At 63.6% G+C, this 41,311-nt stretch carries 46 protein-coding genes and 1 tRNA gene; 25 read left to right on the top strand and 22 right to left on the bottom strand.

Annotated elements, in window-relative coordinates:
• From Q0L57_RS10885 to Q0L57_RS10870, 4 genes are all read right to left on the bottom strand, one after another.
• Nucleotides 1-200: efflux RND transporter permease subunit (locus Q0L57_RS10885; RefSeq protein ID WP_296742427.1), on the bottom strand; the 200-nt coding region annotated here is incomplete at its 3' end.
• Nucleotides 201-203: 3 nt separating this feature from the next.
• Complete coding sequence (locus tag Q0L57_RS10880) at nt 204-1,469, bottom strand: efflux RND transporter periplasmic adaptor subunit (RefSeq protein WP_296742426.1); 1,266 nt, start codon at nt 1,467-1,469, stop codon at nt 204-206.
• A 260-nt stretch (nt 1,470-1,729) separates the two neighbouring features.
• Nucleotides 1,730-1,930, bottom strand: a complete 201-nt coding sequence (locus tag Q0L57_RS10875; RefSeq protein ID WP_296742423.1) for a hypothetical protein — start codon at nt 1,928-1,930, stop codon at nt 1,730-1,732.
• A 106-nt stretch (nt 1,931-2,036) separates the two neighbouring features.
• Complete coding sequence (locus Q0L57_RS10870; protein ID WP_296742378.1) at nt 2,037-2,693, bottom strand: hypothetical protein; 657 nt, start codon at nt 2,691-2,693, stop codon at nt 2,037-2,039.
• Between the two features lie 213 nt (nt 2,694-2,906).
• On the opposite strand from Q0L57_RS10870, the gene Q0L57_RS10865 reads away from it, so the two are divergent.
• From Q0L57_RS10865 to Q0L57_RS10855, 3 genes are all read left to right on the top strand, one after another.
• Nucleotides 2,907-3,632: a response regulator gene (locus tag Q0L57_RS10865; protein WP_296742376.1), complete on the top strand. Its 726-nt coding sequence runs from the start codon at nt 2,907-2,909 to the stop codon at nt 3,630-3,632.
• On the top strand, nt 3,629-4,870 hold the full coding sequence (locus Q0L57_RS10860) for an ATP-binding protein (RefSeq protein WP_296742375.1): 1,242 nt from the start codon (nt 3,629-3,631) through the stop codon (nt 4,868-4,870). The genes Q0L57_RS10865 and Q0L57_RS10860 overlap by 4 nt, the downstream gene beginning before the upstream one ends.
• Before the next feature lie 167 nt (nt 4,871-5,037).
• Complete coding sequence (locus Q0L57_RS10855; protein WP_296742373.1) at nt 5,038-5,331, top strand: hypothetical protein; 294 nt, start codon at nt 5,038-5,040, stop codon at nt 5,329-5,331.
• A gap of 191 nt (nt 5,332-5,522) precedes the next feature.
• Here the strand turns inward: Q0L57_RS10855 and Q0L57_RS10850 are convergent, their stop codons facing one another.
• A complete protein-coding gene (locus Q0L57_RS10850; protein ID WP_296742371.1) occupies nt 5,523-6,062 on the bottom strand; it encodes a DUF1003 domain-containing protein in 540 nt (179 codons plus the stop codon).
• A gap of 318 nt (nt 6,063-6,380) precedes the next feature.
• On the opposite strand from Q0L57_RS10850, the gene Q0L57_RS10845 reads away from it, so the two are divergent.
• Nucleotides 6,381-6,737: a hypothetical protein gene (locus tag Q0L57_RS10845; RefSeq protein ID WP_296742369.1), complete on the top strand. Its 357-nt coding sequence runs from the start codon at nt 6,381-6,383 to the stop codon at nt 6,735-6,737.
• 565 nt (nt 6,738-7,302) lie between these two features.
• On the opposite strand, the gene Q0L57_RS10840 is transcribed toward Q0L57_RS10845, so the two are convergent.
• The 4 genes from Q0L57_RS10840 to Q0L57_RS10825 form a co-directional block, all read right to left on the bottom strand.
• Nucleotides 7,303-8,388, bottom strand: a complete 1,086-nt coding sequence (locus tag Q0L57_RS10840) for an extracellular solute-binding protein (protein WP_296742367.1) — start codon at nt 8,386-8,388, stop codon at nt 7,303-7,305.
• Between the two features lie 47 nt (nt 8,389-8,435).
• Nucleotides 8,436-8,591, bottom strand: coding sequence for a hypothetical protein (locus Q0L57_RS10835; RefSeq protein ID WP_296742365.1), 156 nt, complete (start codon nt 8,589-8,591; stop codon nt 8,436-8,438).
• A 2-nt stretch (nt 8,592-8,593) separates the two neighbouring features.
• A complete protein-coding gene (locus tag Q0L57_RS10830; protein ID WP_296742362.1) occupies nt 8,594-8,743 on the bottom strand; it encodes a hypothetical protein in 150 nt (49 codons plus the stop codon).
• Between the two features lie 68 nt (nt 8,744-8,811).
• A complete protein-coding gene (locus Q0L57_RS10825) occupies nt 8,812-9,837 on the bottom strand; it encodes an agmatine/peptidylarginine deiminase (RefSeq protein ID WP_296742359.1) in 1,026 nt (341 codons plus the stop codon).
• A 96-nt stretch (nt 9,838-9,933) separates the two neighbouring features.
• Here Q0L57_RS10825 and Q0L57_RS10820 point away from each other — a divergent pair, with 96 nt between their 5' ends.
• The 5 genes from Q0L57_RS10820 (at nt 9,934) to Q0L57_RS10800 (ending at nt 12,922) form a co-directional block, all read left to right on the top strand.
• On the top strand, nt 9,934-10,824 hold the full coding sequence (locus tag Q0L57_RS10820) for a LysR substrate-binding domain-containing protein (RefSeq protein ID WP_296742357.1): 891 nt from the start codon (nt 9,934-9,936) through the stop codon (nt 10,822-10,824).
• A gap of 131 nt (nt 10,825-10,955) precedes the next feature.
• A complete protein-coding gene (locus tag Q0L57_RS10815; RefSeq protein ID WP_296742355.1) occupies nt 10,956-11,384 on the top strand; it encodes a hypothetical protein in 429 nt (142 codons plus the stop codon).
• Between the two features lie 33 nt (nt 11,385-11,417).
• Complete coding sequence (locus Q0L57_RS10810; RefSeq protein WP_296742352.1) at nt 11,418-11,789, top strand: hypothetical protein; 372 nt, start codon at nt 11,418-11,420, stop codon at nt 11,787-11,789.
• A gap of 283 nt (nt 11,790-12,072) precedes the next feature.
• A complete protein-coding gene (locus Q0L57_RS10805) occupies nt 12,073-12,672 on the top strand; it encodes a septation protein IspZ (RefSeq protein WP_296742349.1) in 600 nt (199 codons plus the stop codon).
• 121 nt (nt 12,673-12,793) lie between these two features.
• Entirely contained in the window at nt 12,794-12,922 is a 129-nt protein-coding gene (locus Q0L57_RS10800; protein WP_296742346.1) for a hypothetical protein, read from the top strand.
• Nucleotides 12,923-13,190: 268 nt separating this feature from the next.
• Here Q0L57_RS10800 and Q0L57_RS10795 read toward each other — a convergent pair.
• The 3 genes from Q0L57_RS10795 to phaC form a co-directional block, all read right to left on the bottom strand.
• Nucleotides 13,191-13,265, bottom strand: a tRNA-Glu gene (locus Q0L57_RS10795).
• A gap of 168 nt (nt 13,266-13,433) precedes the next feature.
• Nucleotides 13,434-14,612 carry a D-Ala-D-Ala carboxypeptidase family metallohydrolase gene (locus tag Q0L57_RS10790; RefSeq protein WP_296742343.1) on the bottom strand — a complete coding sequence of 393 codons (1,179 nt, stop codon included), beginning with the start codon at nt 14,610-14,612 and terminating at the stop codon, nt 13,434-13,436.
• A 327-nt stretch (nt 14,613-14,939) separates the two neighbouring features.
• The gene (gene phaC, locus Q0L57_RS10785) at nt 14,940-16,775 is read right to left on the bottom strand and encodes a class I poly(R)-hydroxyalkanoic acid synthase (RefSeq protein ID WP_296742340.1); all 1,836 of its coding nucleotides are present in this window, start codon (nt 16,773-16,775) and stop codon (nt 14,940-14,942) included.
• A gap of 97 nt (nt 16,776-16,872) precedes the next feature.
• Between phaC and Q0L57_RS10780 the strand changes: the two genes are divergently transcribed.
• The 5 genes from Q0L57_RS10780 (at nt 16,873) to recJ (ending at nt 23,002) form a co-directional block, all read left to right on the top strand.
• Nucleotides 16,873-17,277 (top strand): hypothetical protein, encoded by a 405-nt coding sequence (locus tag Q0L57_RS10780; protein ID WP_296742337.1) that lies wholly within the window; start codon nt 16,873-16,875, stop codon nt 17,275-17,277.
• 48 nt (nt 17,278-17,325) lie between these two features.
• On the top strand, nt 17,326-18,543 hold the full coding sequence (locus Q0L57_RS10775) for an LL-diaminopimelate aminotransferase (RefSeq protein WP_296742335.1): 1,218 nt from the start codon (nt 17,326-17,328) through the stop codon (nt 18,541-18,543).
• Nucleotides 18,544-18,584: 41 nt separating this feature from the next.
• A complete protein-coding gene (locus Q0L57_RS10770) occupies nt 18,585-19,898 on the top strand; it encodes a homoserine dehydrogenase (RefSeq protein ID WP_296742333.1) in 1,314 nt (437 codons plus the stop codon).
• A gap of 196 nt (nt 19,899-20,094) precedes the next feature.
• Nucleotides 20,095-21,078, top strand: coding sequence for a class II fructose-bisphosphatase (gene glpX / locus Q0L57_RS10765; RefSeq protein ID WP_296742330.1), 984 nt, complete (start codon nt 20,095-20,097; stop codon nt 21,076-21,078).
• Between the two features lie 127 nt (nt 21,079-21,205).
• Nucleotides 21,206-23,002 (top strand): single-stranded-DNA-specific exonuclease RecJ, encoded by a 1,797-nt coding sequence (recJ, locus tag Q0L57_RS10760; RefSeq protein WP_296742328.1) that lies wholly within the window; start codon nt 21,206-21,208, stop codon nt 23,000-23,002.
• Nucleotides 23,003-23,047: 45 nt separating this feature from the next.
• Here the strand turns inward: recJ and Q0L57_RS10755 are convergent, their stop codons facing one another.
• The 3 genes from Q0L57_RS10755 to folE form a co-directional block, all read right to left on the bottom strand.
• A complete protein-coding gene (locus tag Q0L57_RS10755; RefSeq protein ID WP_296742430.1) occupies nt 23,048-24,010 on the bottom strand; it encodes a patatin family protein in 963 nt (320 codons plus the stop codon).
• An 84-nt stretch (nt 24,011-24,094) separates the two neighbouring features.
• Complete coding sequence (hisI, locus tag Q0L57_RS10750; protein ID WP_296742325.1) at nt 24,095-24,553, bottom strand: phosphoribosyl-AMP cyclohydrolase; 459 nt, start codon at nt 24,551-24,553, stop codon at nt 24,095-24,097.
• A 37-nt stretch (nt 24,554-24,590) separates the two neighbouring features.
• A complete protein-coding gene (gene folE / locus Q0L57_RS10745; RefSeq protein WP_296742322.1) occupies nt 24,591-25,220 on the bottom strand; it encodes a GTP cyclohydrolase I FolE in 630 nt (209 codons plus the stop codon).
• 241 nt (nt 25,221-25,461) lie between these two features.
• On the opposite strand from folE, the gene Q0L57_RS10740 reads away from it, so the two are divergent.
• Nucleotides 25,462-25,908 (top strand): iron-sulfur cluster assembly scaffold protein, encoded by a 447-nt coding sequence (locus tag Q0L57_RS10740; RefSeq protein ID WP_296742321.1) that lies wholly within the window; start codon nt 25,462-25,464, stop codon nt 25,906-25,908.
• Here Q0L57_RS10740 and Q0L57_RS10735 read toward each other — a convergent pair.
• Nucleotides 25,905-26,819, bottom strand: a complete 915-nt coding sequence (locus Q0L57_RS10735) for a LysR substrate-binding domain-containing protein (protein WP_296742318.1) — start codon at nt 26,817-26,819, stop codon at nt 25,905-25,907. The two genes, Q0L57_RS10740 and Q0L57_RS10735, sit on opposite strands and share 4 nt — an antisense overlap.
• 93 nt (nt 26,820-26,912) lie before the next feature.
• Here Q0L57_RS10735 and Q0L57_RS10730 point away from each other — a divergent pair, with 93 nt between their 5' ends.
• The 6 genes from Q0L57_RS10730 (at nt 26,913) to Q0L57_RS10705 (ending at nt 31,948) form a co-directional block, all read left to right on the top strand.
• Nucleotides 26,913-27,074, top strand: a complete 162-nt coding sequence (locus Q0L57_RS10730; RefSeq protein ID WP_296742315.1) for a hypothetical protein — start codon at nt 26,913-26,915, stop codon at nt 27,072-27,074.
• 76 nt (nt 27,075-27,150) lie between these two features.
• Nucleotides 27,151-27,525, top strand: coding sequence for a membrane protein insertion efficiency factor YidD (gene yidD / locus Q0L57_RS10725; protein ID WP_296742313.1), 375 nt, complete (start codon nt 27,151-27,153; stop codon nt 27,523-27,525).
• 101 nt (nt 27,526-27,626) lie between these two features.
• Nucleotides 27,627-27,833, top strand: a complete 207-nt coding sequence (locus tag Q0L57_RS10720) for a hypothetical protein (protein WP_296742310.1) — start codon at nt 27,627-27,629, stop codon at nt 27,831-27,833.
• A gap of 142 nt (nt 27,834-27,975) precedes the next feature.
• A complete protein-coding gene (gene blaOXA / locus Q0L57_RS10715; RefSeq protein ID WP_296742308.1) occupies nt 27,976-28,785 on the top strand; it encodes a class D beta-lactamase in 810 nt (269 codons plus the stop codon).
• A gap of 164 nt (nt 28,786-28,949) precedes the next feature.
• On the top strand, nt 28,950-30,923 hold the full coding sequence (gene thrS / locus Q0L57_RS10710; RefSeq protein ID WP_296742305.1) for a threonine--tRNA ligase: 1,974 nt from the start codon (nt 28,950-28,952) through the stop codon (nt 30,921-30,923).
• Between the two features lie 83 nt (nt 30,924-31,006).
• Nucleotides 31,007-31,948 (top strand): 1-acyl-sn-glycerol-3-phosphate acyltransferase, encoded by a 942-nt coding sequence (locus Q0L57_RS10705; protein WP_296742302.1) that lies wholly within the window; start codon nt 31,007-31,009, stop codon nt 31,946-31,948.
• Between the two features lie 60 nt (nt 31,949-32,008).
• Here Q0L57_RS10705 and Q0L57_RS10700 read toward each other — a convergent pair whose 3' ends face one another.
• Nucleotides 32,009-32,974: a hypothetical protein gene (locus tag Q0L57_RS10700; protein ID WP_296742300.1), complete on the bottom strand. Its 966-nt coding sequence runs from the start codon at nt 32,972-32,974 to the stop codon at nt 32,009-32,011.
• A 163-nt stretch (nt 32,975-33,137) separates the two neighbouring features.
• On the opposite strand from Q0L57_RS10700, the gene Q0L57_RS10695 reads away from it, so the two are divergent.
• Together Q0L57_RS10695 and Q0L57_RS10690 are read left to right on the top strand one after the other, a co-directional pair.
• Nucleotides 33,138-33,722 (top strand): nitroreductase, encoded by a 585-nt coding sequence (locus Q0L57_RS10695; protein WP_296742298.1) that lies wholly within the window; start codon nt 33,138-33,140, stop codon nt 33,720-33,722.
• A 1-nt stretch (nt 33,723) separates the two neighbouring features.
• Nucleotides 33,724-34,332 carry a flavin reductase family protein gene (locus Q0L57_RS10690; protein ID WP_296742296.1) on the top strand — a complete coding sequence of 203 codons (609 nt, stop codon included), beginning with the start codon at nt 33,724-33,726 and terminating at the stop codon, nt 34,330-34,332.
• Between the two features lie 22 nt (nt 34,333-34,354).
• On the opposite strand, the gene Q0L57_RS10685 is transcribed toward Q0L57_RS10690, so the two are convergent.
• Nucleotides 34,355-35,068, bottom strand: coding sequence for a TetR/AcrR family transcriptional regulator (locus Q0L57_RS10685; RefSeq protein ID WP_296742294.1), 714 nt, complete (start codon nt 35,066-35,068; stop codon nt 34,355-34,357).
• Between the two features lie 144 nt (nt 35,069-35,212).
• On the opposite strand from Q0L57_RS10685, the gene Q0L57_RS10680 reads away from it, so the two are divergent.
• Nucleotides 35,213-35,887, top strand: coding sequence for an isoprenylcysteine carboxylmethyltransferase family protein (locus tag Q0L57_RS10680; protein WP_296742292.1), 675 nt, complete (start codon nt 35,213-35,215; stop codon nt 35,885-35,887).
• A 3-nt stretch (nt 35,888-35,890) separates the two neighbouring features.
• Here the strand turns inward: Q0L57_RS10680 and Q0L57_RS10675 are convergent, their stop codons facing one another.
• Both Q0L57_RS10675 and Q0L57_RS10670 read right to left on the bottom strand, forming a co-directional pair.
• Nucleotides 35,891-36,772, bottom strand: a complete 882-nt coding sequence (locus Q0L57_RS10675; protein WP_296742290.1) for a CoA ester lyase — start codon at nt 36,770-36,772, stop codon at nt 35,891-35,893.
• Nucleotides 36,772-37,224 (bottom strand): MaoC family dehydratase, encoded by a 453-nt coding sequence (locus tag Q0L57_RS10670; protein WP_296742288.1) that lies wholly within the window; start codon nt 37,222-37,224, stop codon nt 36,772-36,774. The genes Q0L57_RS10675 and Q0L57_RS10670 overlap by 1 nt, the downstream gene beginning before the upstream one ends.
• A 153-nt stretch (nt 37,225-37,377) precedes the next feature.
• On the opposite strand from Q0L57_RS10670, the gene Q0L57_RS10665 reads away from it, so the two are divergent.
• Complete coding sequence (locus Q0L57_RS10665; RefSeq protein ID WP_296742285.1) at nt 37,378-38,499, top strand: DUF2336 domain-containing protein; 1,122 nt, start codon at nt 37,378-37,380, stop codon at nt 38,497-38,499.
• 99 nt (nt 38,500-38,598) lie between these two features.
• Here the strand turns inward: Q0L57_RS10665 and Q0L57_RS10660 are convergent, their stop codons facing one another.
• Together Q0L57_RS10660 and Q0L57_RS10655 are read right to left on the bottom strand one after the other, a co-directional pair.
• Nucleotides 38,599-40,665 (bottom strand): FUSC family protein, encoded by a 2,067-nt coding sequence (locus Q0L57_RS10660; RefSeq protein ID WP_296742282.1) that lies wholly within the window; start codon nt 40,663-40,665, stop codon nt 38,599-38,601.
• A 43-nt stretch (nt 40,666-40,708) separates the two neighbouring features.
• The coding region (locus tag Q0L57_RS10655) for a toprim domain-containing protein (RefSeq protein WP_296742280.1) at nt 40,709-41,311 on the bottom strand (603 nt) is incomplete at its 5' end.

The following is a 41,311-nucleotide window of genomic DNA, read 5'->3' as shown; positions in this document are numbered from 1 at the left end:
TGCTCGATGACCTTGGTCACCGAATTCTCCACCGTCTGGGCATCGGCGCCGGGATAGGTCGCGCTGATGTTCACCGTGGTGGGCGCAATCTGCGGGTATTGCGAGATCGGCAGCGACTGGAGCGCCAGCAGGCCGCCCAGCATGATCACGATGGCGATCACCCAGGCGAAGATCGGCCGGTTGATGAAGAATGTCGACATCGCTCAGTTCCCGCTCGACTGGCCGTTGCTGGCCATCTTGTCTGGAGCAGGGACCGCCGACGTCTGCGCCCGGTCCTTGATCTCGCCGGTCGCTTCGTCAATCGTCACCTCGACCGGTGTCGCGTCGCCGCCGGCGCGCACCAGTTGCAGGCCTTCGACGATGACGCGGTCACCGTCGCCGACGCCAGAATCCACCAGCCAGTTGTTGCCGACGCTGTTGCGGACGGCCAGCACACGGGATTCGACCTTGCCCTGGGCGTTGACCACCATGGCCGTCGCCTCGCCCTTAGGGTTGCGGGTCACGCCACGCTGAGGCACCAGGAAGCTGTTCTGGGCGACGCCTTCCTCGATGATGGCGCGCACATACATGCCCGGCAGCAGGAGGCGGTCCGGATTGGGGAATTGGGCTCTCAAGGCGAAGGTGCCGGTGGTCTGGTCGACATTGGCGCCGGCGAATTCCATCTTGCCGGTCTGCGTATAGATGGTGCCGTTGTCGAGCTTCAGCTTCACGCTGACATTCGGCCCGCTGAACTTCAGACGGCCTTCATTTACGGCCTGGCGGAGGTTGAGCAGATTGGTGCTGGACTGCGTGACGTCGACGTTGATCGGGTCGAGCTCACGAATGGTGGTGAGGACCGTCGACTGGTTGGCGGTGACCAACGCTCCAGGCGTCAGCGTCGATTTATCGATGCGGCCGGCGATCGGCGCCGTGATCGAGGTGCGGTCGAGGCTGATCTTCGCGGTCTCGACACTGGCCTTGGCCGACGCGACGTCGGCTTGGGCCTGCGCCAGCGTCGCGGCCGCATCGTCATAATCCTGCTTTGAGACGACGTTTTGCTTCAGCAATCCGGAATAGCGGTCGAACTTTGCCTGCGCGGTAGGCACGGCGGCTTCTGCTTTCTGCTGTGTCGCGACGGCGCTGTCATAGGCGGCCTGGTAGCTCGCCGGATCGATCAGGTAGAGCGGTTGTCCCGCCACGACCTCGGCGCCTTCCTGGAACAGGCGCTGCTGGATGATGCCGTCGACTTGCGGGCGCACTTCGGCGATGAGGGAGGCGGCCGTGCGGCCGGGCAATTCGGCGGTGATGGCAACCGATTGCGGATGCAGCGTCACAACGCCGACCTGGGGCCGGCCGGCGCTGCCCATGCCAGCCGGGACCTTGCTCTGCTCCTGCGAGCACGCGGTCAGAAGTACGGCGGCGCAGACCATTCCGGCCCAGGGCAAGAGGCGCGAGGCCGGCTGGGAAAACTGGCGCGACTGTTTAAGCATGGACTGGATCATCTTTCGCTGGAGTTGCGGTCAAGGAGGCGCCGGTCTCGGCGATCGATGTCATGACAACAGGCCGCGCCCGCCCGCCGGCGGCATCGAGCAAATGCGTCGAAGCGGCTCATGCCATGCTCCTTTTGCGCGACCGGGGCGTGTTCCCGGCCGCGATGCCCATCAGCACCAGTATGCCTATCGCCGTCGAGATGCCAAGCGCCTCGGTGGCGGGGTGCAAGAGATTGGCAAGGCGGCAGACGGGATAAGTGCTAGGCGATCCTGCGGCCATGATTTTCGTGGCTGTTGGGTTGCTGCGAAAGCGGGAGCGACAGGCGCCAGGCGGCAAAACTCAAGCGGATGGCGGCGTTCCGCGAGCCGGCCGTCAGTGTCGGCGTTTCAGTGCGCCTGGTATGGCCTAGCGACGGGCCGAACGATCCGATCAGCCGCAGCATCATCATGGCTTCCCACATGTCTCGGTTCCATTCCAAGATTCTGAGCGGCGAGACGCGCCGTCATTTCGACAAGAACCGGCCGGCCCGTGAACGGGTGGGTCAGCGGGCCGGCCGGCGCAGCCGGTCAGAGTTGCTCGCCATCCCGGGGTAGGGGTGGCGGGAGCTGTCCGTGCGGACCTCCGGGGCCGGCTGCGTCATCCGGCGGATTGCCCCAGGGACCGGGGGGAGGGCCGTGCGGCCGATCCGCCGAAGCGAGGAGTTCGAGCTGCTCCGGCGTCAGCTTGGTGCGCAGGACGGCGATGGCGTCCTTCAGCTTGGCGGCCGCGGCGGCGCGCTTTGTGACTTCATCGGCCAGCCTTTCCGGGAAAGCGAAAGGATCCCGCTTTGCCTGGTCTGGAGCGCCTCCGGCCTCCGGATCGGCAGGAGCGCCGGGACCGTGATCGAACCGCGGCGGAGCCAGCACGGCTTGCAGAGCGCTGGTATAGTCGCGCCAGGCGTCCAGTTGCTCTGAGCGGATGCCGATCCGGGTCTCGAGGATCGAAAGCCGCGCCGCGAGCATTTCCGGCGGCGGTCCCAGGCGGCGCGGACCGAAGGCTTCGGGTCCATGCCGCATCGGTCCGCGCGGGCCGGGCCAGGGCATCGGACCCGGGTGCGCGTCGTCCTGACGGGTCAGCGCCGGTGGCGTGTCGCCGGGCGCGGCGTCAGGGCCGGGCTGCGCGGCCAGTACGGGATGAATGGCCGCGACCGAAAACAGGCCGAGAGCCAAAAGTCTGCTTCGCATGACGTGATCCTTTCCTGCATGCTTCGGATGGCAGGAGGTATAGGAAGCGTCCTTTGCCGCTTTGCTTCGGCGCGTTGCCGAAGTTTGCCAGAAAAAGGAGATTTGTTTCCGAACGTTTCCAGGAGCCGGTCGGAAACGTTGGGTTGCAATTTTCCATGCCGCTTGTCCGTGGCACTGCCTATAATCGGCGGTGGAAAGGCAATCGAGCGAAGAATGCAGGCACAATCCCATATCCTTGTGGTCGACGACGATCGTGAGATCAGGACGCTGCTCGGACGCTATCTCGACGGACAGGGCTTTCGCGTGTCCGTGGCTGCCGACCGCCGCGAGTGCGAGCAGAAGCTCGGCGCGGGCCAGTTCGACCTGATCGTGCTCGACGTCATGCTGCCCGACGGCTCCGGACTGGATATCTGCCGCGCCCTGCGTGACCGCAGGCCGCACATCCCGGTGATATTGCTGACCGCGCTGAAGGAGGATGTGGACCGCATCATCGGCCTGGAGCTCGGCGCCGACGACTATCTCGGCAAGCCGTTCAACCCGCGCGAGCTTTCGGCCCGGATCCGCGCCGTGCTCAGGCGCTCGGCGCCAGAGGAAGCGGCACCGGCAAAGGTTCGCGTCTATCATTTCGCTGGCTACAGGCTGGAACCCGATACCCGCAAGGTGACGGATACCGGGGGCGGGCTGGTCGATCTCACCGGCGCCGAGTTCGATCTGCTGCAGGTTTTCCTCGACCGTCCCGGGCGGCTTTTGTCGCGCGATCAACTGCTCGATCTGACTCAGGGCCGCGAGCGCGACCCGCTCGATCGTTCGGTAGACGTCTTGATGAGCCGGCTGCGCCGCAAATTCGCGGAAGCGGGCGAGGACGCATTGTTCAAGACCGTGCGCAACGGCGGCTACCAGCTTACCGCGCGCGTCGAGACGGCGGAGGCCGAGGCGTGAACTCGCTGCGCCGGCGCCTGATCGTCCTGCTGGTGGCTTCGATTGTCGGCGTCGTCGGCCTGGCGACTGCGGCCGTGCTCAGCGTCCGGGGTGGGGGGCCGCCACCGGAGCTGACCGTGCCCTGGGTGGCCCAGCAAATGGAACTCGTGCTGCGGCTTCCGCTCGGCGAGATTCCAGACGTTCTGCCGGTCGAATTCAGCGACAAGCCGGTCGGCGGCCCGGTCGACCGCCCGGAAACGGCAATGCTCAACGACATACTGCGCCGCAGAGGGCTCGACGCCCCGGCGGTCGTCAACGAGAAGGTCGGTGAGCCCGGCCAGGTGGCATCGGTGCGCCTGCCTGACAGCCGCTGGGCCATCGTGGAGGTCCCCCACGTCAAGCCGCCAAGACGCGAATGGCTGGTGCTCGCCGGCTGGATATCGCTGATCGTGGCCGGCGCTACGGCGGTCTCGGTCTACTTCACAGCGGTACTCATCCGGCCGCTCGAAATGCTGGAGGCGGCGGTCTCCAAGATCGGATCGGATGGCATGCTGGCGGCGGTGCCGGAGGTCGGATCTGCCGAGGTCAAGGCGACGGCGCATGCGCTGAACCAGCTCTCGTCGCGGCTGAAGGCCGCAATGGAAAGCCGCATGCGCTTGGTCGCCGCCGCAGGCCACGATCTGAGGACGCCGATGACCAGGATGCGGCTCAGGGCCGAGTTCCTCGAGGATGAGCGCGAGAAATGGCTGCATGATCTCGACGAGCTCGACCGCATCGCCGACAGTGCCATCAGGCTGGTGCGCGAGGAAGTCAACCAGGACGAGGTCGAGCCCGTGGAACTCGACAGGCTGCTCCTCGACATCGAAGCCGAGATGATCTCGCTCGGCCATGCCGTTTCGATCGATCATCTGGACAAGGTTTCGGTCAGGGCCGGCGCTCTCGGCCTTCGCCGCGCCTTGCGCAATCTGATCGTCAACGCCGCCACGCATGGCAAGGGCGGCACGATTTCGCTGACCGCGCAGGGCGACCAGGCCGTGCTCGCCATCGCCGATCGCGGACCAGGCATCCCGCCCGACCTGTTGAACAAGGCGTTCGAGCCATTCTTCCGGGTCAATCCGGGCCGCCTGCAATCGATTCCAGGGGCAGGCCTGGGGCTGGCCATCGCCAAGGAGATCATCGAGCGCTACGGCGGAACGATCGCGCTGGAGAACAGGCCGGGGGGTGGGTTGCAGCAGACGCTGGTGTTTGCAACAGCCTAGTGTCGACCCAATCCATTCGGCCTTGTGTCTATTTCAAGCTGTTGGCCCGGTCACGGGCTTTCGAACATTTTCAATGCCTTGCTCGCTGCATCGTGACAGCGCGGCCGTTGCGGAGCGGCGTCGCAAGGTGCGAACTTGGCAATACGATGCTTATGAGGAATGCCACCATGCCCGTACGCAAGATTGTGTTTTGCGCGGCAGCCGCCATCGTTGCCGCCACGAATTTCGCCAATGCCCGACCCGACACGCGCCAGATGACCTGCGCACAGACCCAGGCGCTGATCGACAACCGGCGTGCGGTGGTGCTGACCACCGGAGCCAACACTTATGATCGCTATGTCCGCCAATTCGGCAATGAGTGCGACGCTCCTTACGTGCCGATGGTCGACTACGTCCCGACCCGTGACGGGCAGTGCCTGGTGTATCGGTGCGAAGAGCCGTCGCCGATGGTTCCGGATTGATCGGCTGCCGACTGCGAGCCTGTTTGCCGGTGAATGAGAGCCGCCGCGCCGGCGGCTGATTTCGATTGCGACAGAAGTCTGCCGAGGTTCTAGAGTGGTTCAGCGTTTCGTAGAATCGCCGAACCGCTCTAACTCTTTGTTTTTACGCAATTCCGGACGGAAAACCGTTACACACTTTTCCTGGAATTGCTTTAGGTGGCGGACTCGACCAAGCGCCTGTGAACCTCGGTGGTCAAAGCCTCGACGCGTTCCGTGAGGCCCTTGATGGTTTCGGTCAATTGCGTGTTCTGGTTCACCAGATCGACCAGCATCGCCGTTTGTTTGGCCATGAGCGCCTGACGCTCCTCGCTGGCGTGGGCGATGTCCTCGCGGTGCAGCGCATCGGCTTCGGCGTGCGCCTTGTCACGGTCAGCCTGGCGGGTCTGCGCGAGAAGGATGAGCGGCGCGGCGTATGCCGCCTGGAGGCTGAACGCCAGGTTCAGCAGGATGAACGGATAAACATCGAACTGAGTCCAGCCTATCAGGTTGACGATCATCCAAACGCCGACGATCACGGTCTGAATGATCAGGAAGACAGGCGTGCCGAAAAAGCGCGCGAACTTCTCGGCTTTCAATGCGAACCAGTCATCGCCGAACAGCGAGTGGAGGTGCACGTGTGGATGATGAAAGCGGAAGAAGTGTCCGTTTCCCCGCTTGCTGCCATGCGTCGTCTGATTGGAATCCGCGGTCATTGCAGGTGATCCTCTTGTTCGCCGGAGGCGCTTGGCTGATGTGGAGTGAACTGGGGCGGTAGTCTGTCCAGCCGCTTATAGCCGCCTTGGAACCGGCTCGTGTTCATATCTCCGCGAGTTGCGGCAGAAACGGAGGACGCTGTTCTCGCCGTGGTTTGAAGGCGGGGCGCATCCTTTGGACAGCATGCGCGGTAGTCCCCGGGGGTGGCCGGATTGAGAAACCCATATTGTCGAAAAGAACCCTCGAAGGATGACGGCTCTCCGGTCTATCCTCCGGCAGGCCAGAACGACGCTGGCTCGAAAAGGGAGGAAAGCAGCTTGATCATTCGTTTCTGGCGGGCCGTCGCGGGCTCCGACGAAGTCCTGGACGCCTATGCGGACCATTTGAGGCGAACGACTTTCGTGGAGATGGCCGAACTTCCCGGACATCTCGGCGCGACGCTCGCGCGCAAGGTGAGGGGAACCGAGAACGAGCTTGTCGTGATGAGCTTCTGGGAAGACATGGATTCGGCGGGGCACTTCATCAAAGGCGATTTCGACGACGCCGTCGTCAAGCCGAGCACGCAGAAGCTGCTCAAATCCTTCGATCTCAAGGTCGAGTTCTTCGAGACCCTGGTGTCGACCGGCGTCGTTGGCGGACACGATCTTGCGACGGGGCATGACAGCGGGGTCTAGTCGCGGCAGACCGTGCCGACGAAGCGCTGAGGGTGCCCTGGAGCTAGTCGCCTCTCCGTTGAAGATCGGCCAAGTGCTTGTCAAAGAGCTCGAGCTTCTGGGGATAGGTGATCCTCAACCTGGTATTGCAGCCATCACAGTTGAAATGGCCGGCCGTGGTGAACCAGGAGCCGTTCCTGACGGTCGCATGTTTGCAATGCGGACAGGGAAACGTCAGGGGCACATCGCGCAAGCGCATAGATAAGGGCATGACCTTCTCCCGTACCTTGGACTTCGTGAAAGGCTAGCGAAACGTCACCGCTCGAGCATTTACATTTGCTAATGCAGCGTCTGTGACGTGGGTCTCACAGTGGGACACCGCTTTCACGGAGCAGTTCCAGGAAAAGTATGAACGGTTTTCTGGCCAGACTGCACGAAAAACAAAGGGGGGAGCGGCCCACCATTTCCAGGGAATGATGGCCCGCTCAAGGGTCGCGGTGGGTCGCTCTGGAAATCAGGCCGGGAGCTGCCGCAGAGGCGATTTTTGCCAAGGCTGGGGCTCACACCGGACCTGTGTCTTAATTGCCTATTCCAGTCCCTTGGCGCGGTCCCAGGCCTTTGACCAAATCTTCAATGCTTTCTGGTCGAGCGCTTTCGGAAGATGGAAGCGTTTCTGAGCCTCTTGCGAAGGGTAGAGATTGGGATCCGAGCGCAATCCATCATCGAGTAGCGGAAGCGCTGCCTTGTTCGCGGTCGAAAAGCCAGTATCCGTCGCCGCGGAAGCCGCGATCTCCGGACGCAGCACAAAGTCGATGAAGGCGTGCGCGGCCTGCGGATGCGGAGCGTCGGCCGGTATCGCTAAAATGTCGGCCCACACCAAATTGCCTTCCCTCGACAGGCGATAAGCGATGGAAAACGACCGCTTCGCTTCCTTGGCCCGGGTGTCAGCTATGTGCATGTCGCCCGAAAAGCCAAGCGACAGACAGGCATCGCCCTCGGCGAGATCGTTGATGTAGCTGGAACTGTGGAATTTGCGCACGTAGGGCCGAATCTTGGTGACCACGTCCACCGCCTTCTGCAGAACGTCGGGATCGGTGGTGTCGGGGTCCAGCCCGAGGTAGATCAACGCCAGCCCCAGCACCTGCTCGGCATCGTCGAGCATGGTGACGCCGCAGGGCGCGAATTTGGAGACGATCTCGGGATCGAAAAGCATGCGCAGCGAGTCGACCGGGGCATCGGGCATGATTTCGCGGACCTTGTCGACATTATAGCCGACGCCGGTCGTTCCCCACATCCACGGCACGCCATGCGCGCCGTCCTTGTCGACCTCATCGGCGCGGGCGACGACCGCCGGATCGAGATTGTTCAGGTTGGAGAGGCGGGTTTTGTCCAGCTTGGCCCAGGCGCGGGCCGGCAGTTCGCGACGCAGGTGAGGCGACAGGTTGATGGTGACGAGATCGTAGCCCGACCCGCCGGTCAGTATCTTGGTTTCGACGATGTCGTTGGAATCGAACATGTCGTAGGTGACCTTGATGCCGGTTTCGGCCTCGAATTTCTCGATCGTGCCAGGCCCGAAATAGGACTCCCAGGAATAGAGGTGCAGGACTTTCTCCTCGGCCAGGGCAGAGGTCGCAAAAAGGCATGCCGCGGCAAGCGCGAGCCAGGTTCTCATCATTTCCTCCCTTGGTGAACCCCGGCGGTTGCCGGGGCCGTTCTCAATCAGGCTGCTTGCCTGGCGAGCAGTCGATCCGGCGTCGGCTCCAGCAGCACGCCGTAAAGATCGGGGCGCCGGTCGCGGAACACGCCCCAGCCGCGCCTCGCGGCGGCGATGCGCAACCGCGCCGCCAGTTCATGTTCGGCGGCCGCAGCAGCCATCGTCACACGCTCTCGTAGTAGGCGCCCGGTCCGCCATAGACCGCCGACGTGCTCGGCCAGACCATCCAGGTCCCGGCATGCGGCTCCGCCTCGGACGGCGCGCTGACCTTCCAGCTATCCGCCCGGGCTGTGTCGATCGTGATCTCAGGCATGAGTGCCCAACCTGTTGCTGCCACGATGACCTGCCGCCTTGTCCATGCCGTGCTCATCGCCGGCCTCGCTACAGTGGCTGCTCCTGGGTGATGCAATGGATGGCGCCGCCCGCCGGCACGACGGCGCCGACATCGACGGTAACGATGCGGCGATCGGGAAAGGCCCTTGCGACCGCCGCCCTGGCTTCGTCGCCGGAGGCACGCCCGAAAGTCGGCATCACGACGCCGCCATTGGCCAAAGCGAAATTGATGTAGGAGCGGGCAAACACCGCGCTGGTCGCCTCGACGTCATAGGCTTCGGGGATGGGAATGACCTCGAAACTGCGGCCGCGCGCGTCGGTCTGGCTGGCCAGGGCGGCAAGGTTGTCGGCAAGGATGCGGCCGTGCAGGTCGCACGGATCCGGGTTGAATTCGAACATCACCACGCCCGGACGCACGAAACAGCACATCCCGTCGACATGGCCATCGGTCTCCAGGTCCAGCGGGTCGCCTGGAAGCCATACGACCTTTTCCAGGCCGAGCATGCGCGTGAGTTCCTTTTCCACCCATGCCTTCGAGATGCCTGGATTGCGGTTGGAATGGAGCAGGCTGGTTTCGGTCGCGATCAGCGTGCCTTCGCCGTCGGTGGTCAGCGAGCCGCCTTCGCAATGCAGGAAAGAGCGCAGGATAAGGGCGTCCTCGCGAGCCAGCAGCCGCTCGGCAAGGGCGTTGTCCTGGTCGTAAGGTTCGTGCTTGCGGCCCCAGGCGTTGAACCGCCAGGACACGCCGGCAAGGCCGCCGTCCGCCAATTTCAGGAAAGTCGGGCCGGAATCGCGGATCCAGCAATCGTCGATCGGTATTTCGACCAGCCCGATCTGGCTGCCAAGCCGGGCCCGGGCGCTGGCGGCATGCTCGGGATGAACAACCATGACGACCGGCTCGAACCCTGCAATGGCATGGGCGACGTCGGCGTAGGCGCGCTGCATCGCGACGAGGGCGTCGGCGCCATACATGTCCGACCGGTGCGGCCAGGCCATCCACGTCCTTGCATGTGGCTCGAATTCCGCAGGCCGGCGGATCTTCAACTGTTGCGCCGGCCACTCGATGGCATTCATCGAAATTCTCCATTCATGTACCGATCTCATTGTTAACCAGCCCGACTGCCCGTACAACTGAGAAGCATTCCTGGTCTTAATGAATGGAATTCATGAATGGTGAAGTTTCGCCATATTCCGCCGACGCAGTTCCTGAAGGGTTTCGAGGCAGCTTCACGCCTGGAAAGCTTCAGCCGCGCCGCTGAGGAGCTCGGCCTTACGCAGTCGGCGATCAGCCACCAGATGCGCCTGCTCGAGGGCCATATCGGCCAGCCGCTGTTCATGCGCTTCGGGCGCGAGGTAAGGCTGACCGATGCCGGACGCGACTATCAGCGCACCGTGCGCCGCTGCCTTGAAATGATGGAGGAAGGGTACCGGCGCCTGGAGCCTTACCGAAAGCCCGGCAGCGTGGTGATCTACGGCCCACGCGATTTCAGCCGGCGCTGGCTGCTGCCTCGTCTGCCGGCGCTTCTGGCGGCCGTGCCTGCCTGCGAGCCGTGGCTCGACACCAGCGGGGCGTCCGTCGATTTCCAGACCATGGAGCTCGATTTGGCGATCGTCTACGCGGATGCGCCGCCCGAAGGCTGCGAGAGCCTGCTGATTGCGAGAGACCACCTATCGCCGGTCGCGGCGCGAGATCTGGCCGGCATGCTGCGCAACCCCGCCGACCTGCTTGGCGCTTCGCTCATCCATGATGAGCGTCCGGTCGGCTGGGCCGACTGGCTGCGGAGCCTGGGTGTCGAGCAGAACGGCACCTGGCACGGAAGCAACTTCAGTGACAGCGACCTGGCGCTGGCAGCCGCCGAGCTCGGGCAGGGCGTGGCGCTGGGGAGCCTGACGCTGGCGGCAACGGCGATCGCTTCGGGAACGCTGGTGCAGCCATACGAGCACGTCCTCGACGCCGGTCGCGGATGGTACGCGCTTTCCACCCAGGATCGACTTCGCGATGTCGACGTGCTGGGGACATGGCAATGGCTGCGCGAGCAGGCGTCGGATTGCGGTGGCTGATTGTGCCAACCCCGCTGCCACCGGCTGGTTGCGACAGTCTTGCAGACCCCGGACTCTGGAACTTGTCTTTGACCGGTTTCTGAATTCTACTGAACCCAAAAAAGCTTGGGTCAATTGGGGGTGAACAACCCATGTCTGTCATTATCGATCTCTTGTTTTGGCTGCACCTCATGGCTTTGGCGATGGGAATTGGCGGCGGTATAGCCATGTCGCAGGTCGGACCGCGCCTGATAGCGGCGACGCCGGATCAGCGTACACCTTGGTGGTCGCTGGCCACGGTCTACAGTCGCATCGCCGGCACGGGCCTCATCCTTCTCCTGATCACCGGGCCGCTCCTGTTGTGGCTGAGGTACGGCGGCATTGAGGGGCTGAATGGCTGGTTCAAGATCAAGATGGCGCTCGTCGCCGTCATAGTGCTGACGATCGGCCTGAGCATGTCGGGCATGGCGCGGCTCAGGCGTGGCGACGAAGGTGGCGGCAAGTTGATGAAGGTGGCAGGTCCCCTTACAACGCTGACCGCGGCAGCGATCGCCTTGGCCGCTGTTTTCAGCTTCCACTGAGCGCTGCCCGCTCTCCGACAGTCGAGGAGTACCATGGCTCCTCTTAGAAACCGGGAGCGGCTTTCGGAGAGCGGTGACTTCGTCGCCGGTCGCTCCGAGGCGCTTCCCAGTCTGAAATTGGGAACAAATGCCCGGGCACGGCCGTTGGCACGGATGCTGATGTTCGCACCACTGGATATGCATGGCGAAGAGCGCGCCGACCTCCATCGAGCCGCGCGACTTTCGATACTTCGTGATCGAGTCGTGCGACGGATGGATCACGTGGAGGTCTCGGCAGACAAGGTCGAGCGAGCGCTTGCCGCCTTTGCTGAGGCAACTCATCAAACTGCCGCCGGTGAGCGAGCTGCGACCACATCCGCGGTATCCTTCTTCCATCTGGAAGAGAATCAAACTCTCGGCATGTGAGGTCAGCGCCTCGGTCTGGGCGTTGAGGAGGGGCGTTCGGCCGGCCAGTGACCGACACCTGAAAGCAGAGCACAGAGGCTGTTCGCCTGGGTGTGAGCTACAAGTTCTGATCTTTCTGGACGACGCTTTCCAGCCCCGGTGTTTGTCGGGGCTTTCTTGTTGGTGAGAGGGCCCACCCGACGAACCGGACTGCCGTTCCCGTCGCCGGCCCGTGGGGCGTAGTGGCGGCATCGGCCAACGGCTATACTCCTGCTTCCTTGAGAAAAGGGAGTTTCAAGGTCCGATGAGAAATTTTCTCAACGCGGCCAAACTGCTGGTCCTCGACTTGGCGTCGACCATTTTCTTTCTCGTTGCTTACCTCCTGACACATAACGCGATCCTCGCGGTGAGCCTTGGCATAGCTTTGGGCCTTGCGCAGATCGGGATTCAAATCGTTCGCAAAAAGCCGATCGACACCATGGAGTGGCTGAGCCTTTTTTTGGTCATCGCTTCAGGGACAGCGACGTCGCTCACGAGCGACCCGCGCTTTGTGCTGTTCAAACCAAGCGTGATTTACGCGGTGGTCGGTGTCGTGATGCTCAAGCGCGGCTGGCTCAATCGCTATCTGCCGGACATCGCAAGAACGGTCGTGCCTGATGTCGCCGAGATTGTCGGGTTCGCCTGGTCAGCCCTGATGTTTGTCTCCGCTGCGGTGAATACGTTCGTAGCACTCACCGCCAGCGTCGAGACATGGGCTCTGGTCATGCCGGTTTACGCCGTCGTCAGCAAAGTCGTAGTCTTCATCGCCGGATTTGCCGCTCTGCGCGTTATCGCCCGGCGCCGCCTGCGCGCTATGCCGGCCATGGAACGTGACGCACTGCTGTCCGCAACAGGCCGGCAGTGACGGACCGGCAGGCTACACCTCAACCCGCTGCTGTCCGAGATCCACATTTGCCGAGACGGACGCCTTCTTGTCCTCCATCGTTGCGAGGAGCATAATAGGCCGGGCAGAAGGGGACTTTTGGATGCGATCGTTTCTAATCATCGGCGCCACTGTAGCCACGTTCCTGATCTGGAACGCCGTGACGAAGGACGGCGGAAATGCGCTGATGAAGCATCTTGATCAAGCGCAAGAGTTCCAAGGCATCGGCTGAGCCGTGCTGTTTCGGGACCAAAATTCTGGCACCAGTCTTGCACCGATGAAATTGCCGGTCCTCCCACCGGCCCTGATCTGGGGGATCAGGTATTAATCTCGCCGGGTCATGGGCTTGGGGTTTCATGCCCGGCGAGTTTTCCTGATTAGCGCGCAAGTACGACACGTCATGCGATGTGAGCGCGGCGACGATTCGGCAATCGAAACAGCAGCAAATCCTGGGGAACGGGTCGAATTGGGACAGGTTGGCGCTAGGCCATTGAAAATTCTGGTACGCCCAAGGGGAATCGAACCCCTGTTACCGCCGTGAAAGGGCGGTGTCCTAACCGCTAGACGATGGGCGCGCTCAGACGAAGCGGCTTATAATTGCGTTGTTCGCAGCCGGCAACCCATCTGGTGCCGCATGCGACAACTTTTTTCGCGACGCTGTGAAATCCGTGGTTGCCCGGTCACGAAGCAGGTTTTGATTGACGTGGATGTGCGCGTTGGACCGTGTCCGGCCAACGCCCGCGCTAGCCGTCGTCGCCTTCGCTCGCGCCGCCGCCGCGCCGACGGCAGCGCCAGTTCCAGTCGCGCTCGGGGCCGACGTCGATATGGACGGATTCGGTGTGGCAGTAGGTGCCGACGCCGCCGCGGCCGGGCATCGAGCGGACGTAGTTCGCCAGTTCCCACTTGGAGACGCCGGGCACCTGGATGTCAGCAGCGGCGCAGTACATATGCAGCGAATTCCTGGCGCCGTTGGCGCGCCGGTTGCGCGAGGGATCGCGGTAGCCGGAGGTCACGATCATCTTGCGGCCGAAATGGCCCTCGATCGTCTTCAGCACGCGCACCAGCGACGGCTTCAGGCAGGCGACATCGACGCTTTCGTTCTGCCTCAACAAGCCGTTGGGCGCCAGTCTGGCCAGGCCGGCGGCGGACGCCACCTGGTAGGAGCCGCCACCCTCGTCCTCGTTGATGTCGACGTCGCTCTCGTCATCGATGCCGGATTTGCGCTTGATCTCGAACAGCGCCGTCTGGCGAACGCCCGGCAAGGCATCGGCACCGGTGATGTGGCCGCTCTCGTCGCCGAGAGAGGCCAATTGCACCGGCTTGGCCGCAGGTGTCGCCGATGCGAGGTTGACGATCGGCTTGGCCGCCGGCGGCGTGACCTTGGCCTGCGCGGGCTGATCGTTCGAACGGGTGTTCACCAGGGGGGGCGCCGCCGAGGCCGGCGTGGTGCTGAACAGCGAGGCGAAGAGGGTCTTTTTCGGCGCGGCAATCGGTTGTTGCTGCGGCTCGCCGGCTGTTACGTAGACATCGTTCTTCATGACCGGCGCTGCCTGAGCCTGCGCTTTCGACTGCGTCTGCGCCTTCGATATGAGCGCCGCATCGCCGGCGGCGACCTGCTGGGCAACAGCCTTCGTCTCTTCGAGCGTCTGCGCGGGTTGAGCCGGCGGTTGCGGTGTGTTCCCGGCTACGGTTCCTGTACCGGCGGGAACGGGAATCGGGAAGGTGGCCTGCGGCCTCGCGACGGGGAGAAAAGCCACCTGATCCGGCAAAGGCGTGTCACCCTCGCTCATCACGGTCGAGGGGGCCTGCGCGGACGCCGCCGTTACCTGCTGCGACGAATCGGTCGAGGTTGCGGGCTTCGTGCTTGTGGATGTGTTCGTCTCGGTGGCGGTAGTGTTGTAGCCGGGCATGACGACCGCCATGGTCGGGTCGCCAGTCGAGGTGCAGGACGCCAGAAGCACGGAAAAAAGCGCTGCCGCAATGCTGCGACTTTCCCCTCGTGCGAGACGCCAACCTGCTGATATCAAAACAAATTCCCCCTCGGTATCCGGTCGGTTCGTCGTCGATGTTGGCGCCTCGGCGCCGCATCGCGATGAGCCTCCTGTTCCCAACCGGAAACGGGACCTGTGTCGAATCTGCAAGCCTCTGAATTATTTAGCGTACGAAGACGATTTGAGGCCGCTTAACGATTGACGCCACCATTTCGCCCTGTTTTGCCAGCCCGTCAACTCACCAGACATTACAGTCCGTTACACACGCACCTTGACATAGGTGCCCGGCGCATCACCCAGGATTTTCAGATGCTTGCCGGGTTTGCGGGCTGGCACGCGGGTGTCGTCCTGGGTTTCGATCCAGTGCTGCCAATGCGTCCACCACGAACCCGGATGCTCGACGGCCGCCGCGAACCACGCGTTGAAGTCTCCGGCCGGTTTGCCGCCGGTCCAGTACTGGTACTTCTTCGCCGCGGGCGGATTGACGACGCCGGCGATATGGCCGGAGCCTGCCACCACATACTCGACGTCGCCACCGAAATACTGCGAGCCGAGGAACACCGAGAGCGCCGGCGCGATGTGGTCCTCTTTCGTGGCGAGGTTGTAGACGGGGATCTTGACGTCGCCCAGTGAGACCATGCGGCCCGCGAGTTCCATCATGCCGCGCGAGAGATTGTTCTCGAGGTAGCAGTTGCGCAGGTAGAAGGAATGGTTGGCCGCGGCCATTCGGGTCGAATCGGAATTCCAGTAAAGCAGGTCGAAGGGCAGGGGATCCTTGCCGCGCATGTAATTGTTGATGACATAGGGCCAGATCAGGTCGCCCGAGCGCAGCATGTTGAAGGCGGTCGCCATCTTGGTGCCTTCGAGATAACCCTTCTCGTTCATCGAGCGCTCGACCGCGGCGATCTGGTCTTCGTCGACGAAGACTTTCAGGTCGCCGGCATGGGTGAAGTCGACCTGCGTGGTGAAGAAGGTCGCCGACTTGACGCGGTCGTCGCCTTCCTGCGCAAGGAGAGCGAGCGCCGCAGCCAGCAGCGTGCCGCCGACGCAGTAGCCGATGGCGTTGACGCCCTTTTCACCGGTGGTCTTCTCGACCATGTCGAGGCCGTATTGCAGGCCCTCGCGGATGTAGGCTTCCCAGCCCTTGGCGCCGTGGCGCTCATCGGGGTTGATCCAGGAGATGACGAAGACTGTGTGGCCCTGCTCGATCGCCCAGCGGATGAAGGATTTCTGCGGGTTGAGGTCGAGGATATAGTATTTGTTGATCCATGGCGGGCAGACCAGCAGCGGTCGTTTCAGCACCGTCTCGGTCGCCGGGTCGTACTGTATGATCTCGGCCACGTCGCTGCGACCGATGACCTTGCCGGGCGTCGTGGCGAGGTTCTTGCCGATCTCGAAAGGCGAGTAGTCCGCCTGACGCAGCCTGAGGTCGCCGTTGCCGGCGGCGATGTCCTCGGCCAGCATCTTCATGCCGCGCACCAGGTTCTCGCCGTTGGACGCGACTGTTTCGCGGAACAACTCCGGATTGGTCAGGATGAAGTTCGACGGCGCGATCGCGTTGGACACCTGCTTGACGTAGAAGCTCGCCTTGTGGCGAGTGTGGTCGTCCAGCCCCTCGGCGTGCTCGACGAGATCCGATGCCCATCGCGAGGTGACGAGGTAGGCCTGTTTCAGAAAGTCGAAGAAAGCGTTGCGACCCCATTCGGGGTCCTGGAAGCGCTTGTCGCCGCGCTCGGGCTTGACCGCGTCCTCGGGGGCTTCGGCATTCGGGCTGACCTTCTGGATGGCATTGGCCCACACCGTCATGTAGCCGGCGAATAGGCGTGTCTGCGCTTCCAGGGCGCGTTGGGGGTCGGCCAGCCAGTATTCGGAGAGCTTGGAGAAGGTCTTGACCATGTCGACCACGGGCTCGGCCACGTGGTCGCGCACCTCACCCTTTTCGCGGGGCTCGGCCCAGGCGGAAGCCGCCTTGCCTGCCTGCTCGACCATGCGCGCCATGTTCAACGCAAAGCGCTCGGGATCTTTCACCAGATATTGCTCGACGGCCGAAGGTCCGCCATTTTCCGCTTTGTCCGAATCGGGCGCTTTGGACATGGTTCGCGGGGTTCCTCCCGAGGCGTTTTCTTGACATATTACCATGGGACATCTTACCGGGTCCAACACGCTCTAACCCGGCTGCCAGGAAAACAATATGACGATTGATGTTGGCGCGACTCATTTTCTCGGCGCCGGTACTGTTTGCCGCATTGCCCTGGCGGCGGGGTTGCTTTGCGCGTTGCTCCCGGCGGGAGGCTGCACCAGCGACAATGCCAGCCGGACGGGACCGACGGCGTTGGCTGACGGGCCGAAAGATACCGGCTCCTATCCGAACCTCAACATTGCGCCTCAGGTGGCCGCCAAACAGCTGACCAAGGAAGAGACCGACGCCAAGCTCGCCCAGCTCAAGGCCGATCAGCAGGCCCAGCTCGCCAAAGGCGGCGGCGCGAAGCCCGCGAACCAGGCCGGGCTGGGTACGCTCGCCAAGACGCATGGCCAGGACACGCTGAAGCAGATCGAGACCAAATGCGATCCCGCCCTCGACCCTAACTGCAATTAGGTCTATATCGCGCGCCGAAAACGCCTCTCTGATCGTCTGGAACTGGAAATGGAAGAGTTTCACAAGGTTCGCCGGCTTCCGCCTTACGTGTTCGAGCAGGTCAATCGGCTGAAGGCCAGCGCCCGCTCGCGCGGCGCCGACATTATCGACCTTGGCATGGGCAATCCGGACCTGCCGACGCCGGCGGCCATCGTCGACAAATTGTGCGAAGTGGTGCGCGATCCGCGCACGCATCGCTATTCCTCGTCGCGCGGCATCCCGGGCCTGCGCCGCGCCCAGGCCAATTACTATCAGCGCCGCTTCGGCGTGAAGCTCAATCCCGACACGCAGGTGGTCGCGACGCTCGGCTCCAAGGAAGGCTTCGCCAATATGGCGCAGGCCATCACCGCGCCCGGCGATGTCATCCTTTGCCCCAACCCGACCTATCCGATCCACGCCTTCGGCTTCATCATGTCGGGCGGCGTCATCCGCTCGCTGCAAGTGGAGCCCGACGACGGCTTCATCCCGGCGGTCGAGCGCGGCATCCGCCACTCGATACCGAAGCCGCTGGCGCTGATCCTCAACTACCCGTCGAACCCGACCGCGCTGGTCGCCTCGCTCGATTTCTACAAGGACGTGGTCGCCTTCGCGAAGAAGAACGACATCATCATCCTTTCGGATCTCGCTTATTCCGAAATCTATTTCGACGGCAACCCGCCGCCCTCGGTGCTGCAGGTTCCGGGCGCGATAGACGTCTGCGTCGAGTTCACCTCGATGTCCAAGACCTTCTCCATGCCCGGCTGGCGAATGGGCTTCGCCGTCGGCAACGAACGGCTGATCGCTGCGCTCACCCGGGTCAAGTCCTATCTCGACTACGGCGCCTTCACGCCGATCCAGGTGGCGGCCGCGCATGCGCTCAACGGCGACGGCGCCGACATCGCCGAGGTGCGCGAGGTCTACCACAAGCGCCGCGACGTGATGGTCGATTCCTTCACCCGCGCCGGCTGGACCATTCCCGCCCCGGCGGCCTCGATGTTCGCCTGGGCGCCGATCCCGGAGCAGTTCCGCGCTCTGGGCTCGCTCGAATTCTCCAAGCTGCTCATCGAGCATGCAGACGTGGCGGTCGCGCCCGGCATCGGCTTCGGTGAGCATGGGGACGAATTCGTCCGTGTGGCGCTGGTCGAGAACGAGCACCGGATCCGGCAGGCAGCGCGCAACATCAAGCGCTTCCTGGCATCGACCGCCAAGCAGCCCAACAATGTCGTGCCGCTGACCGCGCGCCGCTGAACTTGCCTGACATTTATCGAATTTGAGGGGCGTCGCCGGACATGGCTGAAGCATTGCGTGTTGGAATTGCCGGCCTCGGCACGGTCGGCGCCTCGGTGGCGCGTGTGCTGCGCGACAAGGCGGCCGAACTCACCCGCCAGTGCGGGCGCGACATCGTCGTGGCCGCCGTCTCGGCCCGCGATCCGAAGCGCGACCGCGGCGTCGATCTCGGCGCCGCCAAATGGTACGACGATGCCGTCAAGATGGCCGAGAAGGCAAACATCGACGTCTTTGTCGAGCTGATCGGCGGCGACGAAGGACCCGCCCGGCAATCGGTGAAGGCGGCGCTGGAGGCGGGACGCCACGTGGTCACCGCCAACAAGGCGCTGCTCGCCAAGCACGGCGTGCAACTGGCCGAGATCGCCGAGAAGAAGGGCGTGCTGCTCAACTACGAGGCGGCGGTGGCCGGCGGCATTCCGGTCATCAAGACGATGCGCGAGGCGATGGCCGGCAATTCGGTGACCCGCGTCTTCGGCATCCTCAACGGCACCTGCAACTACATCCTGACCCGCATGGAGGCCGAAGGCATTTCGTTCGACGCGTGCCTGAAGGACGCCCAGCGGCTCGGCTATGCCGAGGCGGACCCGACGTTCGACATCGAAGGGCACGATACGGCGCACAAGCTGTCGATCCTGACCAGCCTGGCGTTCGGAACCAAGATCGCCGCCGGCGACATCTACATGGAAGGCATCTCCAACATCACCCAGGCCGACATCCGCGCGGCGGGCGAGCTCGGCTACCGCATCAAGCTGCTCGGCGTCGCCCAGCGTACTGAAAGCGGCATCGAGCAGCGCGTGCACCCGACCATGGTCCCGACGGCATCGGTGATCGCGCAGGTGCACGGCGTCACCAATGCGGTGGCGATCGAGACCGACATTCTGGGCGAGTTGCTGCTCTCCGGCCCGGGCGCGGGCGGCAATGCAACCGCCTCAGCCGTTGTCGGCGACATTGCCGACATCGCCAAGAGCCGCCCCGGCTTCCAGCACGGGCCGGTTTTCGGTTGGCCGGCCAAAGAGCTCAAGCCCTACAAGAAGGCGCGGATGCGCAGCCATGCCGGCGGCTATTTCATCCGGCTCACCGTGCATGACCGCATCGGCGTCTTTGCCGCCATCGCCAAGCGCATGGCCGACAACGACATCTCGCTGGAATCGATCGTGCAGCAGGCCGCCGGACCGGAAACCGATGCGCAGAAGACGGTCATCCTCGTCACCCACGAGACGACGGAAGCCGCGGTGCGCAAGGCTGTAGAAGGCATCACCAAGGACGGCCATCTGACCGACAAGCCACAGGTGATCCGCATCGAGCGGGCGGAATAGCCGGCGTCACATTTCGCCTTCAATCGATTGATATTGCTGCTCTTTCAAAAATTGACAGGGCAAGTCTTGCCGTTGTCATGGAGCTTTGCCAGAAGAGGCGCGCCTCTGGCGGGAGGCGGATGCAATTCCAGGAAGAGTGCCCAGCGGTCTTCCATCCGGGATTGCTCGAAGCAACAATCAACGAGGAACGCTATTCATGAACATGGCCCAGAACATCGCTGCCGGCCTCGACCGAATCCTCACCATGGAAGTGGTGCGCGTCACCGAGCGGGCCGCTGTCGCCGCGGCAAGGCTGCGCGGTCGTGGTGACGAAAAGGCCGCCGACCAGGTCGCGGTTGACGCCATGCGCCAGGAACTCAACCGGCTTGCCATCAAGGGCACCGTGGTGATCGGCGAGGGCGAGCGCGACGAGGCGCCGATGCTCTATATCGGCGAGGAGGTCGGCACGGGCAAAGGTCCGGCGGTGGACATCGCGCTTGATCCGCTCGAAGGCACGACGATCTGCGCCAAGAACCTGCCCAACGCGCTGGCGGTCATTGCGATCGCGGAGAAGGGCAGCCTGCTGTTCGCCCCCGACGTCTATATGGACAAGATCGCCATTGGGCCCGGCTATCCGGAGGGCCTCATCGATATCGATGCCTCGCCGGCAGAGAACCTCGCCAACCTCGCCAAGGCCAAGGGCGTGTCCGTTTCCGAGATCACCGCCTGCATCCTGGACCGGCCCCGCCATGCGGGCCTGATCGACGCCGTGCGCGCCACGGGCGCGGCGATCCGGCTGATCGGCGACGGCGATGTCGCCGGCGTCATCCACACCACCGATCCGGAAGAAACCGGCATCGACATCTATCTCGGCACGGGCGGCGCGCCGGAAGGCGTGCTTGCCGCGGCAGCGCTTCGCTGCACCGGCGGGCAGATGCAGGGCCGGCTGATCCTCGACACGCCGGAGAAGGTCGCCCGGGCGGAAAAGATGGGCATATCCGATCCGAAGCGCGTTTATAGGGCGCAGGACATGGCGCGCGGCGACGTGCTGTTCGCCGCGACCGGCGTCACCGACGGCAACATGCTCGACGGGGTGAAGTTCGGCCGCACCTTCATCACCACCCATACCATCGTGCTGCGTTCATCCTCGCGGACGGTGCGCGAGATCAAGGCGCGCCACCAGGACCTGGAAAAGTTCTGATTTCGCCCGGCGCGCAATCGCTTGTCGCAATTCCAAGAGAGACTTTCACAGTTTTCCTGGAATTGCCGACTTTCCCGGAATTGCTACCGCGGCCGCATATTGATATCTGCGCAATGATGATGTGCAGATGGCGCGCCGCGTGACGGGCGAGAAACGCTTCTTCCTCGATGTCAGGCAGTCGGCAACCGGTGTCTCCTGGGAGCACCGGCTGACCGAGCGGCAGGACATGGTTGCCTTGGCCATCGCGCAGGGCCACGGCGTGCCGGACATCGTGGCGCGCGTGCTTGCCGGACGGGGTGTCAGCGCGGAGCAGACCGAACGCTTCCTCGATCCGACCATCCGCGAGCTTTTGCCGAACCCGGCCTCGCTGACCGACATGGAGAAAGCCGCCGCGCGGCTGGCCGATGCGATCGTGGCCGGCCAAAAGGTCGCGATCTTCGGCGACTACGATGTCGATGGCGCTGCGTCGTCCGCGCTCCTGAAACGCTTCCTCACGCATTTCTCGGTCCCATCCGAGATCTATATCCCGGACCGTATCTTCGAAGGCTACGGCCCCAATCCCGAGGCCATGCGCGAACTCATCTCGCGCGGCGCCAGGCTGATCGTCACCGTCGATTGCGGAACCAACAGCGCTGCTTCGATCGAAGCGGCGAAAGAGGCCGGCGCCGATGTAGTGGTGCTCGATCACCATCAGGTCGGAGGTCCGCTGCCGGCGGCGAACGCTGTAGTCAATCCAAACCGCGACGACGACCTTTCGGGGCAGGGCCATCTTTGCGCGGCCGGCGTCGTCTTCCTCTGCCTGGTGCAGACCGCGAAGGTTTTGCGCGAGCGGCTGCCGGGTGCAGCGCCGCTGGATCTGCTTTCGCTGCTCGACCTCGTTGCGCTGGCGACGGTTTGCGATGTGGTGCCGCTAACAGGCGTCAATCGCGCCTTCGTGGTGAAGGGCCTGCAGGTGGCGCGCCAGCAGAAGAATGAGGGATTGGCGGCGCTGGCGCGGGTTTCGCGCATCGGCGAGCCGATCAACACGTTTCATCTCTCTTTCCTGATCGGACCACGCATCAATGCCGGCGGCCGGATCGGCGACGCGGCGCTCGGCAGCCGCCTCTTGGCGACAGACGATCCGGTCGAGGCGGCAAGCATCGCCGAGACGCTCGACCGGCTCAACCAGGAGCGGCAGCAGATGGAACTGGAGATGCTGGCGCAGGCTCGGGCGGAAGCCGACGCGGAGCTTGCCGGCGGCAGCGGCCCGGCGGTCGTGGTCACGGCCAGCAACAACTGGCACCCCGGCATTGTCGGGTTGATCGCCTCCCGGCTGAAGGATCATGCGCGGCGGCCTGCTTTCGCCATCGCCTTCAATTCAAACGGAATCGGCACCGGGTCGGGACGCTCGGTGTCGGGCTTCGATCTTGGCCGGCTGGTGCGCGAGGCGGCCGAGGCGGGTCTGATCGTCAAAGGCGGTGGACACGCCATGGCGGCAGGCATCACCGTCGAACGCGCGAAGCTGGGGGCGCTGCGGGCCTTCTTCGAGGAACGCGCGGCGGCCGACGTCTTTCGCCTGCAAAGCGAGGAGAGCCTGGCGATCGACGGCGCGCTTGCGGCCGAAGGAGCGACGCTGACCCTGCTCGACGCGCTGGAGAAGGCAGGCCCGTTCGGCGCCGGACATATCGCGCCGGTATTCGTGCTGCCGCGCCATCGGCTGGCCGATGCGCGCGCCATCGGCACCAACCACATCCGCGCCGACCTGCGGTCGCAGAGCGGCGGCAGCATCCAGGCGATCGCCTTTCGCGCCGTCGACACCGCGCTCGGCGAATTCCTTTTCAAGAACAGGGGCAAGACCGTCCATGTCGCCGGCTCGCTGTCGGCCAATCATTGGAACGGAAACCGCACGGTGCAATTCCGCGTGACGGACGCGGCATTGGCCTAAAGCATTCCACGGGGAAGCGCCCGAATAGCGCGAGAGATAGGCGTCTCAGGCCAGAACCGACTGCAGCCGGGTCAGTTCGCCGATCTGGGACATCGTCGCCTGGTAGCCGAGGCGGATGGCTTCGTCGGCGCGGTGGAACTCGGTCAGGCCGATATGGCTGAGCTTGGGCTGCAGCGACATGTCTGGCGGATCGCCGGCGAGCCTTGCGCGCGAAATCCGGTCCTGAATGATGTTGAAGGCTTCGACCATGACGCCGGTGATACCAAGGCGTGTCTGGTGTGGCGGCTGCGAGGTGAACTGGCCGGCACGCGGTGCGTCGCTTTCGACGAAAAGCTCCCCGGCGCTGTGTTTGATGACAGCAGCGCGGCCAAACAGGTCGTAGTGCAGGTTGACCGCCACGACCAGCGGTTGCTCGTAGGCGCGACAGACGGAGACCGGCACAGGATTGACCAGCGCGCCGTCGACCAGCACACGCCCGTTGCAGGTCACAGGCTCGAAGACGCCGGGCAGAGCATAGGAGGCGCGCATGGCGGTGATCAGCGAGCCGTTCGACAGCCAGATTTCATGACCGGTGCGGATTTCGGAAGCGACAGCCACGAAGGGCTTCGGCAGATCCTCGAAGCGGATGCCGGTCATGTGCTCGCGCAGCCGAGCGTCGAGCTTCATGCCACCGAACAGGCCGCTTCCGCGCAGGTTGAGATCGAGAAGGCCGAAGATGCGGCGCTTGGTCAGGCTCCTGGCGAACTCTTCCAGCTCGTCCAGCTTGCCGGAAAGATAGCAGCCACCGACCAGCGCGCCGATCGAAGTGCCGGCGATCATCGAGACTTCGATGCCGGCCTCGTCGAGCGCGCGCAACACGCCGATATGGGCCCAGCCGCGGGCGCAACCGCCGCCCAGCGCCAGCGAGATGCCAGTCTTCTTCGGCGGCTTCGGGTCGGCGGCCCCTTCGGAGAGGCCGTTGGCCTCCCGAACATCCGACCTGCTAGCGAATGACGCCCATTCGAGCATCATCATCTCCCTTGTCCCACCTTCCTTCTACAGGAAGGACGTTTGAGAATAGTGAATATGGGTGGCTTGTGAATATTGAATGGTTCACACCGACTTCCGATACGTCTCTTCCGCATCGAACAGCGGCGTGCTGCCGTCGCCGGCAAGCGTCGCCTTGCCACCTGTCAGCCCCACCGTCCGATAAAAACAAGAACGCCTGCCGGTGTGGCAGGTTGCGTCGTGGCCCAACACTTTGACGCGCAACCATATCGCGTCCTGGTCACAATCCGTGCGCATCTCGACGACGTGCTGGAAGTTGCCCGAGGTTTCCCCCTTCTTCCACAACGCGTTGCGCGAGCGCGACCAATAGTGGGCGATGCCGGTCTCGAGCGTGAGCGCCAGAGCCTCGGCATTCATGTGCGCAACCATCAGGAGCATGCCGTCGGCGGCGTCGGTTACGACGACGGTGACGAGGCCCGCGGCATCGAAGCGCGGAGAAAGGACGTCGCCTTCCTCCAGCGCCTTCTTGTCCGATGAAGCTTTCGGGAATTCCAGTGCCGACATTGCCGGTCCTTGTTGGGTCGAGACCGGCTGCCGCCGGTCAGCTGTTCCGCACCATGGTGACGAAGCGAACCTGCTCCTCGGGCGTGTCCCTGAAGACGCCGGTAAAGGTCGAGGTCAGCGTCGTGGAGCCCTGCTTGCGGATGCCGCGCATGGCCATGCACATATGCTCGGCCTCGATCATGACGGCGACGCCGCGCGGATTGAGCACGTCCTGGATGACGCCGGCGATCTGCGCGGTCATCGCTTCCTGCGTCTGCAGGCGATGCGCGAAGATGTCGACGACACGCGCGATCTTCGACAGGCCGACGACCTTGCCGTCCGGCAAGTAGCCGACATGCGCCTTGCCGATGATCGGCACCATGTGGTGCTCACAGTGGGAGTGGAACTTTATGTCCTTCACAATGACGAGATCGTCATAGCCGGCTACCTCCTCGAAGGTGCGGCCAAGCTCGTCGGCCGGACACATGTCGTAACCGTTGAACATTTCGCGGAAGGCTTTGGTGACACGCTTCGGCGTGTCGACAAGGCCTTCGCGCTCGGGGTTGTCGCCGGTCCAGCGCAGCAACACGCGCACCGCGGCCTCGACCTCGGCTTCGGTCGGCCGGTCGGTGACCGGTTTGTCCAGGTAGGACGATGGGGGCATGATTTTCTTGATGACGGCATCCATAAAAGGCGTCTCCCGTAGTCCCACTCGATGGAGGGACGAGTTAAACGGACCACGACCTTTCGGGTGTTAGAAACTCGCCCCGTTTCCAGCCCGTAAGCGGCGTGAACAGATGAGCAGGGACAATGGCTTATGCTTGCCTTGTCGATGCCCGGCTGCCGTCATTATATATGGTTGTGCGGAGCGAAAGGAAGACGCAAGAGCGGCAAAGCCTGTTCGCCGGGCGGCGACGGATTGGAAAAACATGATCGACGACGTCTACAATGCGAAAATTCTTGGCTTCGCCGGTAATATCGAGCGGATCGGCAGACTCGATCGCCCCGACGCGACCGCGCGCGCACATTCCAAGTTGTGCGGTTCGACCGTAACCGTCGACCTCAAGATGGACGGCGATGTGGTGAGCGATTTCGCGCATGACGTGAAGGCGTGCGCGCTCGGTCAGGCGTCGTCTTCGATCATGGCGCGGCACGTGATCGGCGCGAGCGCCGAGGAATTACGCGGCGTGCGCGAAGCCATGCTGAAGATGCTCAAGGAAAACGGCGCGCCGCCGGAAGGCCGTTTTGCCGATCTCAAATATCTTGAGCCGGTGCGCGACTACAAGGCGCGCCATGCCTCGACCATGCTTACCTTCGATGCCGTGGTCGACGCGATCGGCCAGATCGAGAAGAAACGCGCCGAACAGGCGGCCTAGGCGGCTTCCAGAAGGCGTCGACTTTCGGCAAACTCTTCACGGATCCAGTCAGCGAAGGCGGCAGCCGGCTCGGACAAGGTTGCGAAACTGCGGGCTGCCAGCCAGTAGGCGCCGCATAGGACGTCGGTGTCGAATGGCTTGATCAACAAACCGGCAGCCAATTCCTCCCTGACCAGCATCAGGTCGCCCAATGCCACACCGTGGCCAAGCATGGCCGCCTGTTTCGACAGCGAAGTGTCAGCCAGGATCGGGCCGCGCTCCGGGAGAGCGTCGCCAGCAACGCCCGCGGCCTCGAACCAGCGCGTCCAGCCTTGGCGATTCTCCTCATGCAGCAAAGTATAGTGGCGCAGGTCGGCCGGTTTGCGCAGCGCTGGCCCGGATGCGACCAGAACGGGCGAGAGCACGGGCGAAGCTATGACCGCTGCCAGATGTTCGGCTTCGGTGCGCGGCCAGGATTTCTGGCGCGCGCTGAAGCGCAAGGCAAGCTCGGCCTGGCCACTACGGAACTCGATGAGGCGCACATCAACCTCGAGGGAAACATCGATATCGGGCCGCAATTCGCGAAACCTGTTGAGGCGAGGCACGAGCCACACCGCCGCAAGTGAAGGTTCAACACTGACGCGAACCACGGACTGTGAAGGCGAGGCCGCCAGTTCGGAAAGCAGGCGATCAATGTCGTCGAAGCTTGTCACCAACTGACCCAGCAGGCGGCGGCCGGCTTCCGTCAGTTCGACGCGGCGATGGAGGCGGACAAACAGGGGCTGGTGCAGGAAGGACTCCAACTCGCGGATCTGCCGGCTGATTGCCGCCTGCGAAACAAACAGCTCCTCCGCCGCACGACTGAAGCTCAGGTGCCGGCCGGCGGTCTCGAAGCTCCTCAGTGCCGTCAGTGGCAACCGGCCACGCTTCATCTTCGTATAACCTCAAGTTATTCGAGGTGGAAATTATACTCGTTTGAGGACGAAGGCCAGCGGCAGTCTAACTCAGGTCGAAGGAGAGCTGCCATGAACCAGTTCCTGGACATTTTTAGCGAAGTCATGCGGATCGCGACATTTCAGTGGCACGGCGAAGCCTCGCGGAGCCACGGCTATCGTGACGACCGCGGCATTTATTGCCATCACACATCACGGAGCGACAGGCATCCGATCCGCCGCCGCAGGCCATGAAAGGCGAAAGAGCATTGCGTTCCCGGCCCGAAGCCCACATCTATCGGGCAGACAAACGCGTCGCGGAGCTTTGTGATTGGCTGACCAGCATGGGCATGCACACGGCGCCCGGCCGATCCAGTACGGGCGCAACTGGCCCGGGCCATGGCGCAAGACGCCTGGCCGTGTTCTGGGCACATCGCTGGTGCGCCTTTATCAGCTGACGCTTTCCGGTTTCATCGGCAACAGCTGCCGGCATCTGCCGACTTGTTCCGAATACGCGCACGAGGCGATCGCCCGCCATGGGTTATGGGCCGGCGGCTGGATGGGATTGTTCCGAGTGCTGCGCTGCGGGCCGTTCGGAACGCATGGCATCGACCGCGTGCCCGAGACGCTTGCCGCGCGCTATGTCTGGTTCATGCCGTGGCGCTACTGGCGGATCGGCAGGAAGCGTGGCGAAGCGGGTCGCTGACCGCCGGACTGGGTTTCGTCGCCGGGAAGTTAGGCCGGAAACGGGTGGCGACGCCCGCCCGGCGAAGCGACATTGGAGCCTCAAGAGCATGAGGTCTTGCCATGATGTCGCTGTTTCTTGCCTTTCATGTCCATGCGGCCGGGCGGGGCGAAGGGTTGTTGCCCGAGCTGCTCGGACTTAGGCCGCAGCCCCGCGATGTGCCGAAGGCCGTGAATGAAAATCCGGCCGCTCCCACCACGATAGAAAAAGGGGATTTGAAGCCTGACCCGCAGGCGCGGAAGGCAGTTCGAAAGCCCGTCGTCCTCTAGGCCGCCCCTACATGGTCGGGGGAGTTCTTAACGATCCGGTAGGGTTAACTACAGCCTGCACGAACACTGCGAATTTGAGACAAAATCGAGACAAGACCGCTCGCTAAGCCGCTTCCCGTAATCCCGTTCAGGAGTGAGCCTTATGCGCCAGATTGACCGCTATCCCTTCGTCATTGCCATCATTCTGTTCCTGCTGGCCTGGATGCTCGGCCTGCCGGTGCGGGCGCAGTCGGCGCCGCTCAACGACATCCACTGCACGCTGATCCAGGATGCCGGTAGTGGCGCAACTCTCTACCAGGACGGCGTCTGCGACCAGCGTGCCAGCCCGGCTTCCACATTCAAGGTGCCCCTGGCGCTGATCGGCTATGATTCGGGGATCCTGAGCGACCAGCATACGCCGAGCTGGGACTACAAGCCCGAGTTCAAGGCGGTGAAGCGGGACCGCAAGACCGTCGACCCGACGATCTGGGAGCGCGATTCCATCGTCTGGTATTCGCGCGAGATCACGCGCCGGCTGGGCGCCGATAAATTTGCCGGCTATATATCGAAGTTCGGCTACGGCAACATGGATGTCTCCGGCACCCCCGGCAAGAACGACGGTCTGACCAATGCCTGGCTGGATACGTCGCTTCAGATATCGCCGGTCGAGCAGACAGCCTTCCTGCGCCGGTTGCTTGCCGGCAAGATGCCCGCCTCGGCCAAGGCGCATGAGATGACCCAGGCGATCCTCCCCAGCTTCAAGGCTGGCGACTGGATGGTGCAGGGCAAGACTGGCAGCACGGCGCTCGACAAGAACAAGCGCTCGCTCGGCTGGTTCGTCGGCTGGGGCGAGAAGGACGGTCGCCGTGTCGTCTTCGCCCGGCTGGTCGTCGATGGCCAGCGCGGCGACACGCCGAAAGGGCTTGCGACGCGCGCAGCATTTTTGAAGGATTTGCCTGGCCTCGTTAAATAGCGGAACCGGCGGCTTTACGGCGGCGGGATCTACCTCTAAAACCCGCCCGCCGGCCATCCTAAGTGATTGGCGCCTCCGGCTAACCCTCCGCCTGCCGCAATTCAGCCTGCGGCATGCGTTTCACCACCCGCGCTCGTTTGCGGGACTGGATAGGAGAATTTCCGATGCTGAATTCCGTTTCCCTGACGTTTCCCGATGGTTCGGTCCGCGAGTATGACGCGGCGATGACCGGCGCCGGCCTTGCCGAGTCGATTTCCAAGTCGCTGGCCAAGAAGGCCGTGGCCTATAGCCTCGACGGCACCTTGCGCGACCTTTCCGATCCGCTTGGCAAGTCCGGCAAGGTCGAGATCGTCACCCGTGACGACCCGCGCGCGCTGGAACTCATCCGCCACGACACGGCCCACGTGCTGGCCGAGGCCGTGCAAGAGCTGTGGCCGGGAACGCAGGTGACCATCGGGCCGGTCATCGAGAACGGGTTTTACTACGACTTCGCCCGCAACGAGCCATTCACGCCAGACGATTTTCCGGTGATCGAGAAGAAGATGCGCGAGATCATCGCGCGCAACAAGCCGTTCACCAAGGAGGTCTGGTCGCGCGAGAAGGCGAAGAAGGTCTTTGCCGACAAGGGCGAGCGCTACAAGCTCGAACTGATCGACGCCATCCCGGAGGACCAGGATCTCAAGATCTATGCGCAAGGCGACTGGTTCGACCTCTGCCGCGGCCCGCATATGGCCTCGACCGGGCAGATCGGCAACGCCTTCAAGCTGATGAAGGTGGCCGGTGCCTACTGGCGTGGCGACTCCAACAATCCGATGCTGACGCGCATATATGGCACGGCCTGGGCCGACCAGGCGCAGCTCGATGCCTATCAGACGCTGCTGGAAGAGGCTGAAAAGCGCGACCATCGCAAGCTCGGCCGCGAGATGGACCTGTTCCATTTCCAGGAGGAGGGACCGGGCGTCGTCTTCTGGCACGCCAAGGGCTGGAAGATGGTCCAGAACCTGATCAACTACATGCGCCGCCGCCTCGACGAGCATGGCTATCAGGAAGTCAACGCGCCGCAGGTGCTGGACAAGAGCCTCTGGGAAACCTCTGGACACTGGGGCTGGTATCGCGACGCGATGTTCAAGGTGACCGTCGCCGGCGACGACACGGATGACGACCGGGTCTTCGCGCTCAAGCCGATGAACTGCCCGGGTCACGTCCAGATATTCAAGCATGGGTTGAAGTCTTACCGCGAATTGCCCGTGAAACTTGCGGAATTCGGCAATGTGCATCGCTACGAGCCATCCGGCGCGTTGCACGGGCTGATGCGTGTCCGCGGCTTCACGCAGGACGACGCGCATATCTTCTGCACCGAGGAGCAACTCGCCGCCGAGTGCCTGCGCATCAACGACCTGATCCTGTCGACCTATGCCGATTTCGGCTTCGACGAGGTCGCGGTGAAGCTGTCGACGCGGCCCGACAAGCGCGTCGGCACCGACGACGCCTGGGATCATGCCGAGGCGATCATGAGCAACGTGCTGGAGACGATCCGCACCCGCTCCGGAAATCGCATCAAGACCTCGATCAATCCGGGCGAGGGCGCTTTCTACGGTCCGAAATTCGAATACGTGCTGAAGGACGCCATCGGCCGCGAATGGCAGTGCGGCACCACGCAGGTCGACTTCAACCTGCCGGAGCGTTTCGGCGCCTTCTACATCGGCTCGGATTCGGAGAAGAAGCAGCCGGTCATGGTGCATCGCGCGGTGTGCGGCTCGATGGAGCGTTTCCTCGGCATCCTGATCGAGAACTATTCCGGACACTTCCCGCTGTGGTTCGCGCCGCTGCAGGTGGTGGTGGCGACCATCACTTCCGATGCAGACGACTATGCCAGGAAGGTTGTCGAGCGGCTGAAAGCCGCCGGGTTGCTGGCCGAGGCCGACCTGCGCAACGAGAAGATCAACTACAAGGTGCGCGAGCACAGCCTGGCCAAGGTGCCGGTGATCCTGGTCTGCGGCAAGCGCGAGGCGGAAGAGGAAACGGTGAACATGCGCCGGCTCGGCTCCCGTGACCAGGAATCGCTGACGCTCGCCGACGCGGTGGAATCGCTGGCCGACGAGGCGATCTCGCCGGACCGCAGGCGCCGCGCGGCCTGATATTTCAAACTCTGCTAAAATGGCGGTGGCTGGTCCACCGCCATTTTCATACGCCTGTCATGCCAAACCGGTAACGAGCCATCATGCTCAAGCTGAAACTGCGGGAAAGACGTTTTCCCGAGCTCTCCTACGCAAACGCGCATCAACCAGTGCTGACGCGTTGGTTCATCCATTCCGTCGAGGGCCTTTCGGGCCGCGACCGTTTTGCCGTGCTTTACGATTTCTGGCGCCGCCAGGTGGTGCCGACCGGCGATCGCGTGTTCAGCCGCATGCTGGACCTTATCGACGTCAAGGTCCGCAACACCGTGCAGTGGCCACCAGCCTCGTTGCCCGACACGCCTCTCGTGATCGTCGCCAATCATCCTTTCGGTATCGGCGACGGCATTGCGGTGCTTTCCCTGGTCGAACAGCTTGGCCGGCCGTTCCGGGTCATGATCCACAAGGATCTGCTCAGGATCCGCGAGATGGTGCCCTATTCGCTGCCGATCGATTTTTCCGAGACCAAGGAAGCGCTGAAGAACAACATGGCCGTGCGTCATGAAGCGGTGCGGCTGCTGAAGGAAGGCGTCACCGTCGTCATCTTCCCGGCCGGCGGTGTCGCCACGGCGCCGAAGGGCTTCGGCCGGGCTATCGACCTGCCGTGGAAGATGTTCCCGGCCAAGCTGGTCCAGGAGGCCAAGGCTTCCGTCATCCCGATGCATTTCTCTGGCCAGAACGGACGCCTGTTCCATCTCGTCAGCGGCCCGATGAACATGGCCGAACGCGACAATCGCGTGGCGAAGTTCATCGGCAAGGCATCGCTGACGCTCCGCACCTCGCTGCTCATCCGGGAGTTCGCACGCCTGTCGGGCAAAGCGATCGAGGTCCGTATCGGCGATGTGCTGAAGTGGAGTGATCTCGAGCCGCTGCGGGACCGCAAGGCGCTGCTCGATCACCTTTACCGCTGTGTCTTCGACCTCGCGGCGCCGGCGTCGCAACGCGGGCGCGTGCCGTTCCTGCCGAAGCGGATGCGCAAGGCCGCCTGATCCGTATTTGCTGTTACCAATTTGCGAGGGGAAGCGGTTACCGCTTTCCCCGGACTTGCGTCAGTCCGCGCCTTCTTCCGGATCGATGGCTGAGGTTTCGTTGGCCAGGACCTCGATCTCCTGGTTCTGGCCGGCAACCACCGTGAAATCCTTCTGGTAGATGCGGTCGCGGTTCTTGGCGATGATGGTGTAGTCGCCTTCGGCCAGCACCATCGAGGCAAAGGCGCCGACGGCTTCCTTGATCGGGTCGCCGGAATCGTTGAGCAGGGACCAGGAGGTGTCGGCGATGGCCTCGCCGCCAGCTTCTCGCACCAGCTTCATGGTCATCTCGGCCGCCCGGTGTTCGACGGTGGCTTCGGTCAGCTTTCCGGCCTCGACGCGGATGTCGGACCGAATCACTGCGTTGACCGCGCCATAGGTCGAAACGACATGATAGGTGCCGGCGTTCAGCCGCACCACGGTGTTCGGCTCGACATCACGGGCGATCAAAGCCCGATCGCCATTGGCTTCCGCATGGCCGTCATAGATAGAAAAGCGCAATTTCTTCGGCGGAATGCGCGCGCCACCAGACGTTACGGCGTCGAGCTCGAGCCCGCCTGCGTCGAGGACCAGGTTCTCGCGGCGGGCGTCCTTGGCAACGGTGATGCGCTTGGTAGCGCCGGCACGGCCATACGAGGCATGGACGAGGTAGCTGCCGGGTGCGAGTTGGAACACAGCGGTGCCGCCATGCGCCGACGCCACCATCGGCAGCTTGCCATCGTGGCCGGCTTCGGGCTTGAAAACGCGCCAGACGATGCCGCGCGTGATGTCGGCGCCCTTGTCGGTCAGTTGCGCCGAGAGCGTAATGGCGCCGCCATTGCCGAGCGCGAGCGAGTTCTCGCCCCTCGGCGTCGCATAGCTGGAAATTCCCGGAAGTTTGAGGTCGCCGACGTCGTTGGCGTTCTGAGCCAGCGCGAACGAAATCGGCACAGCGAACAGCGCTGCGACAAGCCCGAGCACGAAAAGGCGCAGAGTCCCCTCAAACATGCCTTGCGTTGAAGCCCAAGGCGGTGGCAATTTCAAGGCCTAAGAGTGAAGGCGCCTCGCCGGCAGCTCTTTAACTGGCGCTTCGCGCCGCCCGCCCAAGCCGCCCGGCACTCCGATGGCGCGCTTCAGCTCAAAATTGAATGCTTCCAGGAGACTTGCGCCCATGGCGTCGCCGATCATCGACTTCCTGCTCACTCGCAATTCCGCGCCGATCCAGGACCTGAAGGAGCCAGCGCCGGGCGATTCGGAGGTCGCAACGATGATCGCGGCCGCCTCGCGGGTGCCGGACCACGGCCGCCTCGAACCCTGGCGTTTCATCCTCTACCGCGGCGAGGCGCGCGTCGAGATCGGCAGGAAGCTTGCGGCATTGGCGGAGCAGCGGGAAGGTCCACTGCCCGAAGGTCGGCGCAACCAGGAACTGTCGCGCTTCTCGCGCGCGCCACTGGTGATAGGCGTTGTATCGGTGCCAAGGGAAAGCCCGAAGATTCCGCAATGGGAGATGTTCCTGTCCGGTGGCATGGCGGCTATGAATCTGATGATCGCGGCCAATGCGCTGGGCTATGGCACCAACATGATCAGCAACTGGTACTCGGACGTGGCGGAGGGCAGGGCGATCCTCGGGTTGTCGCCGCAGGAGCGAGTGATCGGTTTCGTGCATATCGGCTCATACCAGGGGCCGGCGCCCGAGCGGCCCAGACCCGATCCCGCGAAACTCTATGCTGACTACACGGGACCCTGGGCAGAATAGGATGTTCTACGAACCCGCGAAGGGGCATGGCCTGCCGCACGATCCGTCGAAGGCGATCGTGGCGCCCCGGCCGATCGGCTGGATTTCGACCATCGACAAGGAAGGCAGGGTCAACCTTGCTCCCTATTCCTTCTTCAATGCCTTTTCGACGCGTCCTTTCATCGTCTGGTTCTCGTCGGAAGGTCATAAGGACAGCGCGGCGATCGCCTCGGAGACCGGCGAGTTTGTCGCTAGTCTCGTGAGCCGAGAGCTGGCGGAAAAGATGAACCGCACGGCCGTCGATGCGCCGCGCGGCGTCAACGAGTTCGACTATGCCGGTCTCGCGATGGCGCCGTCGCGCATGGTTGCGCCGCCGCGCGTGGCGGAGGCGCCTGCCGCGCTGGAATGCCGGGTGACGGAAATCCTGCGGCCACGCGCTTTGGACGGCAAGGAGACCAGCGCCATCGTCGTCGCGGGCGAGGTGGTGGGCGTGCATATCGACGACGCATATCTCAAGGACGGCCTCTTCGATATCACCACGGCTGGCAATGTCAGCCGGCTCGGTTACATGGACTATGCCAGCATCAGCGAGATTTTTTCGATGCGGCGGCCGCGCTGGGGGAAGGATTAGAGCAATTCCGGAGGGAAACCGTTCACATGTTTCCCTGAATTGCCTTGGCACGGGCCGTCATGACGGCCCGTATGTAGCCTGGCTCGCCGATCCGGATGCTGCCGTCCGGCAGGTCGAGGATGCGGTCGAGCGCGATTTCATAGAGCCGGACACGCTTCTCCAGGGCCTCTATGGCAATGTCCATATCGGCGTCGCTGCCGCCGGCGATCGCCCTGGCGACGACATCGTGCGTGGCCATGCCGAATTGCATGACGATGTCGGCGACACCTTCGGGGTCGAACGTCCGGAACGTGCCGTCAGCCACGCCTTGCCTGATAATCCCGACCAGCAACGGAGAAAACGACGCGCTGGCGGCTAGGTTTATGCGGTGGAAGAGCACCAGGTTTTCCGGCCGGAACAATGTCTCGAACAGCGCCCAGGCTTGCGACGCGGTCTCGATCTTGGCCTGCCGCGTTTGCGCGAGCAGCGCGTTCAGGCGAGCGAGCGGATCGAGGTCCGGGTCATCGAGCACGGTTTGGACACCGGCAAGCGCCTGTCGCGCGAAGCGTTCCGCGAGTGCTTCAAGGAGTGCCTCCTTGGAAGGAAAGTAGTGATAGAAGGCGCCTTTCGAGAAGCCGGCCGCGGCGATCACGTCGTTGAGGCTCGCTTTGTCGTAACCATGCGTCAGGAACAGGGCCTGGGCATGATCCAGAAGTTCTTCGCGCCTCAGTTCCGGGTGCTTGATGATACGGGGCATGGCGAAACCTTCTGCACGCGCGGGCCGTTTCCGTCCAGATGCCTGGGCAACGATAGTGCTTGAGAATAGACCGACGGTCGGTATAATAGACCATCAGTCTGTTTCGGCAAATGCCGACCTTTGGCATGTCACGGAAGGTGGATCATGATCGCGAAATTGGTTGTCCAGACATTCGTGTGGTTCGGCTTCATGGGGGCGCTGCTGTTCGTGTCGGCGGGCACGCTGCATTGGCCGGGAGCCTGGGTCTATCTGGTGCTGATGGTCGGGCTCAGCCTCACCTTGGGCGTGGCGCTCGCCAAGCGCGATCCCGGCCTGGTGAACGAGCGGCTCAGCCCGCCGATTCAGAAGAACCAGGCCGCTGCCGACAAGATCCTGCTTTCCGTACTGCTCCTTGCAATCTTCGCCTGGCTGGTTCTCATGGGGCTCGACCTGCGGTTCGGCTGGTCGATGGTTCCCATTTGGGTGCAGGTGGCCGGTCTGATCGTCCTGCTGCTCGGCATGTGGATCTGTTATCTCACGATGCTGGAGAACAGTTTCGCGGCCCCCGTGGTGAAGATCCAGGAGGAACGCGGGCAACACGTGATCAGCACCGGTCCCTACAGCTATGTCCGCCATCCGATGTATGCCGGCGCCATCCTGTTCTTCGCCGGCACGGCGTTGCTGCTCGGCTCCTGGTGGGGGCTGGCATCGGTGCTGGTGTTCATCATCCTGCTCGCCATCCGAACCTTCATCGAGGAGAAGACGCTACGGACCGGCCTGCGGGGTTACGACGACTATGCGGAACATGTCCGCTACAAGCTGATCCCCATGGTCTGGTGACGTTCAGACGGGAATTTTAGCCGCTTTGGCTCGGGCAAGAAGCCGCTCGGCAAGACGCAGATGCGGCCGGTCGTACATCTTGCCGTCGATGCCGACCACGCCCGGATTCCCTGCTGCCGCGAAGGCGTCAACGACTGCCTTCGACCGCGCAATTGCCTCAGCCGATGGGGTGAAGGCGGCGTTGATAACAGGCACCTGCGCCGGGTGGATCGCCATCTTGCCGGTAAAGCCGTCGCGCTCGGCCTCGCGGCATTCGGTCTCGAAGGCTGCCATGTCGCGGAAATCGGGAAAGACGGTATCGATCGCCGCGACTTCGGCCGCGCCGGCCGCCAGTATTGTCATGGCGCGCGCCAGGCGGAACACGTCGGTGTAGCGTCCGTTCTCATCGCGCGCCGCGCGCGCGCCGATCGCCGCCGACAGGTCTTCCGCGCCCCACGTAAGGCCAGCCAAACGCGTACTCGCACCGGCATAGCTTGCGGCAGCAAGCACGCCGGCGGCGGTTTCGGTGATGATCGGCAGGATCCTTGTGCCGCCGTCCGGCAAGCCGTTCTCGGCTTCACGGACTCGAAGCTTCGCCGCCAATTGCTGGACATCCTGTCCGCAGTTCGACTTGGGCAGCATGATGCCGTCGGGTTTCACGGGGACAAGAGCTGCGAGATCGGCATCGGTCAAGCCGGACGAAAGATCGTTGACGCGTACATAGATGATCGGGCCTGCCTGCTGTCTCCGGCCGGCGATGAAGCTCGCCGCGACGGCGCGAGCGGCGAGCTTGTTGGCGGGAGCAACGGAATCCTCGAGATCGACGATGACCACGTCGGCGCCGGCGGCAAATCCCTTTTCCAGCTTGCGCTCGGAATCGCCGGGCACGAAGAGCAGCGAGCGCATCAGGCCGCCTTCTTCAGCATCATCGCCTGCCTCACGCATTTGGCGACGAGCACGTCGCTCTGGTTATAGGCGCGATGTTCGAACTCGACGATGCCGCGGTCGGGCTTCGATTTGGACTCGCGCACGGAAATGACGGTGGTCTCTACCCGGATCGTGTCGCCGTGGAACACCGGATGCGGAAACACGGTTTCCTTCATGCCGAGATTGGCGACGGTGGTTCCGACGGTGATGTCGTTGACCGAGATGCCGATCATCAGGCCAAGCGTGAACAACGAATTGACCAGCGGCTTGCCCCACTCGCTCTTCGCCGCGAAGTCGAAGTCGATATGTAGCGGCTGGGGGTTCAGCGTCATCACCGAAAACAGCATGTTGTCGCTTTCGGTGACGGTCTTGCGCAGCGTGTGGTGGAAGACGTGGCCGACGACGAACTCTTCCAGATAAAGCCCCGCCATGGTCAACCTCCTCCATTGGTCAGCGGTTGATAGGCGCTGACCGGGGCCGCCGCAAGCCAGTTAATAAATATGGTGAACCGTTCGTAAACCATTTCCAGCCTACGGTTTCCATGGGGCCGGGATCGTTTCGGCAAGGGGCGTAAGCTGGTCGGCATGGTTGTTTCGCATTTCCTGAAATGGATTGATACCGCAAGGGTTTCAGAGCGCGCCGCCGCCGCCAGCGCGCTGGCGAGGGCCTACATCAATTCCGACCTGCCGTTCGAGGATCGCTGCGCCGCCGAGGCTGCGCTCACGCTGCTGCTTGACGATGCGTCCTCCAAGGTCCGGCAGGCGCTCGCCGAAGCCTTGTCGATGAGCCATCACGCGCCACCGCAAGTGATTGGCGCGCTGGCCTCCGACCAGCCGGAGGTGGCGGCGCTGGTGCTGGCGCGTTCGCCGCTGCTTACCGATGCCGATCTCATCGATCGTATCACCTGCGGCCAGAAGGCGACGCAGAAGCTGATCGCCAACCGGCCGGTCGTCTCGATGTCGCTCGCGGCGGCGATCGCGGAGATCGGTGAGCCGGAAGCATGCGCCACGCTGGTCGCCAACAGCGGCGCCGACATCGCGTCGCTGAGTTTCCGCCGCATGGCCGAACGGCACGGCCATCTGCCGCTGGTGCGGGAAGCACTGATCGCCGATGAACGCCTGCCTGCCGACTGCCGGCACATGCTGCTGGTCAAGCTGGGCGAGACGCTGAAGGGCTCGCCGCTGGTGCTGGCGCTCATGGGTGCCGCTCGGGCCGAGCGGGTGATGCGCGACGCCTGCGTGAAGGCATCGGTGACGCTGATCGAGGGGACGCGGGCTGACGAGCACGCCGCGTTGATCGAGCATCTGAGATTGCGCGGCGATCTCACGGCGAGTTTCATCATCCGCACCGTCGCGCATGGCAAGGTCGATTTCTTCGGCTCGGCGCTGGTCGCGCTCGCCCAGCAATCGGAGCAGCGGGTGAGGGCGCTGCTTGCCGGCGGCCACGACGTTGCGCTGCAGGCGCTGTTCCGCAGCGCCGGGCTCGCGCCGGCGACCCATGGCATCATCCTTCGGGCGCTGAAGGTCTGGCGCGAGGTTGCCAACGGCAGGCGCGTCGCCGGCGTCCAGGAAGTGACCTGGCTGATGCTGAAGGAGCTTGGCGGACAATCGGCAGAGGGCGATCTCGCCGGGCTGGTGAAATCGATCCATCTCGATGCGCTGCGCGAAAACGCGCGCGGCCATGCCCTGGCCATCGCCGCGGCTTAGAGCGGTTCAGCGCTTCACGCCGAACCGCTCTAACTCTTTGTTTTTACGCAATTCCAGACGGAAAACCGCGACACACTTTTCCTGGAATTGCTCTAGCCGTCACCCACGGCTTTTCGCGAAGAAATCCGGATAGTCCTCCATCGCGGCGGCAATGATGCGCAGCGAGGCCGCCACCTGCAGCAGTTCGGGACGATCCCCGCGTTCAGCGATACCGGCCGCGTATTGCCGGGCAACGGTGATCGTCGAGGTCGGCGGCTCGCCATGTCGCCTGAACAATAGCTCCCGCGCCAGGCCGCGCAGGAAATTGCCGACGGACTCAACCGTCTCGCGCGGAATGCTGGAATTCAGCAGCGCATGGCGCAGCCTCAGCACTTCGAGGCCGACCGTGACGACGGAGATGCTGCCGCCCAGGATGGGGTCGCCCTTCCTGCCCGTCTGCTGGAGCAATGGCATGAGCTGGTTGATGCGGTCATAGGCAAGGCTTTCGAAGGCCAGCCGCCGCGGAATGCGGTCGTGGAGGCAAAGCCGTGCCAGATCCTCGCGCATCGCCTGCGATATGCGGTTGACCGTCACCCAGGGATTGGCCGGCAGCACGACGATGAACACGCCGATGGCGATGAGGATGCCAACCAGGATCGAGGCTGATCCGGCGAGGAACGGCCCGGGGTCGTAGGTCATCTTCTGGTGTGGGCTGAGGAAGGCGAGGAAGTTGATGGCGAAGGCGGTGGCGACACCAACGCGGCGCGGATTGGCCATGCCGAGCGCCGCCGGCACGAGGATCGGCACGACAAAAAGCGTGAACCAGCCGAAACCCGGCAACGCCGGCAATGCGACCTGGCCGACGAGGAACGCAAAAGGGAGGGCCAGCAGCGTTCCGGTGAAGAAACCCCAGGCCGATTGGATAGGATCGGGACGGGAAGCAAAGAGGCTGGAGACGACGGCGACGAGAATGACGGTGCCCGCAGCTTCCGACCATTTTGTCGTCAGCCAGAAGATCGCTACCAGAAACGTCGCAAGCGCGGCGCGCACGGCGTTGCGCCAGGCAGCGTGATGGTCGCGATGCACGACCAGCGCCGGCTGGCGCCGCTCGCGGGTAGGTTTGGATACCGGCGATCGGAGCGCGTCGAGCCCGCGCATCACCTGCTTCAGCGCCTCGGCAAAGTCGGCGGCTATGGTGAGCCGCGTTATGGTGCCGACCCTGTCCTCGCCGGGATCCGCCGGGGTAGCGGGCGCCTGGCGCGCCTTGCTGGCGATCGCATCCAGCCTTGCCAGCCATGGGGCGGTGTCGTCGAGCGCGCCGGGCGTCGCGGAAAGCTCGCCAACGAAAGTCTTCAGCTCGCCGCGCACCGGTATGAGAGCAGCGTTCTTCGGCGCGGCATGGGTGTGCAGCGCGCGGGCCGCTGACAGCGCCCACAACAGCTGCCCGATCGTGCGCCGCACGGGATGGGCGCGCGTGGCGAAGCTCGGCGCCTCCAGCCGCGCATAGGTGCGCATTTCGGCAAGCGTCTGCGCATCTGAGATCAGCTTGCGCTGGAGGGCGGCAAGGTTGGCCGGGTCGCCGCCGGAAAAAGCGCCGCCTGCGTAGTCGGCGAGGTCGAGAATGCTGCGCTTGAGCCTCGAAATGATGGCGTCGGCCGCCAGCTTCGGCAGGATCAGCCTGCTGGTCACCCCGGCGCAGACGATGCCGAGCACGATCTCGGCGCAGCGAGCGATGGCGAGATCGACGACGAGATGCGGCTGTCCGAGAGCGGGCAGGCTGATGATCATAGCCGTATAGCCGGCAAGGGCTGCGCCGTAGGCTTCCGGATTGCGAAGCAGCGAGGAGACGAGCGTGCACACGCCGATCCACAGCGCCAGCACGGTGACCAGCAGCCACGGATTGGTGCCGAACAGAGAGGTGATGCCGATCGCCGCCAGACCGCCGGCCAGCGTACCGAGCAGGCGATAGAAGCCTTTCGCCAGCACCATGCCTGCCACTGGCTGCGCCACGATGAACACCGTCATCATCGCCCATTGCGGGTGATCCAGCTTGAGCGCGTAGGCGACAAGCAGCGCGATCAGCCCGGCCGAGACCGTGCGCAGGGCAAAAATCCAATCCGAACGGGTCGGCTGCGTCAGCCCGCTCAACGGTGCATCGACAAGCTGTTTAAGCCGCGTCCAGGTCACATCGGTTCTCCGTGCCGGAGCCTTGTTATGGACCAGTCGGCGATCAGATATCCAGCACGTCCGTCTCGGCGAATTCGGCTCGCTCCTGGATGAAGCGGAAGCGCGCCTCTGGCTTGGTGCCCATGAGTGCGTCGACGGCATCCTTGGTCGCCGCCTCGGCCTCGCTCACGTCGACCCGCAGAAGCGTGCGCTTCCTCGGGTCCATCGTGGTTTCCTTGAGCTGCGAGGCCATCATCTCGCCCAGGCCCTTGAAGCGGCCGATCTCGACCTTGCCGCGCCCGGTGAATTCGGTGCGCAGCAATTCGTCCTTGTGGGCATCGTCGCGCGCATAACCGACCTTGCCGCCTTGCCGGATCGAATAGAGTGGCGGCACCGCCATGAAGAGATGGCCGCCGCGGATCAGGCTCGGCATTTCCTGATAGAAGAAGGTGATCAGCAGCGAGGCGATATGCGCGCCGTCGACATCCGCGTCGGTCATGATGATGACGCGGTCGTAACGCAGGTCCTCGTCGCGGTATTTCGAGCGCGTGCCGCAGCCGAGCGCCTGGATCAGGTCGGAGATCTGCTGGTTGGCGGCAAGCTTGTCGTTGCCGGCGCTGGCGACGTTGAGGATCTTGCCGCGCAGCGGCAGCACCGCCTGGCTGGC

The organism is Mesorhizobium sp. (genome assembly GCF_024509055.1).
GTDB lineage: Bacteria > Pseudomonadota > Alphaproteobacteria > Rhizobiales > Rhizobiaceae > Mesorhizobium.
This window is presented reverse-complemented; position numbering and strand designations above follow the sequence as displayed.

Coding starts and splice junctions, on each gene's coding strand:
- Q0L57_RS10685 (WP_296742294.1), bottom strand. CDS start 35,068: ATGCCCCGTATCATCAAGCACCCGGAACTGAGGCGCGAAGAACTTCTG.
- Q0L57_RS10680 (WP_296742292.1), top strand. CDS start 35,213: ATGATCGCGAAATTGGTTGTCCAGACATTCGTGTGGTTCGGCTTCATG.
- Q0L57_RS10805 (WP_296742349.1), top strand. CDS start 12,073: ATGAGAAATTTTCTCAACGCGGCCAAACTGCTGGTCCTCGACTTGGCG.
- Q0L57_RS10670 (WP_296742288.1), bottom strand. CDS start 37,224: ATGGCGGGGCTTTATCTGGAAGAGTTCGTCGTCGGCCACGTCTTCCAC.
- folE (WP_296742322.1), bottom strand. CDS start 25,220: ATGGATGCCGTCATCAAGAAAATCATGCCCCCATCGTCCTACCTGGAC.
- Q0L57_RS10755 (WP_296742430.1), bottom strand. CDS start 24,010: ATGCTCGAATGGGCGTCATTCGCTAGCAGGTCGGATGTTCGGGAGGCC.
- Q0L57_RS10775 (WP_296742335.1), top strand. CDS start 17,326: ATGGAAGAGTTTCACAAGGTTCGCCGGCTTCCGCCTTACGTGTTCGAG.
- glpX (WP_296742330.1), top strand. CDS start 20,095: ATGAACATGGCCCAGAACATCGCTGCCGGCCTCGACCGAATCCTCACC.
- Q0L57_RS10720 (WP_296742310.1), top strand. CDS start 27,627: ATGATGTCGCTGTTTCTTGCCTTTCATGTCCATGCGGCCGGGCGGGGC.
- Q0L57_RS10815 (WP_296742355.1), top strand. CDS start 10,956: ATGTCTGTCATTATCGATCTCTTGTTTTGGCTGCACCTCATGGCTTTG.
- phaC (WP_296742340.1), bottom strand. CDS start 16,775: ATGTCCAAAGCGCCCGATTCGGACAAAGCGGAAAATGGCGGACCTTCG.
- Q0L57_RS10700 (WP_296742300.1), bottom strand. CDS start 32,974: ATGTTTGAGGGGACTCTGCGCCTTTTCGTGCTCGGGCTTGTCGCAGCG.
- Q0L57_RS10790 (WP_296742343.1), bottom strand. CDS start 14,612: ATGGCGGTCGTCATGCCCGGCTACAACACTACCGCCACCGAGACGAAC.
- Q0L57_RS10735 (WP_296742318.1), bottom strand. CDS start 26,819: ATGAAGCGTGGCCGGTTGCCACTGACGGCACTGAGGAGCTTCGAGACC.
- Q0L57_RS10770 (WP_296742333.1), top strand. CDS start 18,585: ATGGCTGAAGCATTGCGTGTTGGAATTGCCGGCCTCGGCACGGTCGGC.
- thrS (WP_296742305.1), top strand. CDS start 28,950: ATGCTGAATTCCGTTTCCCTGACGTTTCCCGATGGTTCGGTCCGCGAG.
- Q0L57_RS10865 (WP_296742376.1), top strand. CDS start 2,907: ATGCAGGCACAATCCCATATCCTTGTGGTCGACGACGATCGTGAGATC.
- Q0L57_RS10825 (WP_296742359.1), bottom strand. CDS start 9,837: ATGAATGCCATCGAGTGGCCGGCGCAACAGTTGAAGATCCGCCGGCCT.
- hisI (WP_296742325.1), bottom strand. CDS start 24,553: ATGTCGGCACTGGAATTCCCGAAAGCTTCATCGGACAAGAAGGCGCTG.
- Q0L57_RS10705 (WP_296742302.1), top strand. CDS start 31,007: ATGCTCAAGCTGAAACTGCGGGAAAGACGTTTTCCCGAGCTCTCCTAC.
- Q0L57_RS10740 (WP_296742321.1), top strand. CDS start 25,462: ATGATCGACGACGTCTACAATGCGAAAATTCTTGGCTTCGCCGGTAAT.
- blaOXA (WP_296742308.1), top strand. CDS start 27,976: ATGCGCCAGATTGACCGCTATCCCTTCGTCATTGCCATCATTCTGTTC.
- Q0L57_RS10730 (WP_296742315.1), top strand. CDS start 26,913: ATGAACCAGTTCCTGGACATTTTTAGCGAAGTCATGCGGATCGCGACA.
- Q0L57_RS10690 (WP_296742296.1), top strand. CDS start 33,724: ATGTTCTACGAACCCGCGAAGGGGCATGGCCTGCCGCACGATCCGTCG.
- Q0L57_RS10695 (WP_296742298.1), top strand. CDS start 33,138: ATGGCGTCGCCGATCATCGACTTCCTGCTCACTCGCAATTCCGCGCCG.
- Q0L57_RS10855 (WP_296742373.1), top strand. CDS start 5,038: ATGCCCGTACGCAAGATTGTGTTTTGCGCGGCAGCCGCCATCGTTGCC.
- Q0L57_RS10675 (WP_296742290.1), bottom strand. CDS start 36,772: ATGCGCTCGCTGCTCTTCGTGCCCGGCGATTCCGAGCGCAAGCTGGAA.
- Q0L57_RS10830 (WP_296742362.1), bottom strand. CDS start 8,743: ATGCCTGAGATCACGATCGACACAGCCCGGGCGGATAGCTGGAAGGTC.
- Q0L57_RS10665 (WP_296742285.1), top strand. CDS start 37,378: ATGGTTGTTTCGCATTTCCTGAAATGGATTGATACCGCAAGGGTTTCA.
- Q0L57_RS10850 (WP_296742371.1), bottom strand. CDS start 6,062: ATGACCGCGGATTCCAATCAGACGACGCATGGCAGCAAGCGGGGAAAC.
- Q0L57_RS10800 (WP_296742346.1), top strand. CDS start 12,794: ATGCGATCGTTTCTAATCATCGGCGCCACTGTAGCCACGTTCCTGATC.
- Q0L57_RS10880 (WP_296742426.1), bottom strand. CDS start 1,469: ATGCTTAAACAGTCGCGCCAGTTTTCCCAGCCGGCCTCGCGCCTCTTG.
- Q0L57_RS10840 (WP_296742367.1), bottom strand. CDS start 8,388: ATGAGAACCTGGCTCGCGCTTGCCGCGGCATGCCTTTTTGCGACCTCT.
- recJ (WP_296742328.1), top strand. CDS start 21,206: ATGGCGCGCCGCGTGACGGGCGAGAAACGCTTCTTCCTCGATGTCAGG.
- Q0L57_RS10870 (WP_296742378.1), bottom strand. CDS start 2,693: ATGCGAAGCAGACTTTTGGCTCTCGGCCTGTTTTCGGTCGCGGCCATT.
- Q0L57_RS10875 (WP_296742423.1), bottom strand. CDS start 1,930: ATGTGGGAAGCCATGATGATGCTGCGGCTGATCGGATCGTTCGGCCCG.
- Q0L57_RS10820 (WP_296742357.1), top strand. CDS start 9,934: ATGGTGAAGTTTCGCCATATTCCGCCGACGCAGTTCCTGAAGGGTTTC.
- Q0L57_RS10835 (WP_296742365.1), bottom strand. CDS start 8,591: ATGGCTGCTGCGGCCGCCGAACATGAACTGGCGGCGCGGTTGCGCATC.
- Q0L57_RS10810 (WP_296742352.1), top strand. CDS start 11,418: ATGGCTCCTCTTAGAAACCGGGAGCGGCTTTCGGAGAGCGGTGACTTC.
- Q0L57_RS10780 (WP_296742337.1), top strand. CDS start 16,873: ATGACGATTGATGTTGGCGCGACTCATTTTCTCGGCGCCGGTACTGTT.